Origin of the sequence: Mycobacterium genavense ATCC 51234 (genome assembly GCF_000526915.1) — a bacterium.
GTDB lineage: Bacteria > Actinomycetota > Actinomycetes > Mycobacteriales > Mycobacteriaceae > Mycobacterium > Mycobacterium genavense.
In genome coordinates, this window is sequence record NZ_JAGZ01000003.1 from 1 (window position 1) to 57,671 (window position 57,671).

The following is a 57,671-nucleotide window of genomic DNA, read 5'->3' on the forward strand; positions in this document are numbered from 1 at the left end:
CTATAATCGAACACGTGTTCGACGGGGGATGCCGATGCGGCGGTGGTGGAGCGGATGTGGGCGGCGGCGCTGGCGGAGAACCGGGCGGCCGGGGCGCGGTTGACGGCGATCGGTGAGCTCGACGTGCTGCGGCTGCGCCAGTGGGGGGAACGAGAGTCCTGGGTGGCCGATACCTGGGCGGCCATCTCCGCCGAGATCGCCGCCGCCCTGGATATCAGCCAGGGGTTGGCGTCGAGTTATCTGAACTATGCCCGCGCGCTGCGCATGCGGCTGCCACGCATCGGTGCGCTGTTGCTGGCCGGCGACATCAGTTAGGCGACGTTTCAGACGATCGTGTACCGCACCGACTTGATCACCGACCCCGAGGCCATGGCCACCGTCGACGCCCACCTGGCGGCCAAGGTGCGTCACTGGCCCTCGATGACCCGCGCCCAACTGGGTGCGGCGGTCGATCGCGTCGTCGCGACCACTGACCGTGACGCGCTCCGGCGCACCCGACAACAGCAGGCCGACCGCGAGGTGTCCTTCCACGACAGCGGCAACGGGCTCAGCGAGATCTTCGGCCGCCTACAAAGCCCTAACACCCACCTCGTCGACGCCCGCCTAACCGCCCTAGCCCAGTCGGTGTGTCCGGCCGATCCGCGCACGCTGGCCCAGCGCCGCGCCGACGCGATGGCCGCACTGGCCACCGACGCCGACCGGCTGCTGTGTCGCTGCGGACAACCCACCTGCCCCGCCGCCACCACCACAGCACCCAGCCCGGTACTCATCCACGTCGTGGCCACCCAATCCACCCTCGATGGCAGCGCCCCCGCACCCGGCGCACTGATCGGCACCGACGTACTCATCCCCGCCGAACTGATCGCCCAACTGGCCGCACAGGCCACCCTGCGACCACTGGTCCACCCCGGCAACGCACCAGCCGAACCCCACTACACCCCCACACCCGCGCTGGCCGACTTCGTCCGCTGCCGCGACCTGACCTGCCGATTCCCCGGCTGCGACCGCCCCGCCATCGACACCGACCTCGACCACACCATCCCCTACGCCCACGGCGGCCCCACCTGCGCGGCGAACATCAAATGCCTATGCCGACTGCACCACCTGATCAAAACCTTCTGGGGATGGCACGACCGACAACTACCCGACGGCACCATCATCTGGACCTCCCCGGCCGGGCGCACCCACATCACCGCCCCCGGCGCCGCCCTACTATTCCCAGCCCTATGCGCCCCCACCGGTGAAATCACCACACCAGACCCGCCCCACCCCTGCACCGACCGCACCGCCATGATGCCCCGACGCCGCCGCACCCGCACCCGACGCCGCTACGACTACATCGGACTACATCGCCGCCGAACGACGCCGAAACCACGCAACACGCCAAGCACACCAACCACACCAACCAGCCCACCCCCAACACAACTCACCACACCGAGCCACCCACCCGACGACGAACCCCCACCCTTCTAAGCGTGGTGACCGAAGCAGTCTTCCAAGACTTCGCCGACGGCCGCCAGGGAGCGGCTGGAGTGCTGCTTCACCAACACGTGCCCGCCCAGCACCACGATAGCGATCGGGAGTTCGACGGCTCCAAATGCCAGCAGCGCGGCCAGTCCCGCGACATAGACGATGTCGTGCTTGTCGGGCCGGTGGAACTTTCCGATGATCGGCAACTCGATCGCCCGTGATTCCAGCTCCCGCAAAGTTCGCAGGGTCCGGGCGCGCTTGGAGTTGGGGTGCGCTTCGGCGTAGGCGGCCCACCGTTCTGCGAAAGTCGTTCCCGACCGCAGCTCTTCCTGCAGCTCTTCGTGCAGTTCCTCGTGGAGTTCGTCGTGCAACTCGTCGTGCAACTCGTCATGCAGTTCGTCGTGAAGCTCGTCATGCAGCTCGTCATGCAGCTTGTCCGAGTCGGAATCAGTTGTGGCCGTGCTGTTTTGCTCTTCGTCCAGCGTGGTCATGTCAGTCACTCTCCGTTGTAGTCGGTTAACCGGCGGGTGTGAGTTCCAGTTGGGGTGCCCGATCACCCTTGGCGCCGTTGCCGCTATCCATGCCGGGGATTTCCTGGGCCCACGCGGTGAGTGACCCCACCATGTTGTTCAAAACGTTGTCGGCCTCGCCGCCGTACTTGGAGACGCGTTTGCCGATCATCGACGCCATTCGGATCAACAGGTCCGGCTTGGCGGCCGTGAGCACGGTCAGGGCCACGGCGGGGACAACCCCTTCGATCCACCCCAGCGGACCCAGCGGCATGCAACCGACGAGCTGGCTCAGGCCCGGAGTAGTGATCAGGGCGCCCATCGCGACGAAGGTCCCGACGACAGTGCCGACCACGAGCGGATCGCGTGAATCCAGCAACGTCTGCCCGAGCTGCGTGGTGACCAGGCCCACCAGACCGATCGTCACCGCACGCTGCGGGGCGGCGCGGGTGAAAGTAGCCAGGCTCCACGAGGTGCTCGCTCCGATCGTGGTGGCGGCACCGCGGTTGGCGACCGTCTCCATCAGGTCGTCCATGTTGATCCCGCGCTCGGACGGCGGCCGCATGTTGCGCACCGCGCTGACCGCAACGGCCGTCGTGGGGAACACATCGGTAAGGATGTTCACCAGCAGGATCTGCCTGGCCGTCAGCGGCGCCGTGCCCCGGACCATCGTCCCGTACATGTTGAAGGCCACTTCACCGGCGTTGCCGCCCAACAACATTCCGACCGCGGCCTGCGCCTGCTGCCACAGCCGGTGGCCTTCTTCGATCGCCTCCAAGAGGCTTCCGACGCGCCCCTCGGTCAACACCACGTCCGCGGCGCCGCGGGCCGGGTCGCTGCCGTGCGAGGACACGCCCACGCCCACGGCCGCGGCACGGATGGCCGCGGCGTCGTTGGCGCCGTCGCCCACCATCGCGGTCACGACCCCGGAATTGCTGATCTGCTGGACGATTTGGACCTTCTGCTCGGGCGACATCCGCGCGTAGATCACGTTCGTCTTGACGACCTCGGCACGCTCGGCGATCGACAACCGCTCCCAGCGCGCTCCGGTGATGATGCAGTCCTCGGGAACGTCGAGCCCGATCTCGTGGGCGATGGCGCGGGCGGTGGCCGGGTGGTCACCGGTGATCACCCGCACGCCGATGTCCCGTTTGGCCAACCCGAGCAGCAGATCGCGTGCGTCCGGCCGCGGTGTGTCGGTGATCCCGAGGAAGCCGAGCAGGCGAAGCCCGTTGCGGCACAACGGTTCCAGGCTCTTCTCCTGCGCGATGTCGAGCTCGTCGTCGGTCAGTGTCTTGTCGGCGACCGCGATCACCCGAAGGCCCTGCGTCGCCATGCTGTGCACGTGCTCCAACAGCTCCTCGCGAAGGTCGTCGTCTTGACCCTCGACGCACGCCGAGAGGACGATTTCCGGTCCGCCCTTGACCGCCAGGGTGTCGCCGTCCAGCCCGGCCGCGTAGGCCCGGCCGGCACGAAACGGCAACTCGCGGTCACGCTTTGGCTGGCTGCCGGCCCGGTTGACCACCGCGGCATCCGTGGCCTGCAGCGGAGCGTGTTCGGTGATCGCCACCGGGGTCGCCAGCGCCGCACGTTCGAGAATCACGTCCTCGTCGAAACCTGGCTGCGCGGACACATTTGTCACCACCAGCCGGTTTTCGCTGAGCGTCCCGGTCTTGTCGAAACACACCACCTCGACACGACCCAGCGTCTCGACCGACCGCGGCGCCCGGACCAGAACATTGCGCTCGGTCAGTCGCCTGGCCGCCTCGCGCTGGGCCAGCGTCGCCACCAACGGCAGGCCTTCCGGCACCGCGGCGACCGCGCAGTACACACCGCTGGTGACGGCCTCCCGGATGCCCGATCCCCGCAGCAGCGCGGTGGCGATCACGCCCACACCACCGGTCAGAGTCCAGGGCAACACCTTCGCCGTCACCGAGGCCAGCTGCGCATGCAGCCCGACCTCGTCGCGCCGACGGGGGGCCAGCGCCATGGCCCGACCCGCGGCGGTCGTATCGCCCACCGCGACGACCACCGCGCGGCACACCCCGCTGAGCACGGTGGAGCCCTCGTAGATCATGCAGGCCCGTTCCGCGAGCGGACGGCCCGGCGTCGGTGCGGGGTTTTTGGTGACCGGCAACGACTCACCGGTCAACGACGATTCGTCCACCTCGACGGCCACCGCGCTCAGCACCCGGGCGTCGGCGGGGACCAGCTCGCCGGCCCGGACCTCGATGATGGTGCCCGGCCGTAGTTGCTCGGTGGGTATCGGGTCGAACTGGTCGGGGCCTGTGGCGATGCGCGTGGGCGGCGTCTGGGCGCTGAGCATCCGGTTCAGCTGGCGCTCCGAGCTCAGGCGCTGTGCCGCGGCGATCGCGGCGCTGCCCACCAGCACGATCCCGACCAGCACACCGTCCATCGGCGAACCGACGAGCGCGCTCGCCATCGCCCCGGTGGCAAGGATCGGGGTGAGCGGATCCTGCATCTCGTGCCACATCGCGTCGACGACATCCCTGCCGCTGTCGGCGAATTTGGCGGCCAGCGCCTGCATCTGGGTCTTCGGCAACTGCGCCACCGCCGCGACGGAGCCGGCGGAGTCGGCGAGCTCGGGCCACAGCACCCGAACCTGTTCCTGGGCCTGATCGGTGTCCAGCGCATGCCATTCGGTGTCGGTGGCAGCGGCCGGATCGGGCTGCCTGGCCACCCCCCGCCCGATCACGTACCCGGGGATCAGCGCGATGGCGGCGGCCGCGATGCTCGGGCGTACGCCCGCGGCCCGCACCCCCGGCAACAGCGTCAGCGAGCCCAAAAGGGTTCCAGCAGCAGCTAACTCGACACCTCGCCGCGCGGCCGACTTGGCCGCCGGGATGGCGTCGATGATCCGGCACGCAACCTTCAGATTCGGGATCAGGACGTCGGCCGTCCACGCGGGCGCCGCCCGGCCGGCGGGCCAGACCCCCAGCGCCAGGTCCGCGGCGGCGAACGCGAGCCGAAGGTCACGCCCGACCACGGCGACGATCTTGCCGTCGGCCTGCAGTTGCCGAACCGCGCCGAAGATCGTCACATCCACGCCGTCGTCGTCGACGGGCAGCAGCTCGTCGAACGTCCCGCGCAGGTGCCCGGTATCGGCCTCATCCACCGATATCAGTCTGAGATCGGCGGCGCGCGCCGCTGCCATCAGCGGTTCGGCGTACGGATCCGCGGTGCGCGCCACCACGACCTCGAGGTCATCCAGTTCCGGCAGCTGGTGCGCGGGTGACAGCGAGCAACCGGTGTGGACTCCGGCGCCGAGCAGGCCGTCGTTGATATCCGTTTGGGCGCACTGCCACACCTTGGTGCGGAGTTCGCCGTCGACGCCGCGGATCTCGGCGACCCGCAGCGTCTCACCGATCAGCACCGCGGGCTCGATGATCAGCACGTCGATTCCGTCGAGGCGCCGGATCGCGTCGGGTCGCATCACCAGGCGTGTTGTGGTGGCGGCTCAAACCGGCGCAGAACGTGGTGGCGAACGACTCCCGGGCGTAGTTGAGCGCCCGCGGTGCGGCGACGATGACCGCCTCGCTGGCGAGCATCGCGCCGCCGCTGACGGACAGGGCGATGGCGCCGGCCAAGCCCGCCGCGGTTGCTGCGCGGGCGTAGTTCTCCGACGCGGTGTCCGGCACCGGGTGGGGCCGCCGTATTTCCGGGTGCGGCTCGCATTCGGCGTTGAGCGCCAGGTTGGGTTCGTGTTCGTTCCAGGCTTCCACCGCGGACAGCGCCTCTATGAGGCGCAGGCTCCGAAGGCACATGTCGGCGGCGATCACCGACGGGGTGTGGCCGAGGGATTGGGTGACGGCGGTGCCCAACGCAAGCAGTGCGTCGGCACGTCCCCGCCCGAGCGCCCGCTCGAACACCCGGCGCACATCGGGCTGCGCCTCGGCAAACGTCGTCGCGGCGGCGAAGGCGCGCGGCAACCGCGGCATCCGCGTGACTTGCAAGAACGCGGTCACACCCAGCGACACTGCCTTGGCCCCAAGCAGTCCCATCCGGTTGACGACCTCCGCGCCATCTCCGGGAATGTCGAACTCCGGCGGCCGGGCGGGAGTCGGCGCCGTGAACTCGTCGGATGGCCCGCTTCGATCGGACCGCTCGGTGAACGCCCGCTCGATCGCCTCCACCATCAGCGCCAAATCATTGACGCTGGGCCCGTTTTCATCGATGTCGACGATCAGGCGGGAAAGCGGCCAATTCACCTGGGTGCGCGCAACGCCGGTGGTGCTGCCGATCGTCCTTTCCAGGACGGTTTCGTACTCGGACGAGTCGGCCCCCTCGGGCATGCGCAGCTCGATCCAGCCCCGGCCATTGCCGGACCAGCGGCGGCGGGGACGTTCTCCGCCTAGCAACTCAGCTGCCGCGGCTGCGCCGCCTGCGACCACCATACGAAGCCCCGAGACGACCGGCTCGATGACCATAATTGTGCTTTTACGTCCTCTCGTCACAGTTAGTTTTGACATCGCAGATTCACGCAGCAGATTCGTCGAAGTAGTACATGCGTGCTACACCGTAAGGACTCAGAGGATCCAACAACGCGAATTAGAGAATCCGAAAAGCAAACGGACGACAAATTATTGGCCACACGCACAACAATTTATTGGCCACACGCACAACAATTCGAATCTTGGGAGGGCACAGTGACGCTCATCGAACGAGCCACCAAATCGGCGAACTCGGTTGCCGACCAAACGGTTTCGACGGTTAGCCAGATCGGGACCGCGGTCGCGGAGGGCGTCGTAGTTACAACACGGGACATTCGCACCGGTATGCGAGAGGGAAGCATCCGCCCCCGGACGGCCGTCATCGCCGCGACGGTCGGCCTGATCGCCGTCGTCGAATGGCCCATTCTGCTTGCGGCCGGCGGTGTCGCCCTGCTCGCCAGCAAACTGCAGAAGCGGACGCCCCAAGCGGAACCCGACACCGAGATCGAAGCCGAGATCGTCACCGCCGAATAGCGCTGGGTCCGCTCCCGAAACGACCCGGCCGCCTCGACCCCGGCCGACCTCTGACGGCACGCCGGTCCGCACGGTAACCTCATTCTCGTAGCGCACGCATGCGCGACGGAAGGGGACATAGCGCACATGACCGCCCCCAGCGACGACGCCGAAGTGACCCGCGGCGACCGCTTCATCAAGACGGCCGTGGAGATCCTGGGCGAGACTGGACGCACCGACTTCACCGTGCAGGAGGTCGTCGCCCGCTCCAAGACCTCGTTACGGGCCTTCTACCAACACTTCAGCAGCAAGGACGAACTGCTGCTCGCGCTGTTCGACCGGACCATTTCGCAATCCGTGCTGACCTGGCGCACCGAGGCCACCGGCCTGGACAGCACGTCCGCGCTGAAGCTGGTGATCGACCGCATCAGCCAACAACCGGAATCGAGCACCCAAGACAGCCTGAACCGGGCGCTCGGCCTCTACAACCAGCATCTGGCCGATACGCGACCCCGCGAATACGCCCGCGTGCTGTCCCCGCTGTATCAACTGATCCGCGACATCGTCGGCCAGGGCATCACCGAGGGGGTGTTCAACCCCGCCCTAGATGTCGGTGCGTCGGCAGCCATCGTCATGCAGACGATGATGGGCGCACAGCGATTGCATTGGCTGGGCGCCGAATTGAACGGAACACCGGTCGACACCGGCCAGCTGTACGACTTCTGCAGCCGCGCGCTGGGCATCCGGGACACCGACGACGACACGACCACGCCGTCCCTGGCGGAGTTGTTCGCCGCGATCGGCATGCGCGCGGGTTCGCGCAATGGCGAATTCGCGATGACGATGCCGGTGAGTCCGCACGTGGTCAACACTTCCGGGGCGCTGCAGGGCGGCCTGATCGCCACCCTCGTCGACGTCGCGGGCGGCCAGTACGGCCTCGATTTCCTGCAGCCGGGCACCACGATGACGACCGCGGATCTGTTCGTCCGCTACCTGCGCCCGATCCGCCTGGGCGCGGCGTTCGCGGTGCCCCGGATGCTGCGCGCCGGCCAGCGGGCGATGGTCATGCAGGTCGACATCTACGGCGACGGTGACGACGAGGTCGCCGCGACGGCGCCGGTGAACTTCGCCATCATCAACGGCGCGACACCCAAGGCTCCCCGGGCCGACACCTGACGCCGGTACACGTAGTTGCGCAAGAGTGGTAACGTCATTACCACCTGAAGAGAATCCAGCCCTCAAGGAGGTCGCCATGCCGTCTCGCGAGCTTCCGTTCCCCGTATTCGACGCTGACAACCACATGTACGAGCCCCAGGAAGCGCTGACCAAGTTCCTGCCGGTGAAGCGGAAGAACGTCATCGACTACGTTCGGGTGCGCGGCCGCACCAAGATCGTGGTGCGCGGCCACATCAGCGAGTACATCCCCAACCCCACCTTCGAGGTGGTGGCCCGTCCGGGCGCCCAGGAGGAGTACTTCCGCCACGGCTCGCAGGGCAAGAGCTACCGCGAGATCCGCGGCGAGCCGATGAAGGCCATCCCCGCGTTCCGTGAGCCCGCCGCCCGCCTCGAAGTGATGGACGAGCTCGGCATCGACTACGCGCTGATGTTCCCGACGCTGACCAGCCTGGTCGAGGAGCGCATGAAGGACGACCCGGAGATGACCCACGACGTCATCCACGCGCTCAACCAGTGGATGCACGAGCAGTGGTCGTTCAACTATCAGGACCGCATCTTCGCAACCCCGGTCATCACCCTGCCGATCGTCGACCGCGCGCTCGAGGAACTGCAGTGGTGCCTGGAGCGCGGCGCCCGCACCGTGCTGGTCCGCCCGGCGCCGGTGCCCGGCTACCGCGGCAGCCGGTCGTTCAGCCTGGAGGAGTTCGACCCGTTCTGGCAGGCCTGTGTGGCCGCCGAGATCCCGGTCTCGATGCACGCCTCCGACAGCGGCTACTCCGAGCTGCTCAACATCTGGGAGCCCGTCGACGAGTTCCTGCCGTTCAAGCCGCCCGCCTTCCGCAGCCTGGCCATGGGCCACCGCCCCATCGAGGACGCGTTTGGCGCGCTGATCTGCCACGGCGCGCTGACCCGCAACCCGGACCTGCGGATCCTGTCCATCGAAAACGGCGCCGACTGGGTGCCGACCCTGTTCAAGGGCCTCAAGGGTGTGTACAAGAAGATGCCGCAGGCATTCGCCGAGGACCCGATCGAGACGTTCAAGCGCTGCGTCTATGTCAGCCCGTTCTGGGAGGACCGGTTCACCGAGATCGTCAACATGGTCGGCACCGACCGGGTGGTCTTCGGCTCCGACTGGCCGCACCCCGAGGGCCTGAAGAACCCGATCAGCTTCGTCGACGAGCTCTCCGACTTCAGCGACGAGGACAAGGCCAAGATCATGGGCGGCGAGTTGATGAAGCTGATGAAGGTCTCCGCGCCGGCGAAGAAGCCGGTGAACGCCTGATCCGACCGTAGGCACCGCCCGCCTCCGAGCGACTCGCCACTACCTGTCGCACGGCGACGGGCGCTGTTATATGTCCTGGTCACCGGCGCGACTATAGACGCGGCCTGCGGACTTGCTATAGAAAAGAATCTTCCCTCCGAACACGGATGTCGCCTCCCGGCATCCCGCACGGTCCCATTGAGGTGACCCGTTAGGAGCGCACGATGAACCTGGCTTCGGTTGAGTCGTCAGTGACCAGAGTGACGCTGAGCCCTCGGCTGGTTTCTGAGCTCGGGAATCCACATAGCACCTTGCGGGCGGCGACCCAGCGCAGTGGCGCGGTCGTGATCATCCGCGCCGGCGGCGAGGTCGATGCAGCCAACGAGCACACCTGGCGACGGCTCGTCGAGGAAGCGGCCGCGGTCGCGACCCCGCCGGGCCCGTTCATCGTTGACATCAACGGCCTCGAATTCATGGGTTGCTGTGCGTTCGCCATGCTGGCCACCGAGGCCGAGCGGTGCCGCGCCCGCGGCGTCGCATTGCGGCTGGTCAGCTGCGATCCCGGTGTCGCCCGGGTGGTCCAGGCGTGCCATCTCGACAGGGTGTTGCCGCTGCATCCGACGATTGACGCCGCGCTTGCCACCACGGTGGCCTGACTGCGTGTGCCGAAGGTCACGGACCGTTAGCAACCTGATGCACGAGGCACCCGGGCGCCATTGCTAATCTAATTACTTGCGTGTGTCGAATAGACACGCGCATTCTCGGTCCACACAGGTCCATATAAGGCCCGCAGGGAGGCTCAGGAGGGACGGCCATATGGTGGCCGAAAAGGACTGGGACAAGATTGTTGGTGCGGCTGACGACGTGCGCCGCATCTTCGAGAAGGTCCCCGCGATGCTGATCGGGCTGCAGGGGCCCGAACACCGCTTTGTCGCGGCCAACGCCGCCTACCGCGCGCTGAACCCGGCGTTGAATCCGGTGCGCATGCTGGCCCGCGAGGTCTATCCCGAGTTGGAAAGCCAGCAAATCTTCCAGATGCTCGACCGGGTCTATCAGACCGGCGAGCCGCAATCCGGGACCGAGTGGCGGCTACAGGCCGACTTCGAAGGAACGGGACTCGAGGAGCGCTACTTCGACTTCCTGGTCACCCCGCGCCGTCGCAAGGGCGAGAAATCGAGGGTGTGCAGATCATCTTCGACGACGTCACCGACCGCGTGCAGGCGCGACTGGCCGCCGAGGCGCGCATCGAGGAACTCTCCGAGCGTTACCGCAACGTCCGCGATTCCGCCATCGTCATGCAGCAAGCGCTGCTGGCCTCGTCGGTACCCGTGGTCCCCGGTGCCGACATCAACGCGCAGTACCTCGTCGCCACCGAGGACACCGCGGCCGGCGGCGACTGGTTTGACGCGATACCCGTCGGGGATTCGGTTGGTGCTCATCGTCGGCGACGTCGTCGGCCACGGCGTCGAGGCCGCGGCGGTCATGTCGCAATTGCGTACCGCGCTGCGCATGCAGATAGCGCAGGGCCACACCATCACCGAGGCGCTCGAGGCAGTCGACCGCTTCCATGAGCACGTGCCGGGATCGAAGTCGGCGACGTTGTGCGTCGGCTCGCTCGACTACGCCACCGGCGAATTCCAGTACTGCACCGCAGGCCACCCACTGCCGCTGATGGTGACGGCCGCCGCGACCGCGCGCTACGTGGAGCCTTCCGGCGCGGGTCCGCTCGGCAGCCGCGCCGGGTTCGGCGTGCGCAGCGAAATGCTCGACATCGGCGACTCGATCTTGCTCTATTCGGACGGTCTGATCGAGCGTCCCGGACGTCCGCTGGGCGCCAGCACCGCCGAATCGCCGACCTTGCCGCCAACATCGCCGCCGGCGCCGGCGGGTTCGTGATCGATGCCCCGACGCGGACCATCGACCGCATCTGTTCGGAGACACTCGAATTGCTGCTCCGGTCAACCGGTTACAACGACGACGTCACGTTGCTTGCCGTGCAGCGCCGCACTCCCCCCGCGCCGCTGCACATGACGCTGGACGCGACGATCCACGCCGCACGCACCGTGCGTTCCCGGCTGCGCGGCTGGCTCTCGGAACTCGGCGCCGACGCCGACGACATCTCCGACGTCGTACACGCGATCTCCGAGTTCGTCGAGAACGCCGTCGAACATGGTTATCGCACCGAGGTTTCCGACGGTGCCGTCGTCGAGGCAGCGCTGTCCGACGACGGCAACCTGCATGCCTCGGTGATCGACCGCGGACAGTGGAAGGATCATCGTGAAGGCGAACAGGGCCGTGGCCGAGGGCTCGCGATGGCAGAGGCATTGGTTTCCCAGGTCCTCATCACCCGCAGCGACACCGGGACCACGGCCAGCGTGACGCACCGACTGACACGACCGGCCATTTCGTCACCGACACGATCGTCGGCCGCGCAAGCTACCGCCGCGCCGTCGACAACGAATTCTCCTCAACCGTTCGCGAGGCCGGCCACATCGTGGTCAGCGGCGACGTCGACTCCAACACCGCGACCACCCTGGATCGCCTGATCGCGGTCGAAAGCCGTTCGGGCATAGCGCCTTTGACGATCGACCTGAGCGCCGTCACCCACCTGGGGTCCGCCGGTGTGAGCGCGCTGGCGGCCGCCCGGGACCGGGCGCTGCGTCAGGGCGGCGAATGCACGTTGATCGCCCCGCCGGGAAGCCCGGCGCATCACATCCTGTCGATGGTCCACATCCCGGTCAGCAGTGGCGATAGCGAGAACGTCTTTGCGCAAGACTAGTTCTTGCCGTGCCGCACCTGGTTGAACGGCGGCCCCCGGTCGGCGGCGTATTCGCGCGGAAAGCCCAGCACCCGCTCCCCGATCACGTTGCGGGCCATCTCCGTTGTGCCGCCGCCGATGGCCACACTCTGCCGCACCAGGTACCGCAGTCCGGTGTCCAGTCCGGCGCCGATCTCGCCGACCACGCCGTCGGCTCCCGCGATCGCCAGTGCGGTGTCGACGTCGGTTTGCACGGCCTCGGCGTGGAACAACCTGATCAGGGTGCCAGCCGACGGGGGCAGCACCCCGTCGCGGACATAGCGGGACACGTGGTCGACCAGCTGGTCGGCGACCGCGCGATGCACCAGTGCCCGCCCGGCCAACTCCCGCACGCGTTCGTTGTCGGCCTGACCGGTCTTCTGTAACAGGGCAACGTAGTCAACGGGATTGGCGTTGCCGCCCTCGCTGCCGCTGCCGCTGGCGAACTCCGAACCCTGGCCGACGGCCCGGCGCTCGTGATACAGCTGTCGCGAGGCCACCGCCCAGCCGCCGTTGACCTCCCCCATCACGGCGTCGTCGCCGACGTCCACGCCGTCGAAGAATTCCTCGCAAAACTCCGTCGACCCACTGAGCATCGTGATGCGGCGCAACGTGAGGCACAAGCCGTAATCGGCGGCGAACGCACTGGTGCTCCAGGTCTTGGCGCCGTTGATCACCCAGCGGTCACCGCGCCGTTCGGCACGGGTGATGACGCCGGCCAAATCCGAGCCGCCGCTGGGTTCGCTCAGCAGTTGCACCAACACCTCGTCCCCGCGCAGCGCCGCGGCGATGTGCTGTTTCTTCTGCTCCTCGCTACCGGTGTCGAGCAGCGTGGCACAGCAGATGGTGAACGTCGGCACGTTGAGGATCACGGCATCTCGTAGCGCAGCGACTCATCGTCGAACGCCTTTTGATAGGCGTAATCCAGACCCAGGCCGCCGTATTCGCGGGGAAAGCAGATGCCGGCGATCCACCTTCATACAGCCGCTTTTGCAGTTCCCGGGCCCGCTTCCAGGCGTCCTCGTCGTCGCGCGGCGCGGGCGGCGGCGAATCGGGGTCGATGGGCGGCATGTTGTCCGCCAGCCACGCTCGGGCACGGGCGGCGAACTCGGCAACGGATTCCGTCGGCGTCATTTCGCGGAACACTCCCAGTCATAGACGCGCAAGTTGTGTTCTTCCGGCGTGCCGAACATGGAGCGGTACAACGTGACTCGCCTGAGATAGAGGTGCAGGTCGTGTTCCCAGGTGACGCCGATGCCGCCATGCATCTGCACACAACCTTGCACGATTCGCCCCGCCATCTCCGAAACGTAGGACTTGGCGATGCTGGCCGACAGGCCCGCGGTCGGTGCGCGGTCGGCGACGTCGGCAACCGCCGCGGCGGTGGTGGCGCGGCACGCTTCCAGCCACAGCTTCATGTCGGCGAAGCCGTGTTTGAGCGTGGTAGGACGCCAGCGGGCGGCCGAAGGTGTGCCGGTCCAGCGCCCGACCGACGGTGAAGTCGAACACCGTTTGCACGACGCCGACCACCTCGGCGCACTGCAGCACCTGGGCGATCTGGCTCTGCCGGTCGATCAGCGCGGCGGTCTCGGCCGCGCTGCCGATGGCCGCGGACGAGTCCACCACCACCCCGTCGAAATGCACGCGCGCGTACTGCTTGACCAGATCCACCGACTGCTGGGGCTCGACCCGCACGCCCGGGGCGTCCGTCGGTACCAGGAACTGGCGGACGTCGGCGCCGCAGCGCGCCACCACGAGCAGCAGCCCGCTCTGGGCGCCGGCCTCGACGCGGTCCTTGATGCCGTCAATGCGATAGCCGGCGGCGGTCGCGGTGGCCGTCACCGCCGGGTGCAGCGGGTCCCAGCCGCGACCCGGTTCGGCGACCGCCCACGACGCCACTGTTTCGCCAGAGATCAGCGACTCGATGACGCCCGCGTGCGCCCGCGCCTCGGCGGATTCGGCGAGCGCGGTGAGCACGACGCTGACCGGGTACAACGGCCCGGGAGCGACGGTTTTGCCGAGTAACTCGGCAACCGTGGCCAGATCCGCGAGGCCGTTCTCCGAGACGCTGCCGCCGCCTAGCTCCTCCGGAACCAGCAGTCCCGTCCAGCCGAGTTCCGCGGCGCGCCGCCACCAGGCCGGGTCGAAGGAGGCCCCCGCGGCGTGCAGTTCGCGGACGCGGCTCAGCGGCGCTTCCTTCTGCAGAAAGGCGCTTCCTTCTGCAGAAAGGACTGGGTTGTCGAGATTAAGAGCGCCTTTTCCGGCGAGTCCACGGCGGTCACGACGCCGACCGGCCCTTGCGCAACATTCGGTCGCCGCCAAGAATCACGTTCTCGATATTAGCAAATGCCAATACCGTAAGCGTTACCCGGCCGAGCTGTTACATCGCGAACACCCGGCGCACCGATTGCGCGTGCAACGCCCGGTTCGCAACCGAGACAACCCAATCCGGCACCAACGAGTCAAAGCCGTTGAATGTCGCTGCGATCACGTGCAATTCGGTGTGGACGAAGGCATGCAGCAGCCGGTTGGCGTAGTCGATGGCCTCGTCGCGGCACGGGTCGATCTCCGAGCAGCTGATGAAGGTCGGCGGCAGCCCCTCCAGGTTCGCCCGGTGCGCCGGGACGTATTGGCCGCTGGCGCTGGCGGGGCCGAGGTAGTGGCCCCACGCCCGGCTCACCGCCGGACCGTTGAGACCCGGCGTGCGCTGAAATTCGCGGCGCGACGGCGTGGCATCGCTGTCCAGCATGGGCTGGTGCAAGATCTGCATCAGGATCTGCGGGCCCTCGGCGTCGAACATCCGCTGGGCCAGGCTCGCGACCAGTGCGGCACCCGCATCCCGGCCCATCACGGCGACGCGGCTCGAATCGACGTCCAGCTCCGCGCAGTTGCGGAGCACGTAGTAGAAACCCGCCTCGACGTCGTCGAGTGCCGCCGGGGCCGGATTCTCCGGAGCCAGCCGGTAGTCGACGGAAACCACCAGGCAACCGCCCTCGCGGGCCAGCTCAACGCACGCCGCGTGGTCGGTGTCCAGGTTGCCGGTCACGAAGCCGCCGCCGTGGGCGTAGACAAGCAACGGCGCTCCCGAATCGCCCTCGATGCGGCCCCGGTAGAAGCGGAGGTTGAGCTGCCGGCCGCCTGGGCCGGAGATCGAGCGCGATTCGACGGTGACGCCCTCGGTGTCGACGGCCGCGGCGCGCTCCGCGGCAAGCCGGTTGGCCTGCTCCCGCTCGGCGGCCAGTGTCTCGGCACGGAATTCGACGATGCCCAGCTCGCTCGCGGCATCGCGCAACACCGGGTCGATGCGGTTAATGCCTTGCGGGCGGGTCAAATCCGTTTGCGTCATACCGTCTCAACTTCCGGGGCGATGGGGCTGGCTGTCCTCCGGGCACGGCGATAGGCCATGTCGGAAACCATATTCAAGGTAGACCCGGCCGACCGCCGGGTCTCACCCAGAGCCCTCTGCGCGGTGCGCGGACCGCGCCTGGCCGGCTCAGCCCTGCGCAGTGGCGGCGCCAGGTCGCTCACCGGGCAGCGCCGGCACGGTCGGCGGCAACCCGTACAGCGCCGTCGCGTTGCCGCGCATGATTCGCTCCCGCTGGTCGGCGGGGAACCGATTGATCGCGTACGTCGGCGAGTCATAGCTCCAGTGCGGATAGTCCGTCGAGAACATGAGATTGTCTCCCAGGTCCATCATTTCCAGATCTTCGCGAAACTCTACGGTGTCGACGTCTTCCAGGGGCTGAGTGGTGAAGCGGACATGCTCGCGGACCTAATCCGACGGGCGACGCCGCACCTGCGGAAGGTCGCCGCGGCGCGCCTCCCAGATCCGGTCCATCCGTGACATCACCGGCATCGCCCAGGTGAAGCCGCCCTCGACGAAGACCACGCGCAGATCGGGATGCCGATCAAACGCGCCGTCGAAAACCAGGCTCATCAGGTGCGACACATACAGCAGCGGCCAGGACGCGAAGAAGTCGTGCCAGTGCGCGGGATTGCCGACCGGATACAGCGGGATCAGTTCGAACGGCGTCTGCCCCATCAGGTGGGTGGCCACCGGCAGCCCGTTGCGTGCCGCGGCTTCGTAGAGAGGATCGAAATACGGACTGCCGAAAGGGATTCCGCGGGTCTGCGGCGTCATCAGCACCTGAGCCATATAGGGATGGCCCGCCCATCGCTCGACTTCGCGCGCCGCCTGCTCCGGCGTCTGCGCGCTGACGCTGATCGACCCGCGCCAGCGGCCGTGCGCGTTGTGCTTGTCCAGCCACACGTCGGCGAGCCAGTCGTTATAGGTGGGCTTGAGCACGTGCTCAGCCTGGGGCAACTGCGCGTCGCACATCGGCTCGAGCGAGGCGATGCTGACGCCGGCGTCGACCAGCAGTTGCTTGGCGGCGAAATCCGGGTCCTGCCGACGACCCCGCCGCCCGGCGGCCACGAGTCCATCCGCAGCGACGACGTCTTGTACGAATCCGGGGTGTCGTAGAAATAACCGACGGGGCTGACCGCATTTCCGGTGGGCCAGATCTTGTCGACCCACTCGGCCGGTGCGTACGACTTGAGCACATCGGTCGAGACCGGCAGCGGGTGGACGTCGGTGTCGACGATGGTGACGGCGACGTGGTCGTCGCGACCGGTCTGCGGTTCGACGCGTTCGATTGTGGTCATTGCGCTCGCTCCTTAGCCTCAAGCCCGTAAAGCTCGCTCGCGTTTCGCCACAGCACCTTGTCGCGCTGGGCTGCGTCGAGGTTGTCGGCCAACATCGACGGCGGCGACGTGGACCAGTGGGGGTAGCTCGATCCGTACATCACCAGGTCGGATTTGCCGGTGAACTCCATCCAGCGCGGCGCGTGGCCGGCATCGGGCGGTCCGTCCAACGCCGATGAGCAGAACCGGACATGGCCGGGCAGATATTCGCTGGGATAGCGGTCGAACCAGGGGGTTTGGTCGCGCATCGACAACCAGAAGGTGTCCAGCCGCCACATCAGCGGGGTGAGGATGTCGTAGCCGCCGTCGGCGAAGACGAATTTGAGGTTCGGCAGCCGGCCGAACACGCCCTCGACGATCAGCGTGGCCAGATGCACGAAATAGTTCAGCGGCATGAACGACGCATAGCCGGGTTAGGTGTGCGCGTGCCCGGCGAACGTCGGAGCGTGGTCGACACCGTTGCCGCCGTTGATGTGCACCGCGACCGGCAGACCGTGGGCCGCGGCGGCCTCCCAGATGGGTTCGAACATCGGTTTGCCGTACGGCTCGCGCGACTGCATCGGGATCCCGACTTGCACCAGCTTCGGATGGTCGGCGAGGCGTTCGATCTCCGCGACGGCGTCGCGGGGATCCTCGGGGTTGACCTTGATCGTGCCCCGGAATCGGTCGGTGGTGTCGGGCTCGAGCCAGCGATCGAGCAGCCAGTCGTTGACCGCGGCGCAGATGCTCGTGTTGAGCAGGTAGTCGGCGATGTTGCCGCGCGTCAACGGGTTCAGGATCGCGTAGTCGACCCCGGCGTCGTCGAACAAGTGGCGACTCACGGTGGCGGGGTCCGACCCCGGGTAGTGCTCGCCGTAGAGGTCCGCACGGTAGTCACCGCTCGGCGCCTGGTACCACTGCTGCTCGACATCGGGTACCGCCCGCAGTCGATGGGCGGCGGGCAGGTAGCGCCGAATCTCGGCGTTGTAGCGGAAGTGCGGTTGCACGTTCGCGTCGATAACCATGGGGCTCATGCGGTCAGGTACACCTCGCCGTCGCTGACATCGACCGGGCAGGTACGGACACGACGACTCGGATCGCCGACATTGCGCCCGGTCGTCACATCGAATTCCCAGTTGTGCCAAGCACATCGGACGATCTGCCCGTCGCGAACCCGGCGTATCCCGCCGGGTTCGTTCGGCGCCGATTCGGTGGTACCCGCGAGCAGGCCCAGGCACAGCGGGGCGCCCTCGTGCGAGCAGTAGTTCACGATCGCGTACAGCGCGCCGTGCACGTTGTACACGCCCACGCCGAACTTGCCGACGTCGACCAGTTTCATCCCGCCGGGCGGCAGCTCGTCGAGGGAACACACGAATCGCCGCTGGGCCACTTGAGAATCACCGCCTCCTGGACCTATCCCAATCAATACTGAGCCCATTACGGTAATCACCACAAGTGATTGGGCTTCGTTGCTATTTATACTATGATAGCGACAATCTGCTCACAGGCCCGCCGAAGATGCCGGGACGGTCGGGAACCGACCTGCATCAACGGCCCTACCGGTTGCTCAGGAGGAGCGCTGATGCCGTTAAGCATCTATTCCGTCGGCGAGCCCGTCACCCTCGACTTCACCGGTGAGGCCAGCCCCTATCCGTTCTACGAATACATGCGGCGTACCGATCCGGTCTGGCACGGCGCGCTGGGGGATCACTCCCAGATGCCCGAGGAGCTGCGGCCGAAAGACGAGTGGGTGCTGTTCGGCTATGACGGTGTGTTTCAAGCCTTCCGCGACGATCGGATCTTCACGTCGGCCGCCTATGACAAGACGATCGGGTTGGTCATGGGGCATACGATCCTGGCGATGGGCGGCAAGGAACACCACGACCACCGCAGCCTGGTGGCCAAGGCCTTTCGGGCCACCGCGCTGGAACGCTGGGAGCCCTCGGTCATCGGTCCGGTGTGCGATCAGCTGATCGACGAGATCAAACACGACGGTCAGGCCGACCTGGTCAAGGCGCTGACGTTCGAGTTCCCCACCCGGATCATCTCGGCGCTGCTGGGCCTGCCCCCGGAGGATCTCGACATGTTCCGGCGCCTGTCGCTCGATCTCATCTCGATTCCGACCGACATCGTGGCCGGGCTCAACGCCGCGACCGAGTTGCACGGCCACTTCCTCGAGCAGGTCGAGCAGCGGCGCCGCAAGCCGACCAACGACATCATCGGCGACCTGGTCACCGCCGAGATCGACGGCGAGAAACTCACCGACGACGCGATCATCGCCTTCCTGCGCTTGCTGCTGCCCGCCGGGCTCGAAACGACCTATCGGTATCGCCGCCGGTGGCCAGCACCCGATAGCTCGCCGCGGCCGCTCCGGCGTGCGGAAACACCACCGTGGCGCCCACGGACGGCTGCGCGGCGCGGCCCGGGACACGCTTGATCCAGGACGGAAACGTCGACGGCCTGCTGATCAGGTCACGGAACGTCATCGCGCTCACCGGACCACAATGTCTGCGGCGCGGGAAGCTGCGGCTACTGTCGGGCCGGCCGTCGGCATCCTGCGGCCGAGGCCCTGACACGCCAGGTTGTCGGCTGGCTGAACAGCGTCGACGCCGAGCAGGTCGCCTACCTCCGCACGGATGTCCTCCGAGCCCGCCGGGGCACGCACCACGAGACCTCCCTTAAATAGCAAAGGCTATGCCCTATCCTCTCTCGCTACGCCGTTGCTACCAAGCCCCCTCTAAGTCGCGTGATCCCGGACACAGCGGGCGCCGCGGAGAATTTCGTGTTGTTCCCCGTCTTCCGCCTGCGATTGGGCGGGCCTCCCCCGGGCTTCATCCTTGCCGACGCGGCGGGGCGCCGCCCAGACCACGCCGGACGCCCGGCCGGCAAATCGGACACCGAGTGTGCTGGCGGATTTCGGCGTGCACTGGCGGCGGCGTCAGCGCACCCGCGACGCGCCCACCGGGCGGCTAGTAGTTCAGCCCGGAGAACATGACCCGGCCCGGGTCATACTTCTGCCGCACGGCGGACAGCCGGGGCAGGTTCTGGCCGAAATAGCGGGTCGGCGGCTGCTTCGCCTCGATGTAGTTCACGTAGCCGCCGACCGAATACGGTTGCACCGCTTGGTGTGCCGTGGCGAGCCAGTTCGTCGCCGCCGCCGCATCACCGGTCTCGACGTACCACTGCACCAGCGCGGCCTGACGGCGCCACGGATAGGCGGTGGCACCCGGGGCCACGGTGGCCAGCGCGCCGTCCAGGGCGTGCATGATGGCCAGCATGCAGCCGGCGCCGCGCGGAAATGCGTTGACGGCGGCGGCGATTCCCTGCGCCGCGGCCGGCGTGAGGCTCTGGAAGACATCCGACCCGCCGACGTAGCCCAGTGGTTGCGGGTTCAGGTTGTTGACGGCCAGATACCTGACCAAGTCCATGCGGTTGAACGTGTGGTTCTCGATCCCGGTCGGTTGCAGGCCGACCGCGGCGGTAACGGCCTTCGCCACGCCGGGACCCGATCCGGCCGGGCAGGTCGCCATAATGCGGCAGCTCGTCCCGAATCCGTCGGTGGTGCTGTCCGCCAAGGCCCAGCTGTTGCGGTCCGCGGTGCGCAGCCAATTGGCCCAGCCGACGAGCACATGCGCGAACGACTGCGGCGGGAAATTGAGGTTCACCGCATCGACGTCGTGGGTTGCGAACGTGTTGAAGGTCAGCGACGTGGTCACCCCGAAGTTGCCGCCCCCGCCGCCGCGCAGCGCCCAGAACAGGTCGGGGTTGCTGTTGGCGGACGCGGTGACCAGCTGACCGCCGGGCAGCACCACCTGCGCCGACGTCAACTGGTCACAGAGCAATCCGGCATGCCGGGAATCGGCACCCATCCCGCCGCCCAGGGCGTGACCCGCGGCGCCCACCGATGGGCAGGTACCCGTGGGCAGCCCCCGGCCGGCCCCGGCCAGGGTTTCGTGCATCGAATACAGACTCGTCGCCGGCGTCACCGTGACTTGCCCGGTGGCGGCGTCGTAGTTAACGCCCCCGGGCAGCTGGCGCAGATCAAACACCATGACGCCGTTGGCCGTAGAGGCACCGATGTAGGAGTGTCCACCACTGCGCGGAGCGACTTTGAGGTGATTGGCCGCGGCGAAAGCCATCGCCTTTTGCACGTCTGCCTCCGAGGTCGGGGTGACGATCGCCGCCGGCGTCAAGCCGTTGTAGTTGGTGTTGAAAACCTGCTTGGCCGCACCGAATTGCGGGCTGTCGGGGAGCAACACCTTGCCACCGAGCGCGGACGAAAGACCGTCCCAGCCAGTGGCATTCGGCGCAGCGGCAGCCGGGGTCGAACCCATCCGCCCGGTACCGAACACCGCGCCGGCCGCCAGCGCTGTGGCGGCACCGCGCAGAAAAGTCTGCCGCGAGATCTCACGCGCCATCGTCGCGCTCCCGCGATTGCGTCATGTCCCGCATTGTTAAACCGGGCGATCGGCGGCATCGCCCGACGTGCGGCGCCATGACCGAAACGAGCCTGAACCGTTACCGCCCCCTGACCAAACTTTGCCAGCGGGATTTCGCACCGCCCCGGCGCCGGCCTACGCTAGTGACCGGTCGCGTCCATAACGGCTACGAAGGAGTGCGCGATGGATCAAGGCTTGTATGGACTGCTGACCGTCGTTGCCCTGGTGCTGGCTCTGGTGTTCGCCACCTTTGCTGCCGTCTATGTCAAACGTCTCGGGGGACCGACCCACCACTGCGATCAGCGACGAAATCGGAATCGCCCGAACGGTCACCACCAAGGTGCGCAAAGGCGAATCAATGTCGGCCGAAGAGCTGGACTACGCCAGGCAAATAATCGGCGTTCGCAGCTCCGTGATGGCGCTTTGCATCCCTGGCGCGTTATTCATGATCGGGTGTTTCTACGTGTTCGGCAGCCTTTACCACCTGCGCGGCGCGACGCCCTCCGAGCGGACATTCCTCGGGGTGTTCCCCATGTTCGCCTCGCTGAATTTCACGACCCAGATTCTCCGTAGCGTGCGGCTGAAAAGGCGGTTGCGGAAATTGTCGTGAGCAATTATATGGCCGCGACTCATGCCCGTTCTCACGCGCATTTTCCCGCCACCGGCGGCGTCAAAGGCAAAACGGCATGGTCATGGCGATTCGTGCGGAGCTGGGCGGGAATGGGCCCGACTGCATTGCGGTGAGCCCCGGCGGATGGCAACGTCCGTGGTCATCATGTTCTCGTATTGGCGCAAAGCCGCTACTCTTGACCATCAGTCCATCGCATTGAGCACATGACCGTCTACTATTTGGGGCGGCGTGTGGGTGGGGTGAGATGACAGCGCAAGGCCCGAACCGGAGTGCGAAAGGGTGATCGAGTGAGCCCTCGTTCGGTCGGCAGGACCGTCTTGGCACGAGTCTGGATGCCTCTGGTTGCCGTCGTCGCGCTCACCGTGGGCGGGGTGGCCATGTGGAAGGTGCATCAATTCTCCGATCCCCCGCCCGTCATCACCGTCAATCCGCCGGCGGCGCCGCCGGAGTTCAGCATCAAACGACTCACCTATGAGTTGTTCGGTTCCGTCGGGCAGGGCGGGATGCTGGTCTGGATGGACGTCAACGGACATCCGCACCGGGTCGACCTGACGACCTTGCCGTGGTCGCACACGGAGTCGACCACACTCACCGTGGTCTCCGGCAGCATCTCGGCGCAGGTCAAGGGCGGTCAGGTCGGCTGCCGGCTGCGGGTCAATGGTGTTGTCCGCGCTGAACAATCCGATACCCATCAGGACGCACACGTGTTCTGCCTGGTGAAGTCCGCATGAGCGAGCATCGGTCGGAGCCGCCGGCGAAGCGACCGCTCGTCCCTCGAATGGTCCGCATGTTCGCGATACCGATCATCGCCTTCTGGGCCCTGCTGGCCGTGTCGACGAACACCTTCATGCCGCAGGTGGAGCGGGTCGCCGAAGAGCTTGCGGGGCCGGTGGTTCCGCACTACGCGCCGTCGCAACGGGCGTTGTTGTCCATCGGCGCGAAGTTCGGGAGTCCGATTCGACCAGCTTGGCCATGATCGTGCTGGAAGCCAACCGGCCGCTGGGCGACGCCGATCATCAGTACTACGACGAGTTGATGCGCCGGTTCAAGCAAGACCCCAAGCATGTGCAGTACGCCATGGATCTGTGGGGCAAACCGATCACCGCGGCCGGGGCGCAGAGCCTCGACGGCAAGTGCGCCTACGTGCTGTGGCGGGCCGCCGGCGATATCGGCCAAATGCAAGCCAACGAATCCGTTGCGGCCGTTAGGGTTATCGTCGCGAAGGACACGCCGCCGCCCGGGCTCAAGGTGTACGTCAGAGGCGCCGCCCCGCTGGCCTCGGACACGGTGGCAATCGCGAATTCGAGCCTGAACGACATCACGATCGTGACGATCTTTCTGATCATCGCGACGTTGCTGCTGGTGTACCGCTCCATCGTCACGCTGTTTGTGCCGTTGGCCGGAGTTCTGTTCGAGATGCTGGTCGCCAAGGGGGTCATCTCAGCCCTCGGTCATCTCGGGTACATCGAGCTCTCGTCGTTCGCGGTAAACATCGTCGTCGCACTGACTTTGGGCGCGGGCACGGACTACGGCATCTTCTTGATGGGCCGCTACCACGAGGCGCGACATGACGGGGAAGGCCGGGAGCAGGCGTTCTACACCGCCTATAAGAGTGTCACGCCCGTCATCCTCGGCGAGGGGCTGACGATCGCGGGCACTTGCTACTGCTTGACTTTCGCGCGACTGAACTACTTCCACACCATGGGGCCGGCCGTTGCGATCAGCATGCTGTTCAACATCGCGGCGGCGCTGACCCTCGGTCCGGCCTTCTTGACCGTGGGCAGTCTCTTCGGGCTCTTCGACCCGAAAAGCAAGGCCAAGGCCCATCTGTATCGGCGGATCGGGACGAGCGTGGTCCGGTGGCCGGTACCGGTTCTCGCGGCCAGTACCACCGCCGTCATGCTCGGGGCGATCTTCGTGCCGACGTATCGGCAGAACTACGACGACCGCCAGTACCAGCCGCGCAGCGCCCCCGCCAATCTTGGCTTCCAGGCGGCGGATCGGCACTTCCCGAAGAGCAAGCTGTTTTCCGAGATGCTGATGATCGAATCGGATCACGATCTGCGAAACTTGGGTGACTTCATCTCGTTAGACCGCGCCGCCAAGGCTCTCGAACGCCTGCCCGGCGTCGCGATGGTGCAAAGCATCACCAGGCCGATGGGGCAGGCCTTGGAACATGCCACCATCCCGTACTTGTTCACCACGCAAGGCAGCGGTCTGGGCCAGCAGCTTCCGTTCAACCAGCGGCAAAACGCCAATACCCAAGAGCAAGCGGAGATTACGACGCACACGGTCGCGGTCTTGCGTAAGAGATCGACTTCTTCCAGACGATGTCGGACGAGATGCACAAAACGGTCCTCACGATGGAGGACATGCAAAAGGTCACCGACGAGTTGAGGGCAAACCTTGCCAATCTCGAAGACTTCTTCCGGCCGATGCGCAGCTATTTCTATTGGGAGAAGCACTGTTTCGACATCCCGGTCTGCTACGCGTTCAGGTCGCTGTTCGAGTCGATCGACGGCCTGGACAAGCTGGCCGACGATATCAAGGACGCCGTCTCGTCGCTCGAGGTCATCGACAAGACCTTGCCGCAGATCATCACGCAGCTGAAACTCACGGCCGACGACTCCGAGGCGCTGGCGTCCCTGTTGGTCAACACCTACGGACAGTCGTCTCTGCAGACCACGCAGACCGACCAGACCTTCGACGACCAGATCAATGTCGGGCTCGACTTCGACGCGTCGCGCAGCGATGACTTCTTCTACATTCCGCACGAGGGCTTCGACAACGAAGACGTCAAAACCGGTATGGCGCTACTGATGTCGCCGGACGGCCGCGCCGCGCGGATCATCGTGACCCACGAGGGGGACGCCAACGGCCCGGAAGGCGTCGAGCACGTCGAGCAGTTCCCCACGGCCATCACCGTGGCGCTCAAGGAGACCTCGCTGGCGGGCTCGAAAGTCTATATCGGCGGTTCCGGAGCGACCAACAAGGACATCAAGCAATACGCCGCGTCCGATCTGCTGATCGTGGCGATCGCCGCGTTCGTGCTGATCTTCTTGATCATGTTGTTCCTCAACCGAAGCCTGATGGCGGCCTTGGTCATTCCCCTCACGGTGGCCTTCTCTTACGCCGGCGCGTTCGGACTTTCCATACTCGTGTGGCAGCATCTGATCGGTCTGCCGTTGCACTGGCTGATTTTGCCGCTGACGTTCATCATCCTGGTGGCGGTGGGTTCGGACTACAACCTGTTGTTGATCCTGCGCGTAAAGGAGGCGTTGCACGCCGGAATCCACACCGGCCTGATCCGCGCCCTCGGCAGCACGGGCGGGGTCGTGACGTCCGCGGGTTTGGTGTTCGCGTTCACGATGTTGGCGATGCTGTCCAGCGATCTGCGGACGATCGGTCAGGTGGGTTCCACGGTCTGCATCAGTCTGCTGCTCGACACGCTGATCGTGCGTTCGTTCGTGGTGCCGTGCATCCTGCGGATCCTCGGGCCGTGGTTCTGGTGGCCGACGCTGGTGCGTAGCCGTCCGCTGCTGCAACGGGCGTAGCGCCTCATTGGGCGGTCCAGCCACCGTCGATCGAGTAGCTCGCGCCGGTGATGGTGGCGGCCGCCTCGCCGACCAGGAAGACCGCAAGTGCGCCAACGTCTTCCGGGCGGGTGAAGCGGGCCATCGGCTGCTTTTCGGCAACGAATTCTCGCTTGGCCTCGTCGAAGGACTGGCCCGTCGTGTCGGCGAACGCTTCGCTCTGCTGCTCGATCAGCGGTGTCAGCACACACCCCGGGCAGATCGCGTTGCAGGTGATGCCGTCCTCCGCGGTTTCGATCGCTACCACCTTTGTCAGTCCGACGACGCCGTGCTTGGCCGCGACGTAGGCCGCCTTCTGCGCGCTCGCCACCAGGCCGTGCGCCGAAGCGATGTTGATGATTCGGCCCCAACCGCGGCGTTTCATCCCGGGCAGTGCGCAGCGGCAGGTGTGGAAAACCGACGACAGGTTCGTCGCGATCACCGCGTCCCACTTGTCGACCGGAAAATCCTCCCGCTTCGCCACGAACTGGATGCCGGCGTTGTTGACCAGGACGTCGACCGCCCCGAAGGTCCGTTCGGCGTCGTCGATCATCTCGGCGATCTCAGCCGGCTTGGTCACATCGGCGCCCGCGTAGGCCGCCGTCACGCCGAAGGTCTCTTCGATATCGTGCCGCTGCTGCTCGATAGCGGCAGGGTCGCCGAACCCGTTGAGGGTCACGTTCGCGCCTTCTGCGGCGAAGGCCCGTGCGACGCCAAGACCGATACCTGAAGTGGAACTCGTTACGACGACGGACTTTCCGCGGATCATCAGCGGCTTTCCTTTCCTCAGCACTTCTCGGCCAACTGAAGTGATTATCCGGGAGCAGGTTTTCTCGTCGTGCAAGAGTTCGGCGACGAGCGATCCGCAGGTGCGAGCAAAGCTAGGCGGTCACGTGTTCTGCGCAGTCGACCCGCAAATCAGAGACGGTCATCGGTATGTCGTAGAACGTGCACCGGTATTGCCGGGTGCTGCCCTGGATCGTTTCCAGCCGCGCGCAGGTGCTGCAGGCCCGGGTCACCGGGAGAAGTTGTGCCTCATGCAGTTTAGCGATTACGACCAGCAAGCTGTCGAGCAACTGCTCCGCCTCGACTCGGTCAAGCTTGGATGTGGCGATCTCCGCCGGCGCCGTCCACCGCGACACTTCGCCGGCGGCCTTGCGACCGGCTTGGGTCAGCGCAAGGTCGTGACGGCGTCCGTCATGTGGATCCCGGGTTCGCACCAGCAGACCCTTGCGGATCAACGCCGCGATCGCATCGCTGACGGTGGGATCGGCAACATTGAGTTCGCGGGCCAGCGCAGTGCTGCGCGCCACGGGAGGCGGTTCCACGGAAAGCCAAACCAACACCCGCATCTGGGTGCTCGACAGATCGTGGGCCTCCGCACTGCGGCGTGCGAGCACATGCAGCGCGTCGCCAACGCGATCCAGAGCCACGACGATTTTCGAGTCGAGGCTGCGATGCCGTGCGCCTTCGGGTTTCAGAGCGCGACCTCGGTGGGTCGGCCCGCCGCGACGTCGAGCACCCGCGGCCACCCGTGCCTGCCAGCCATCCCCGCTGCCTGCTTGCTCGGGAACGTGCTCGCGTGAACGTTCGTCCGGTATCCGTCGGTAACGGTCACGCCGGCCTTTCTCATTCGGTTGCGGCCCACAGGGGTTCGCACCGGATCGTAACTCCGGCGTACCGAACGCAAGAGGATGCGAATCTGCGTGAGCAGAACCCTTAGGACTCCTTGGGATTTGTCTCATCATGGACGCCAATCGCGTCATCCACGCAGCTCGGATGGCGCCCCGAGCAGGACTCGAGCAGGACCAAGGACGACTTATGCCCAAACTCGCACGCAGTGATTGGTACGACCTCGCCCGCGACACCAACTAGACCTTTCGTTACGTCACCGAGGACGAGGTGTTTCCCGAAGAGCTGTCCGGGACGCACCGCGTCTCGGCGGAAGGCTGGCTCAAATGGGACGAGCCGTACAAGATCGGTTATCGGGAGTACGTCCACAATCAGGTCACCAAGGACACCACGACGTACTCGTTGAAGAACGCGATCGGGCGCTCGAAGTTGTTCGATCAACTCGACCCCGGCTGGAAGTCGGTGATCGTCGCGCACTACGGGGCGATCACCATGCCGGAGTACCTGGCGTCCATCGGTGAGGCGCGGATAGGCCGGTTCGGCCGCTCCGCCGCGTGGCGCAACACCGCCACCTTCGGCACCCTCGACGAGGTCCGCCACGGCCAGATCCAGGCGTTCTTCCCGTTCGGTCTGCTCGACAAGGAGCCACGAGGCGACTGGGCGCTCAAGGCATTTCACACCAACAACTGGATCGTGCTGGCGGTGCGCTATATGTTCGACGACATGTTCGTGGCCAACGACGCCCTGTCCATCGCGTTGCAATTGACGTTCACCCTGGAGACCGGCTTCACCAACCTGCAGTTCCTGGGCATGGCCGCCGACGCCATCGACGTGGGCGACTTGGAGTTCGGCGCGCTGATCAGCTCGATTCAGACCGACGAGGCGCGGCACGCCCAGCAGGGCGAGCCGACGATCAAGGTGCTCATCGACAACGGTGAGGCCGAGTGGGGCCAGTTCCTCATCGACCACATGTTCTGGCGGTCATGGCGCATCTTCGCCCTGCTGACCGGCCTGTCGATGGACTACTACACACCGCTGGAAAACCGGCGGATGAGCTTCAAGGAGTTCATCGAGGACTGGGTGGTCAAACCATTCGCCGACCAATTCCGCGATTACGGTCTCGAGTTTCCTTGGTACTGGGACGAATTCATCAACGAGTTGACCTGGTATCACCACGCCATCCACCTCGGGGTGTGGTACTACCGGCCGACAGTGTGGTGGAACCCCGACGCCGGGGTGTCCGCGGCCGAGCGGCTGTGGCTCGAAGAGAAGTATCCCGGTTGGAACCGGGACTTCGGCAAGCACTGGGACGTCATCACCGAGAACGTTCGTAACGGCGACGTCGCGGCCAAGCTGCGAGACGCTCCCGATCACCTGCAATCTGTGCCAGTTGCCGGTGGTGCGCGCCGCGGGCGTAATCGTCGGCGCGCACACCGATCCCGCGCCGCCGACATATGTGCACAACGGGCGCAAGTACCTGTTCTGCTCGGAGCCGTGCCGGTGGATCTTCGCCCAGCGCCCGGACCGGTTCGCCGGCCACCAGTCGCTGATCGACCGGGTGCTCTCCGGGGAGATCAGCCCCCCGGATCTAGGGGCCGTGCTGCAGTACTTCGGGCTCTCGGCCGAGGAGCAGGGCCAGGATGCCGACAATTATACGTGGGCACTGAACGGATCGACCAACGGAGCGAAGGGCTAGGGCCATGGCGCTGCTTCCATTGACGGCCTTGTTCGAGGGCGATGTGCTCGAACTGCTGATCCCCGTGGACGACGCAGACACCGTCGAGGCCGTGAGTGCGGCAATCGCCCACCACGTCGTGGGGCACCGTGTCGCCAAGCGCGACGCGCCGATCCGGTTGCGCCACAACGGAAACGTGCTGGATCCGCAGGCGCGCATCGGTGCGGCCGGCGTGGGGCCGCTGGACCACGTCGAGGCGTATGACTAGCGTCCAGCACTGGACCCCCATCGCCACCCTCGACGAGCTGTGGGAGGGCGAAGTCGGCGAGTTCTATGTGGGCGATCGGCCGATCCTGCTGGCGCACTTGCGCAGCGGGGAGATCCGCGCGTACGACGGCCGGTGTCCGCACGCGGGATACCCGCTTGCCGACGGCGATGTCGAGGATGACGTCCTGACGTGCGGCGCGCACAGCTGGGAATTCGATCTGACCACCGGCGCCGGCGTGAATCCCACCAACTGCCGCCTGCACAGCCATCCGGTGCGCCGTGATGGCGATCAAATTGTCGTATCGCTCACCGAAGGGAGCCAGCAATGCCCGCAGCTGCCGAGCAGGCCAAGCTCGTCGGCCCCGTCGTGCGCGGTTTCGACCCCGAGATCGTCTCGGCGGTCACCGAGGCGATCTATGCCGACAACCCCGACGCCGCCGTCGTCATCGACGACCATGCCGGCTATGTGCGCATTCACGCGCCGCATTTCCTGCGCGTCACCCGCGCCAGCCTGGAAGCCGCTGCCGGACAACCATTCCCGCTGGCGACGCTGGAGCCGGCATCGGTCGGGTTTGCCGGCCGGATCCGCTACGTCGGCGACGACGAACTGCACTGGTACTTGGATCGAGAGGACTGACTGATGACCACCGCAGCACCCCGACGGCTCAAGACATGGAGCATCACCGGCGATACCCGGCGTAAACCTACCGCGTACGAAGCCGTCACCGGCCGATTCCACTACCACTTCAACCGCAAACCCGCCCCGTTCGATTTCGACCCGGGCAGCGCGATCAACCGGTGGTATCTCAAACATCGCGAAGGCTCACCGCTGCAGGCCGACGACTGGGAAGGTTTTCGCGATCCGGCCGCGCTGAACTACCGCCGCTACATCGCGCTGCAACACGACCGTGAGGTTTATGCCGAGGGAGTCGTCGACCATTACGAGGCGCTCGACTACGACGCGCGACTGGACCCCCGCGTGGGTCGAGACGCTGAATCGCGTCTACGTGCCGGCGCGCTACGTGTTTCATGTCCTGCAGATCACCGGTCTGTATGTGGGTCAGCTGGCCCCCAGTGCCTACCTCACCAATGCGGCGTTCTTCCAGGCCGCCGACGAGCTGCGGGCGCTGCAGTGGATCGCCTACTGGGCCAAGTCGCTGTCGCTGGCGCACGGCACGCAGTTGGCCAACCCCGAAGCGACGCGGCGGATTTGGGAGACCGACGAGGCGTGGCAGCCGGCCCGGGAGACCCTCGAACGGCTGCTGCTGGCCTACGACTGGGGCGAGGCCTTCACGGCGCTGAACCTGGTGGTCAAGCCAGCGCTTGACGCGCTGTTCAAGGAGGCGTTCGTCGACCTGGCCACCGCTGCCGGAGACGGCCTGACCGCCGCCCTGCTGCAAGAATCGCGGGTCGATACCACGCGCAGCCAAGCGTAGAGCGTCGCGCTGGCCCGTTACGCGCTGGCCGCCAACCCCGCCAACCGCGCGGTCATCGACCGCTGGGCCGAAAAGTGGCGGCCGCTGGCCGACCGGGCCGTCGAGGGTCTGGCGGCCACATTTCCCGACCGTGCCGCGGCCCGCCGCCGGGTCGCCGATTCGGTCGCCGCCACGACGGCGCAATGGGCGGACTGAGCCGACTTCCTCGCCGGTGTTGCCCAAAGCTGCCATTGATGAATGTCACCATTTGCTGTTGACTTCGTGACATGGCGGACATCGTTCCGGCCCGCGGGTCCTTGCGGTCCCGCGGCGCAGCGGCGATAAGCACGTACACCTTGCGGCCGTTCAGCCGGTTGGTGCCGCCCGAGCGGGCGTGGGGAATGTGGCTGTCCCGCCAGATGATCGCGCGGGTGATGGCCACGTTCGGCCCCTCGTTGTCGGGCACCCGCGTCCAACAGGTCGACACCAGGTTGCCCGACGGCCGCCGAGTCAAGGGCGAATGGGTGTACGGGCCGCGGACGCCGACGAGCGCGGCGGCGCGTTCGTCGACCAGTGGGGGTGCGATCTACTACGTGCACGGCAGCGGCTACGCGGTGTGTTCGCCAAAGACTCACCGGCGGTTGACATCCTGGCTGTCGTCGCTGACCCGGTTGCCGGTGTTCAGCATCGACTACCGGCTGGCGCCGCGCTACCGCTTCCCCACCGCCGCCGACGATGTTCGAGCGGGCTGGGACTGGCTGGTGCAAACGTGTGCCGTGCCGGCGAAAGAGATTGTGGTAGCTGGTGATTCGGCGGGCGGCCATTTGACGGTCGACATACTGTTGCAGCCCGAGGTCGCCGCGCAATCCCCCGCCGCGCTGGTGCTGTTCTCGCCGCTGATCGACATGACGTTCGCGCTGTCGCTGGCCCGCGAAAAGATTCGGCCCGATCCCGCGATCCGGGTGGCCGACGCGGCCCGCCTGGTCGCGCTCTATCACCCGGGCATCGAACTCACCCACCCCCGGCTGACGCTGGATGTCGCCGGCGGGGCGATGCTGCCCCGACCCTGATTCAAGCCGGCGGGGCCGAAATGCTGCAGGACGATGCGCGACAGCTGGCTGCCGACATCACGGCGGCCGGCGGCCGCTGCGAGTTGCAGATCTGGCCGCACCAGGTCCATGTGTTCCAAGCGCTTCCGCGGCTGACACCCGAAGCCGCCAAGGCCATGGCCTACGTCGCACGATTCATCGCCCACGCGTTGCAGGACGTCCGCGCGGTCGGCGAGGTGTCGCGGGCGAACATGCACCGATAGACCCGAGGGGGGAAGGGAACCAACAATGGCCATCGACATGGAAGCCATGCTCGCCAAGATCAAGGACCGCCAGTGGGCGCTCGCCGATATCGACTGGGACGCACCGGGTGCCGACACCATCAACCCCGACTTCCGGCCCAAGCTCAAGGCCTTCATGGCCGACCTGTGCTGGATCGAGAACATCGGGGCCCGCGGATTTGCCGCGCTCGCCAAGAAAGCGCCGAACCCGACCATCGCGGAAATCTACCGCTATTTCCATGCCGAGGAGCAACGGCACGCCAACGCCGAATTGGCGCTGATGAAGCGCTGGGACATGCTCGACGACGGCGAGATTCCCAAGCCCAACGTCAACATCAAGTTGGCCATCGAATGGCTAGACACCTTCGCCGACGACATGCCGTTGTCGGTGCTGGGCACCGTGATCCCGATGCTCGAGGTCGCCCTCGACGGCGCACTGCTGAAATTCCTGCTGGACACCGTCGAGGACCCGGTCTGTCATCAGGTCTTCGAGAAGATCAACAACGACGAATCACGGCACATCGCAGTCGATTTCGAGGTGCTGGAGATGATCGGCCACGCCAGCGCGCGGCGCCTGGCCATCGAACTCGTGGGCCGTTTTGCCTCCCCGGGGCTGATCCTCGGGATGGTCATGTACGTCCCACTGCTCAATCGGATTCGCAACGAAATGGCCGGGATGGGCATGGATTCCGAACGATTGTTCAACGCGGTGAAACGTTTCAAGCAACTCGGCGACCGCGGCGAACGCACCCGGCGGGTGCCCACCTACCAGCTGCTCAAGCGGCACGGTATGTGGGTGGTCAACCCGCGCCACCCCTACCAATTGCTGGCCAATTCCATGGTGTGGCTGTCGGATTTCTATCCCAAGCCGCTGCTGCGACCGGCTCCGAGCTGGTCGAAGGAACTCACCCACGACCCGTCGGCATGACCATGACAACCGACCACACCTACGCAACCCTGATCATCGGAGCCGGCTTCACCGGACTCGGCACCGCGATTCGGTTGGCCGAGGCCGGAATCACCGACATCGTCATATTGGAGCGCGCCGAGCAGGTGGGCGGCACCTGGCGCGACACCACCTATCCCGGGGCCAGCTGTGACGTCCCGTCGCTGCTGTACTCGTACTCGTTCGTGCAGAACCCGGCGTGGTCGCGAACCTACTCCCCCGCCCCGGAAATCCGCCGCCACCTCGAAGACATGGCGACGAAGTTCGACATCCGCCGCCACGTCCGGTTCAAGCACGAGGTCAACGCCCTGACCTTCGACGAGAACGCCGGCGTGTGGACGGCCAAGACCAAGAACCGCAAGCGTTTTCGCGCCCGCACTGTCGTGTTGGCCTCCGGCCCGCTGTCGGATGCCGGCTTCCCGGACATCCGCGGCCTGGACACCTATCGGGGACACAAGATCCACAGCGCCCGCTGGGACCACGACTACGACTTCGCGGGTAAGCGCGTCGCCGTCATCGGCACCGGAGCCAGCGCCATCCAGATCGTCCCCGAACTGGTCAAGCAGGCCGGGTTCGTCAAGGTGTTCCAGCGCACCCCCGGCTGGGTGTTGCCACGCCTGGATGTGGCGACCCCGCCGGCGGTACAAAGCCTGTTCGCCAAAGTTCCTGCGGTCCAACAACTTGCCCGTCAAGCTCTGTTCTGGGGCCACGAGGCCAGCGCGACGGCGCTGGTGTGGAACACCCCGCTCACCGCGCTGGTGGCCCGGCTCGGCCAAGCCCATCTGCGCGCGACGGTCAAAGACCCGTGGCTGCGGCGGCAGCTGACCCCGGACTTCGCCCCGGGCTGCAAGCGGATGCTGGTCTCCAGCGACTACTACCCGGCCCTGCAACGCGACAACTGCAAACTGATCACCTGGCCGATCGCAACGCTGAGCCCGGTCGGCATCCGCACCAGCGACGGCATCGAGCACCACCTGGACTGCATCGTGTTCGCCACCGGCTACGACGTCCACCTCACCGGCCCGCCGTTCGCCGTCACCGGTCTCGGTGGCCGGTCGCTGGCCGCCGAATGGGCCGACGGCGCACAGGCCTACAAGAGCATCAACGTGCACGGCTATCCGAACCTCTTTTTCATGACCGGCCCCAACTCCGGGCCGGGGCACAACTCGCTGTTGGTCTACATCGAGGGCCAGCTCGACTACGCGGTGCGCGGCATCCGCGCCATCCTGGACGACGACCTGCGCTACCTGGACGTACGCCACGACGTCCAACTGCGCCACAACGCCGACATCCAGCGCCGGCTCAACAAGACGACCTGGATGTCGGGTTGCCGCAGTTGGTATCTCACCAAGGACGGATTCAACGCCTCGATGTATCCGGGTTTCGCGACCCAGTATCTTCGCCAGATGAGCGATTTCCGCTACGCGGACTACCAGCCGGTGACGCGCCGGGCGGCGGCGCGCGTCACCTCCACCGGCTGAGGCCGCGATGGCACCGAACCGACCCGAGCCCGGCACCATCGCCAGCGTGCTGCACATCGTGCGGCGGGCGCCCAAACGCGTTCGCCGCCAATCGCGGGACTTCATCGAGACCGCGGTGTCGCAGCTGTTCGACGCGGCCGCGCGCCATCCCCACGACGGCGCGTCCGGGGAGTACCGGATCGACGATTTGGCCCGGCTGGCCGGCACCACCACCCGCAACATCCGGGTCTATCGCGATCGCGGCTTGTTGCCTCCCCCGCTGCGGGTGGGGCGTATCGCCTTGTTCAACGACACCCATCTGACGCGACTGCGACTGATCACCTCGATGCTCGACCGCGGCTACAACATCGCCCACGTGCGGGAAATGCTCAGCGCATGGGAGGAAGGCAGAAGCCTCGGCGACGTGCTGGGTCTGGAAACCGCCATCGTCGGTACCTGGACCACCGAGAAGCCGGAGACCATGGCGCTCGCCGACGCCCAGGCGCTCGTCGACGATCCGGCCGCATTCGAGCGACTGGTCACCCTGCAACTGATCCGGGTGGACGGTGCGATTGCCATCGTGACCCGGCCCAAGCTGATCGAAGCCTTCAACGAAATCCGCGGCTACGGCATCGAATTGGACAAGCTCATCGACCTGCACGAGCAGATCGTGCCCGAGATCGACAAGATCAGCGACCTGCTGGTGCGCGCCGGCGCCGAACACGTCATCGACAGGATCAAGCCGGGCCAGGCACTGCCGGCGGATACCGAAATCGCCGAGCTGATCACGATGCTGGTTCGGTTCCGCACTCAGGCCGTGGCCACCGTCACCGCGACGCTCGCGTCGTCGATCGAATCCAACATCGAATCGTTGGCCGGCCGCATTCTCGCCGACTATCTCGAACACTCGCTGGAAGCCCAAACCGAGGCGCCGCCCGACGAGTTGTCGGCACGGCGGCGGAAAGCCAACTGAGAAACTACCGGCGCGCAATCAGATACGGCGCCAGCGTGGACAGCTTCTCGCAGGTCTCCTCGAACTCGCGCTCGGCTTGTGACTCTTCGATGATTCCGGCACCGGCCCGCAGCCACGTCTTGCCGCCGGATTCGTAGGCCGCCCGCAGCGTCAGCGCGGGCGGCCTACGTCCCGTCGGCCGAGACCATCACCACCGCACCGAAATACAGCCCGCGCGGCGCTTCGTCGAGTCGCATGATCGCCTCGACGCCGGCACCTTTCGGGATGCCCGACGCCGTGACCGCCGGGAAAAGCGCCTCCAAAGCGTCGATCCGGTCATTGGACGCATCCAAACGCCCGCTGACCGTGGAACCCAGGTGCTGCACGCTGCCGCGGTCCCGCACGGTCATGAAATCGGTCACCACCGCCGTTCCGGGTTCGGCGATCTCGTTCATCTCGTGCAACGAGCTGCGCACCGAAATAGCATGCTCGACAATCTCTTTGGAATTCGATTCCAGGTCGTCGCGGGCTTGACGGTCACTGGCCGAACCACGGCCAAGAGCGCGGGTGCCGGCCAACGGCTCGGTGATCACCTCGCCGTCTCGACGGACGGCGGTGACCAGCTCCGGGCTGTAGCCCAGCGCACGAACGCCACCCAGCTGCAGCAGAAACGACCGCACCGGCGTGTTGTGCAGCCGGCCCAGCCGGTAGGTAGCCGGAAAGCCAAGCGCGAAAGGCACTTCCACGGTCCTGGAAAGAATCACCTTGCTGTATTGCCCAGCCGCGATCTCGCTTACTGCCGTAGCAACCCGGTCGCGGTACCGCGAGCCGTCGGTGACGATGTCGATCCCGCGGGTTTCGTGCAGGTCGCGCACACCGTCGCGGAGCACGTCGAGCACCACTTGACGATCTTCGGCCGAGGCAACAGAAATACCGTCTTGGCTTACCACGATGCGTGAATTCGGCCAGAACAGTCGGGCCAGCGGGGTGCCCGGGGCCAGCCGCTGCTGCAGCCCGTATTTGTAGACGCCGAATTCGAATGCGATCCAGCCGAATACCTGATCGGTTTCGGCCAGCAGCGAGTCAATCGCCGCGCCGAGGACCGACCCTGGCCGCCCGGACCACTCTTGGCGCTGAGTCGCGCCGGCCCGGATTATTTGCAATTCATCGCTGTCCAGTTCGATCATCGCGTGCACACCGCTGGCCAGCACCCATTGGCCGGTGTGCTCGTAGAGCAATTAGTCTGCTCCGACTCGCGAGTGCAGTACCGCCGCCAACTCCGCGGCAAGATCGGCCGGGTCGACGCGGGCCGGGATCGGAATTAGTGGGAACGCCATACCGATCGGATTCGTCTCGACGCTAGCTCCAGTCACAATTGGTAAAGCTAACCTAACAGCGCCCCGCAAAAAGCCGGGGTGTCGCAAGCCGCTCCGCCCGAGCCCTCGCGCCAGGAATTAATCCGGCAACACCCGTTGCCGCAATCCCGCCGGTGCGCGCCGCGACTGCTGTCCGCCAACAGTTTTCGCAGGCAACGGCCGTGAATCCGACGCGTGCCGACAAGCACCGCGGCGCCTCCCGCGGCATCGTGACGCCCGAACGTTTGCCCCACGTTAACCTGCTTAGCGCATGGGAACGGGATACCATGGCTGTGTTCCCCGTACCATTGCTGGCTCCGTGCCGACTGCATCGGGGGGCTTGCCAGCATCGGCGCGGAGAAGGGGGCAGTTCGGATGAACCCCACCAGGATTGGCAGCGCCCGCGCGAGCGGTCGGGCCGCGCGAGCGTGCCGGACGCCCCACCCGGCGGCTGACAGAAAACGTAACGGAGGTTTAATCCGGTCGGGCACGAATAACCGCAGCAAATGCCCGCTCGCGATTACCTCCTCATCGACCGAGAGGAACATTATGTTCGTGATTCGGCTCGCGAACGGCGAGGAAGTCCAGGCATCCGACGGCGACGAACTTGAAATTAACCAGGAAACCGGCGTACTTACGGTTTCCCGGGTAGACGGATTCGAAGAAATAACGACGCATTACTCGCCGTCCGCGTGGCTGTCGGTGACGCATCGGAAACGGGGTGTCGGGGTCCGGCCCTCGCTAATTTCCGGCTGAGCCCCGACACGCGAATCTTGACAGTAAATGCACAGCGAACTCACACCAGATTCACGCTAATGCCGGCATACCCGGTCCTACCTGCACCGCTGTGACCACGGCTTTTGTGATACCCGGCCGTTTCGGCGCGGCCTGCGGCGATGTCCCCATTTCGGGTCGGAACCGAGTGGCGGATTCACAGCCGCAGAGCTAAGTTTTCCACGGTCGTCGGGATGTTCGCGGTAGCCCCCGCTTGCGGATGGTGCTTCCCCCGGGCCACCGGACGGATAAAGAGAGGCATCTAATGCTGCAAGAGTTCTGGCATAACTTCACCCATAACCTGTTCAAGCCGCTGCTGCTTTTCTTCTACTTCGGGTTTCTGATTCCGATCTTGAAGGTGCGATTCGAGTTTCCCTATGTGATCTATCAGGGCCTCACCATGTACCTGCTGTTGGCCATCGGCTGGCACGGGGGTGAGGAACTCGCCCAGGTCAAGGCTTCCAGCGTCGGGGTGATCGTGGGATTCATCGTGTTGGGCTTTGTGCTCAACTTCCTGATCGGCATCATCGCCTACTTCGTCATCAGCTGGTTGACCAAGTTGCGCAGAATCGACCGGGCAACCGTGGCCGGTTACTACGGATCGGATTCGGCCGGGACGTTTGCCACCTGCGTCGCGGTGCTGGCCGCGGTCAACATCGCGTTCGACGCGTACATGCCGGTGATGTTGGCCGACATGGAGGTTCCGGGCTGCCTGGTGGCGCTGTACCTGGTCGCTCGACTACGGCACCGGGGTATGGACGCGGCGGGCAACATGGCCGACGAGCCGGGCTACACGCCGGTCAAGGTCGGCGTCGGCCCCGGTACGGCGGCGCGGCCGCCACATGGCCAGAGCCTGGGCAGCGAGCTCGGACTGGCGGTCGAGGAGGAGCGGGAGCTCTCCCTCGAAAAGGGCGAGCGCACAGAGGAACTCGACATGAGCCCGCGTGCGCAGCTCACCAAGAAGCAGTCCATGTTCTCCCGTGAGCTCTTTCAGGAAGTCTTCCTCAACCCCGGATTGGTGCTCCTCTTCGGCGGCATCGCGATCGGCCTGATCAGTGGCCTGCAGGACCAAAAGGTCGTGCAGGACGACGACAAGTTCTTCGTCATGGCCTTCCAGGGCGTGCTGTGTCTGTTCCTATTCGAGATGGGCATGACCGCCTCCCGCAAGTTGAAAGACCTGAGGACGGCGGGACCGGGCTTCATCTTCTTCGCGCTGCTGGCCCCGAATCTTTTTGCGACGCTGGGGATCATCGTCGCCTGTTGCTACGCCAGCGTGACCCACACCGACTTCAAGCCGGGCACCTACGTGTTGTTCGCGGTCTTGTGCGGCGCGGCGTCCTACATCGCCGTGCCGGCGGTCCAGCGGCTGGCCATCCCGGAAGCGAGCCCGACACTGCCGTTGGCGGCGTCATTGGGTCTGACGTTCTCCTACAACGTCACGATCGGCATCCCGCTCTACATCGAGATCGCCCGTGTCGTCGAGGGGTGGTTCGGTGTTTGACGCCGTCACCCCAATAGCGTCCGCACGACCGCGTCAGCCAGCAATCGGCCGCGCGGCGTGAGGACCAGCCGGTCGCCCTCAACGATCAGCAAGCCGTCGGCGACAACGGTTTTGGCCCGTTGGCGCTCGTTGGTATTTAGCATTTCAAGCGAAAGCCCTTGGCGCAGCCGGGTTTTCAACAGGACTTCCTCGGTGTGCAAAGCCTCGGCGTCGAGCTGTTCGAAACCGGCCACCGGCAACGCCGAAGCACCCAGCGCCTCGGCGTAAGCGTTGGGGTGCTTGACGTTCCACCACCGCGTCGCGCCGACATATCCGTGCGCGCCCGGCCCCGCGCCCCACCATTGGCCGCCGTTCCAGTAGCCGAGGTTGTGCCGGCACTCGCCGCCCGGCCGCGACCAATTGGACACCTCATACCAGTCGAATCCGGCCGCGCCCAGGCGCTCGTCGAGCAACTCGTAGCGATGCGCCAGCACGTCGTCGTCGGGTGCGGCCAGCTCACCGGTGCGGACCCGGCGCGCCAGCGCGGTGCCTTCCTCGACTACCAGCGCATACGCGGACACATGGTCGACGCCGGTGGCGATCGCGGTATCAACCGAGCACAGCAGCTCGTCATCGGTTTCCCCCGGCGTTCCATAGATCAGGTCGAGGCTGACGTGGTCGAAGCCCGCCTCCAACGCCTCACGGGCCGCCGACGCCGACCGGTTCGGCGTGTGGATCCGATCGAGGACGCCCAGCACGAACGGTGACACCGACTGCATGCCCAGCGACACCCTCGTGTACCCGGCCGCCCGGGCGGCCTCGAAGAAGTCCGGCCAGGCCGACTCCGGGTTGGCCTCCGTGGTGACCACCGCGTCGGGCGCCAGCAGGAAGTGTCTGCGCACCGTGTCCAGCAGCGCGACGATGCGCGCCGGGCCCAGCAGCGACGGCGTCCCGCCGCCGACGAACACGGTATCGACCGTCGGTGCGTCCAGCCGCGCGGCGGCCAACTCGAGCTCGGTGTTCAGCGCCGCTAGCCACGCGTCCGGGTTGACGCCACCCAGCTCGGCGGGTGTGTAGGTGTTGAAATCGCAGTAGCCGCATCGGGTGATGCAGAACGGGACGTGCACGTAGACCCCAAACGCCTGTTCAGGACGGCGCTGTAGCCCGGGAAGGTCGACCGGTGCCGCGCGAAGGGCCATGCCAAATGATTGCACGACCGCCGGATCGCGCCGGTTGCGCAACGGACGGGTGGTGAGCAACTTCACCCCGGCCCGTCGTCGCCGAGCGCGGTACTTACCGGCCGTCGCCCATGCCAGGGGCCCACGGCGGCGACCAGGCGGAACGGCCTCTCAGGGGTTTCTCGGGTTTGTCTATCTGACTACCCAGGATTTGCGGGTAGTTTTGCTCACCGTGAGAACAAATTCCACCTGGTGGCATGGCCCGTCGGCATCCATGGCAGAATGGGCGCGTGACCGTCGCCCAGCCCAGCCTGCGCACTGCGCTAGTGGCGCGGCGATCTCAAGCGTGTCTGCAGCTGTAGCTGTCCGGCTTGATTCCGTAGACCCGCCCACCTGCACGCCCAGCTGGCGCCGGATCTGCGCCCGCCGTAGGAGACCGGTGAGTCGCGTGTCCACGCTTGCACAGCCCGCGAAGGAGACTTCGAATGACGACAGCTCGTCCCGCTGCGCCCGACAAAAAGGCCCGAAGTGAGGGCCAGTGGGCGCTGGGTGATCGCGAGCCGCTCAACCCCAACGAGGAGATGAAGCAGACCGGCGCCCCGCTCGACGTGCGCGATCGCATCTTGGACACCTACTCCAAGGACGGCTTCGACAGCATCGACAAGAGCGATCTGCGCGGCCGGTTCCGCTGGTGGGGCCTGTACACCCAGCGCGAGCAGGGGTACGACGGCTCGTTCACCGGCGACGACAACGCCGAGTTGCTGGAAGCCAAGTACTTCATGATGCGGGTGCGTTGCGACGGCGGCGCGGTGTCGGCGGCCGGCCTGCGCACCATCGGCCAGATCTCCACCGAGTTCGGCCGCGACACCGCCGATATCTCCGACCGCCAGAACGTGCAGATCCACTGGGTCGAGGTGGAAAACGTGCCGGAGATCTGGCGCCGACTGGACGAGGTCGGCTTGCAGACCGCCGAGACCTGCGGCGACTGCCCCCGGGTGATCCTGGGCTCTCCCCTGGCCGGTGAGTCCCTCGATGAGGTGCTCGACCCGACCTGGGCGATCGACGAGATCGTGCGCCGCTACATCGGCCAGCCCGAATTCGCCGACCTGCCGCGCAAGTACAAGACCGCCATCTCGGGCCTGCAGGATGTGGTGCACGAGGTCAACGACATCGCGTTCGTCGGCGTCAACCACCCCGAGCACGGCCCCGGGCTGGACCTGTGGGTCGGCGGCGGGCTGTCCACCAACCCGATGCTGGGCCAGCGCGTCGGCGCCTGGGTGCCACTCGAAGAGGTGCCCGAGGTGTGGCACGCGGTGACCTCGATCTTCCGCGACTACGGTTACCGCCGGCTGCGGGCCAAGGCGCGGCTGAAGTTCCTGGTCAAAGACTGGGGCATCGAAAATTTCCGCGAAGTCCTCGAGCAGGAGTACCTTAAGCGTCCCCTGATCGACGGCCCGGCCCCCGAACCGGTCACCCACCCGATTGACCACGTCGGCGTGCAGCGGCTCAAGAACGGGCTCAACGCCGTCGGCGTCGCCGCGATCGCCGGCCGGGTGTCGGGCACCATCCTCACCGCGGTGGCCGACCTGGCCGAGCGGGCCGGCTCGGACCGGATCCGGTTCACGCCCTACCAGAAACTGGTCATCCTCGACATCCCCGACGACAAGCTCGACGAGCTGATCGCCGGCCTGGAGGCACTCGGCCTGCAGTCGAACCCCTCGCATTGGCGCCGGAACCTGATGGCCTGCACCGGAATTGAGTTCTGCAAGCTGTCGTTCGCCGAAACCCGGGTCAAGGCACAGTCTTTGGTGCCCGAGCTGGAGGCTCGGCTGGAAGACATCAACTCCCGGCTCGACGTCCCGATCACCGTCAACATCAACGGCTGCCCCAACTCGTGCGCCCGGATTCAGGTCGCCGACATCGGGTTCAAGGGACAGATGGTCGACGACGGCGACGGCAACTCGGTCGAGGGCTTCCAAGTGCATCTGGGCGGCAGCCTCGGCCTGGACAGTGGATTCGGTCGAAAACTGCGTCAGCACAAGGTCACCAGCGACGAGCTCGGTGACTACATCGATCGGGTGGTGCGCAACTTCGTCAAGCACCGCAACGAGGGAGAGCGGTTCGCGCAGTGGGCAGTTCGCGCCGAGGAGGGTGACCTCCGATGAGCACCGACACGACCGACCAGTCCTACGCCGCACTGCGCGAGCTGGCCACCCGCGGTGCCGCCGAACTCGAGGGGGCCAGCGCCACCGAGCTGTTGCGCTGGACCGACGAGAATTTCGGCGGTATCAACGGTCCGCGCGGCTGGGCGACATGCAATTACGTCGTCGCCTCCAATATGCAGGACGCCGTGCTGGTGGATCTGGCGTCCAAGGTGCGCCCCGGCGTGCCGGTGCTGTTCCTGGACACCGGTTATCACTTCGTCGAAACCATCGGCACCCGCGATGCCATCGAATCCGTTTACGACGTGCGGGTTCTCAATGTCACCCCGGAGCACACGGTGGCCGAGCAGGACGAACTCAAGGGTAAGGACCTGTTTGCGCGGGACCCCGGCGAGTGCTGCCGGTTGCGCAAAGTGGTGCCGCTGGGCAAATCGCTCGCCGGTTACGGCGCCTGGGTGACCGGGCTGCGCCGGGTCGAGGCACCCACTCGTGCCAACGCACCGCTGATCAGCTTCGACGAGGCCTTCAAGCTGGTGAAGGTCAACCCGCTGGCAGCGTGGACCGACGAGGACATGCAGAACTACATCGACGAGCACGACGTGCTGGTCAATCCGCTTGTCTACGAAGGCTATCCGTCGATCGGCTGCGCCCCCTGCACGGCCAAGCCCGCCGAAGGCGCGGACCCGCGCAGTGGACGCTGGCAGGGTCTGTCCAAGACCGAATGCGGGCTGCACGCGTCGTGAGCACCCTGGTGCTGACCGCACATGGCAGCAAAGATCCACGGTCGGCGGCCAATGCGCGGGCCGTCGCCGCCCACGTGACCCACTTGCGGCCGGATCTCGATGTGCGACTGGCATTCCTGGAACACAGCTCACCGAGCCTGGCCGATGTGCTCGCCTTGACGGACGGCCCGGCGGTCGTCACTCCGCTGCTGTTGGCCAACGCCTACCACGCCCGCGTCGACATACCCGCGCAGATCGCCAATTGCGTTACCCCTCATCATGTCTGGCAGGCTCCGGTGCTCGGCGAGGACGACCGGCTGGTGTCGCTGCTGCGCCGCCGCGTGACGGAGTTGGGCGTCTCGCGCCTCGACGACAGCGTCGGCGTCCTGGTGGTGGCGATCGGAACCTCGGACCTGGCGGTGAACGCACGCACCGGCCGGGTGGTGCCAAAGCTGTTGGCGGGCACGTCCTGGGCCGGAGCGACCACCGCGTTCGCCACCCAACAGGAACGTTCGCTGACCGAAGCGCTGGGCAGATTGCGCCGCCAGCGCGTCGGCCGGGTGGTCATCGCGCCATGGTTCCTGGCACCGGGACTGATACCGGATCGGGTGCAGAGGTTCGCCGCCAAGACCGGCATCGAGATGGCGGCCCCGCTGGGCGTCGATCGGTTGTTGGCCGAGACGGTGCTGGATCGCTTCGCCGAGGCGACCGCCGGCCAGATCGCGGCCTGAGCGGCCTGCGCGTTACGCCAAATCGCTTGCGGCACTAACATGGCGCAATGGGCGGTCACGACTCGCACCGGCTCGCCGAACATCTGGCCAGCCTGCCGCACTACCACGTCGTCGCTCAAAACCGGAACAACGAGCTCATTTACAGCGACGGACTCACCTGGCCGGGCGCAGAGGGATTCGCCGCGGACCTGATCTCACCGGCGCCGGGCGCACCGCTGCCCGACGTGGAACTCGAAGCGGTGTGGATCGTCGAAGCCGACCCACGATGGTGCCCGTTCGCCCACGGCGACGAGACCGACGAATCCGACGAGCTGACGGTGACCGAGTACCTCGAGCGGCTGACCCAGCAACCGCGCTACTGGGCGGCACCGCAATAACCGTCAGGCCGACGTCAGGGTGCCCTGTTCGGCATCGGCGCCGGCCGCGGCGTCGGCGATGATGGGCGGCACCCGGGTGGCGCGCACGTAGACGGTGTCGCCGTCCTTCAGGGCCAGCGCCTCGGCGTCGCCGCGGGTGATCTGAGCGATGAAACTGCCGCCGGTGGCCGCGCTGGTCAGCTCGACGCGCACCTCGAAGCCCAATGCCACGACGCGGTCGACGGTCGCGCGCACCACCCCGATGGACTCGGCGGTGCCATCCCCGCCGGCAATCGCCATCTCGGGGTTGCGGCCGACCCGAATGTCATGCGGGCGAACCAAACTGCCGTTCAGTGTCGACACCGCGCCCAAAAACGACATCACGAACGCATTCGCGGGGGCGTCGTAGACCTCGGTCGGGGACCCGACCTGCTCGATGCGGCCCTTGTTGAGCACCGCGATCCGATCGGCGACATCCAGCGCCTCGGCCTGGTCGTGGGTGACGAGCACCGTGGTGACGTGGACCTCGTCGTGCAGGCGCCGCAGCCAGGCCCGCATATCCTCGCGCACCTTGGCGTCCAGCGCACCGAACGGCTCGTCGAGCAGCAGCACCTGCGGGTCGACGGCCAGTGCTCGCGCCAGCGCCATCCGCTGACGCTGACCGCCGGAAAGCTCGTTGGGGTAGCGACCCTGAAAGCCGCTGAGCCCCACCACTTCCAGCAGGTTGTCGACCTTCTGCTTGACCTCGGCCTTGGGCCGTTTGCGGATCTTCAGTCCGTACGCCACATTGTCGCGCACGGTCATGTGCTTGAACGCGGCATAATGCTGGAACACGAATCCGATGCCGCGCCGCTGCGGGGGCACCCGGGTGACGTCGCGGCCGTTGATCGTGATCGTCCCGGTGTCGGGCTGGTCAAGCCCGGCGATGGTGCGCAGCAGGGTCGACTTGCCCGAACCGCTGGGGCCGAGCAATGCCGTCAGCGACCCGGCGGGAACCACGAAGTCCACATGGTCCAACGCGACGAAATCGCCGTAGCGTTTGTTGGCGTCGCGCACGGTGATCGCGAGATCGCCGGTGTTGGCGTGGGTCATGTCCGATTCTCCTTGTCAGGCCTTGCTGGCTGCTCGTGCCCGGCGGGCATCCAGAACGACCTGGACGATCAGCACCGCCACCGCGACACCCATCAACAACGTCGACAACGCGTAGGCGCCATATTCGGCCCCCCGGTTGTAGCGGTCCGAGACCAGCAGCGTCAGTGTCTGCGACTTCCCCGGAAGGTCGGACGACACGATGATCACCGCGCCATACTCACCGAGTGTACGAGCGATGGTCAGCACGATGCCGTAGGTCAGGCCCCATCGAATGGACGGCAGCGTGATCCGCCAAAACGTCTGCCACCAATCAGAACCCAGGATGGCCGCCGCTTCCTCCTGGTCGGTTCCCAGTTCGTGCAGGACCGGCTCGACTTCGCGCACCACGAACGGCAGCGTGACGAAGATGCTGGCGAGGACGATGCCGGGCAGGCCGAAGATGATCTTGAAACCCAGGTCCTTTTCCACGAAGCCGAACGCACCGGCCGAGCCCCACAACGCGATCAGCGCCACACCGACGATGACGGGAGAAACGGCGACCGGCAGGTCGATGACCGCCTGCAGCACGCGTTTACCGCGGAATCGGTTGCGAGCCAAGACAAGTGCGGTGGGCACGCCGAAGAGGACATTCACTGGCACCACGATGGCCACCACCAGCAGCGACAAGTCCAGCGCCGATATCGCCGCCGGGGTGGTGATCCGGTCGACGAACTCGCCGAACCCGGGTTCGAACGTGCGCCACAGGATCAGTGTCACCGGGATGACCAGCAATACCAGGATGTAGGCCAGCGCCGCGTATCGGGTGAGGTAGCGAACCCACGGCGACGAAGTCACGACGATCCCTCCTCGTGCCGGGCCGCGCGCGCGCCGATCAGGCACAAGGTGAACAACACGACGAACGAGATCAACAGCAGCACAATGGATATCGCGGCGACGCCGGTGCGGTCGTCGTTCTCGATCAAGGTGCGTATCCACTGCGACGACACCTCGGTCTTGCCGGGCACCGCGCCACCGATCAGCACCACCGAGCCGAACTCGCCGATGGCCCGCGAAAACGCCAGGCCCGCACCGGACAACAACGCCGGCAGCAGCGACGGCAGCACCACCGAGGTGAACACCTTCGGCCCACTGGCGCCCAGCGACGCCGCAGCCTCCTCGGTTTCCCGATCGATTTCCATCAGCACCGGTTGCACGGCCCGCACCACGAACGGCAGCGTGACGAACGCCAGCGCCACCGCTACGCCCCACGGGGTGTGCTGCAGATGAAGACCCACCGGGCTGTTTTTCCCGTACAGCGCCAGCATGACCAGGCTGGCGACGATGGTCGGCAACGCGAACGGCAAGTCGATGATCGCGTTCACGAGACGCTTGCCGGGGAAGTCGTCACACACCAGCACCCACGCGATCAAGAGGCCGAATAGCAGGTTGAGCACCGTGACCTCGGCAGAAATGCTCAGCGTCACCTCGAACGAGGCCAGCGCCGCACGCGACGTCACGGCCTCGGTGAACGCCTGCCAGCCGCCACCGGCGGCCTGCCAGGCGATGGCGGCCAGCGGCAGCAGCACGATCAGCGAGAGCCACACCGTCGCCACCCCGACGCGCAGCGACGAGTTGCCGCGCCCGAAGGTCCGCGCGACCAGTTGCGCGGTGTCCCCGGGCTCGTCGAGCTCGGGCCGAATCGCTTCCGGGTTCGGGGTGGTCGTCACGGTCATCCGGTGGCCTTCGTATAGATCTTGGTGATGCTGCCGTTGCTCTTGTCGAAGAGCTGCGGATCGACGGTGGCCCAGCCGTTCAGCTCGGCGACCGTCCAGAGCTTCTGCGGCAACGGGAATTGGACGCGGAAGTCCGCGGCGACCGACGGGTCAATCGGTCGAAAACCGGCCTGCGCCCACAGTTTCTGCACCGCGGGCGTGTACTGGAAGTTGCGGAACGCGGTTGCCACCTGTAGGTGCGGGCTGGTGGTCACCACTGCCAGCGGGTTTTCGATCTTGAAGGTCTGCGGTGGGTTGACGTGTTCGACCGGCTTTCCTTGCCGCTCGGTCGCGATGGCCTCGTTCTCGTAGCTGAGCAACACGTCGCCGCTGCCCTGGATGAAGACATCGGTCGCTTGCCGTGCCGATCCGGGCCGCAATTTCACGTGTTCTCGTACCAACTGACGGACGAAGTCAAGTCCCGCTTGGCTGTTGCGGCCGCCCTCGCTCTTGACGGCGTACGGGGCGAGCAGATTCCATTTGGCCGAACCCGAACTCAGCGGGCTGGGCGTGACGACCTCGACACCCGGCCGCAGCAGGTCGTCCCAATCTTTGATGTGCTTCGGATTGCCCTTACGCACTAGGAAAGTCACCACCGACCCGAACGGTATGCCCTTGGTCGCATCGGCGTCCCAGTCCTTAGAAACCTTGCCCGCCTTGACCAGTCGAGTGATATCCGGCTCGACCGAGAAGTTCACCAGGTCGGCCGATTTCCCTTCGGCGACCCCGCGAGACTGGTCGCCGGAGGCGCCGTAGGAGGTAATCACCTGCACGCTCTTGCCCTCCTCGGAGGCGTTGAATGCGGGAATCACCTTGCTCCATCCGGGTTCTGGGGCGGAGTAGGCGACCAGGGTGATCGTGGTATGCGCGCTCGTGGGCCCGCTGCCGCCCACGACGTCGCTGGGGCCGCCGCCACAGGCCGCGACGACACCGACGATCAGCGCGAGCGCGACCAGGGGTCGCCAGCGCGGTGCGCCTGCCTTGTCGATAAGCATTGACGGCCTTTCGGTGCGGGCTTACGGATATCGGTCCGTTGCTGCGGAAAGGCAATGAAAACGTCAGGGGAATTCCCGAACTCCCTACCAAACCGCGCGCGGGTGGTAGTCAGCGACAACAGTGCACGAAGACATCACATTCCGGAGCGTCGGAAGTCAGGTGCATGGCGCGAAGCCTAACAGGAATCCACTGACCCGCCACCGGACCGGGCGGCACCCGCCTCAGTGCGTCACCCACCACGCGACGATCACCAATACCACGAGCGCAACGAGGACCAACGTCACGTGAGACCGAGGCATCGCGGTTACCTGGGCGTCCCGTCGGTCTGACGAGCCCGCTGCATCAATTCGATGCCCTTGCTGAGCACGGCTTCCAGCGCCACCGCCGCCAGGTACGCCACCGCCAGCACGACCGGCATCACCACCGTGGCCTGCAGCACGAACGGAAGTCCGGAAAGCCACAGCTCATTTCCGTCCCACCAATTGAGGAACGCGTTCACCGAACTCACCCTATTCGTCCGGGCAGTCGAAACACCAATGCCGGCCGCAACGGTGCTTGGCCTGCGGTAAGCGCGGGCCGACGTAAGAGTCACGGTGAGGGAAAACACGCACCCAAGCTCGCCCCGGGGTCCGATGGACGCCGGGCGGGTCGACAGATGATGATGTCGAGATGGTCATGCACGCCGAACCCGCCGACCAGGCCGCCAACCGTGAGCCCGAGCAGGCGTTTGAATCAGCCCGCCAATCGCCGCTGGCCTCGCCGCTCGATTTCAGCGCGCCGGCGCCGTTCAGCTCCGGCTGCGCACTGCGCAACCCGTTCCCGCCGATCGCCGACTACGCGTTCCTGTCCGACTGGGAAACGACCTGCCTGATCTCCCCCGCCGGCTCGGTCGAGTGGCTGTGCGTGCCCCGGCCGGACTCGCCCAGCGTGTTCGGCGCGATCCTGGACCGCAGCGCCGGGCACTTCCGGCTCGGCCCGTACGGCGTCTCGGTGCCCTCGGCCCGCCGCTACCTGCCCGGCAGCCTGATCATGGAAACCACGTGGCAAACCCACACCGGCTGGCTGATCGTGCGTGACGCGCTGGTGATGGGCCCCTGGCATGACATCGAGCGCCGGTCCAAAACGCACCGTCGAACCCCGATGGATTGGGATGCCGAGCACATTCTGCTGCGCACCGTGCGGTGCGTCAGCGGCACCGTCGAGCTGGTGATGAGCTGCGAGCCGGCGTTCGACTACCACCGCATCGGCCCCACCTGGGAATACTCCGCCAACGCGTACAACGAGGCGATGGCTCGTGCCAGCAAGCAAGCGGACGACCATCCGGAGCTGCGGCTGACCACCAATCTGAACATCGGGCTGGAGGGCCGCGAGGCCCGGGCCCGCACCCGGATGAAGGAGGGCGACGACGTGTTCGTCGCCCTGAGCTGGACCAAGCACCCGGCGCCGCAGACCTATCAAGAGGCCGCCGACAAGATGTGGCAGACCACCGAGTGCTGGCGTCAGTGGATCAACATCGGCAACTTCCCGGACCATCCGTGGCGGGCGTATCTGCAGCGCAGCGCGCTGACCCTGAAGGGCTTGACCTATTCGCCCACCGGCGCGTTGCTGGCCGCCAGCACCACGTCGCTGCCCGAGACGCCGCAGGGCGAGCGCAACTGGGACTACCGCTACGCGTGGGTCCGCGACTCGACCTTCGCGTTGTGGGGCCTGTACACGCTCGGCCTGGACCGCGAGGCCGACGACTTCTTCGCGTTCATCGCCGACGTGTCCGGCGCGAACAACAACGAGCGTCACCCGCTGCAGGTGATGTACGGCGTCGGCGGCGAGCGCAGCCTGGTCGAAGAGGAACTCAACCATCTGTCCGGCTACGACCACGCCCGCCCGGTACGCATCGGCAACGGCGCCTACGACCAGGTGCAGCACGACATTTGGGGCTCGATCCTGGATTCCTTTTATCTGCACGCCAAGTCACGCGAGCAGGTTCCGGAGACGTTGTGGCCGGTGCTCAAGAAACAGGTGGAAGAGGCGATCGCGCACTGGCGCGAGCCCGACCGCGGCATCTGGGAGGTGCGTGGGGAGCCGCAGCACTTCACATCGTCGAAGGTGATGTGTTGGGTAGCACTGGACCGCGGGTCCAAATTGGCCGAGCGGCAAGGCGAGAAGAGCTACGCCCAGCAGTGGCGGATGGTCGCCGAGGAGATCAAGGCCGACATCCTCAAGAACGGGGTGGACTCCCGCGGCGTGTTCACCCAGCGCTACGGCAGCGCCGCGTTGGACGCCTCACTGCTGCTGGTGGTGCTGACCCGCTTCCTGCCGCCCGATGACCCGCGGGTGCGCAACACGGTGCTGACGATCGCCAACGAGCTCGCCGAGGAAGGCCTGGTGCTGCGCTACCGGGTGGAACAGACCGACGACGGGCTGTCCGGCGAGGAGGGCACGTTCACCATCTGCTCGTTCTGGCTGGTGTCGGCGCTGGTGGAGATCGGTGAGGTGGCTCGGGCCAAACGGCTGTGTGAGCGGCTGCTGTCCTACGCCAGCCCGCTGCATCTGTACGCCGAGGAGATCGAGCCGCGCACCGGCCGGCACCTGGGCAATTTCCCGCAGGCGTTCACCCATCTGGCGCTGATCAACGCGGTGGTACACGTGATCCGCGCCGAGGAGGAATCCGACGGCTCCGGGATGTTCCAGCCCGCCAACGCGCCCATGTGACGAAAGCAGGCGCTATTTCTTGGCTTTGTCGCCTGCCGCATCGGTGGACAGCGCCGCCACGAAGGCCTCCTGCGGGACATCCACGCGCCCAATGGTTTTCATCCGCTTCTTGCCTTCCTTCTGCTTTTCCAGAAGTTTGCGTTTGCGGGTGATGTCGCCCCCGTAGCACTTGGACAGCACGTCCTTGCGGATCGCGCGAATGTTCTCGCGGGCAATGATTTTCGATCCGATCGCTGCCTGCACCGGCACCTCGAACTGCTGGCGCGGGATCAGTTCCTTCAGTTTGGTGGTCATCTTGTTTCCGTAGGCGAACGCCGAATCCTTGTGCACGATCGCCGAAAACGCGTCGACGGCCTCGTCCTGCAGCAGGATGTCGACCTTGACCAACGAGGCTTCCTGTTCGCCGGCTTCCTCGTAATCCAGGCTGGCGTAGCCGCGGGTGCGCGATTTGAGCGAGTCGAAGAAGTCGAAGATGATCTCGCCCAGCGGCATCGTGTAGCGCAGTTCGACGCGCTCCGGGGACAGGTAGTCTATGCCGCCGAGCTCGCCGCGGCGCGACTGGCACAGCTCCATGATGGTGCCGATGAACTCACTAGGCGCGATGACGGTCGTCTTCACGATGGGTTCGTACACCGTGCGCACCTTGCCTTCCGGCCAGTCCGACGGGTTGGTCACCACGATCTCGCTGCCGTCCTCCTTGATCACCCGGTACACGACGTTGGGCGACGTCGAGATCAGGTCCAAATCGAACTCGCGCTCCAGCCGTTCGCGGGTGATCTCCATGTGCAGCAAACCCAGGAAGCCACACCGGAATCCGAAGCCCAGCGCCACCGACGTCTCCGGCTCGTAGGTCAGGGCCGCGTCGTTGAGTTGCAGTTTTTCCAGGGCGTCGCGCAGGTCCGGGTAGTCGGATCCGTCGACGGGATACAGCCCCGAATAAACCATCGGCTTGGGTTCGCGGTAGCCGGTGAGCGCTTCGGTGGCACCGTGGCGGGCCGTCGTCACGGTGTCACCGACCTTGGATTGGCGGACGTCCTTCACCCCGGTGATCAGGTAGCCCACCTCCCCCACGCCCAGCCCCTCGCTGGCCTTCGGTTCGGGCGAGACGATGCCGACCTCGAGCAGCTCGTGCGTCGCGCCGGTGGACATCATCGCGATGCGCTCGCGCGGCGTGATCTTGCCGTCCACCACGCGGACGTAGGTCACCACGCCGCGGTAGATGTCGTAGACGGAGTCGAAGATCATCGCGCGGAGGGGCGCGTCCGCGTCGCCCTGCGGCGGCGGCACCTCACGCACCACGTGGTCGAGCAGGTCGGCCACGCCCTCGCCCGTCTTGCCGGACACCCTCAGCACGTCGCCGGGATCGCAGCCGATGATGTGCGCGATCTCACCGGCATAGCGATCCGGGTCGGCGGCGGGCAGGTCGATCTTGTTGAGCACCGGGATGATGTGCAGGTCGCGGTCCAGCGCCAGATAGAGGTTGGCCAGCGTCTGGGCCTCGATGCCCTGCGCGGCGTCGACCAGCAGCACCGCGCCCTCGCAGGCCTCCAGCGCGCGCGACACCTCGTAGGTGAAGTCGACGTGGCCGGGGGTGTCGATCAGGTGGAGCACGTACTGCTCGCCTTGGACCTCCCACGGCAGCCGCACGTTTTGCGCCTTGATGGTGATGCCGCGCTCGCGTTCGATGTCCATCCGGTCCAGGTATTGGGGACGCATGGACCGCTCGTCGACGACACCGGTGAGCTGCAGCATCCGGTCGGCCAGCGTGGACTTCCCGTGGTCGATGTGAGCGATGATGCAGAAGTTCCTGATCTGCGCCGGCGCGGTGAAGGTCTTGTCGGCGAAACTGCTGATGGGAATCTCCTGGCGGGTGCTGTTGATGCTGCTTGACCGGTACGTCCAGGGTATCCATGCGGGCTGGTCGGGACATACTCGGACACGGTCGTGCCGGTCGGCGCACGACTATGCTGCGACTATGGCGTCCAGCCGGAAATCGCAATGGAAGACCTTACCATCGGTTCGCCCAGAACGTCGTCGTTTACGGGGTCGCGCGGTTCATCCAGCAGGTGCAGACCGCGCACGCGGTGCACCGCGAAATCGAACAGGTCGTGAAAGCCACCGCGAGCGCGCGAGCGTCCAGCGACTCGGAGCCGACGTCAATCACCGAGGGCCGCCCGGTGACCAGCGACAGCTTCCCACCGCGCAACGGGCCCGCGAAATCGTCTACGCCCCCGACCTCGACGGTCGGGCCGATCCCGGGGAAATCGTCTGGACCTGGGTGGTCTACGAGGACGATCCCACCCGCGGGAAGGACCGCCCGGTGCTCGTCGTCGGCCGCGACCGCGGCGTGCTGCTCGGGCTCATGCTGTCCAGCCAGGAGCGCTATGCCTCCGACCCGGATTGGGTCGGGATCGGCACCGGCGACTGGGATGCCGAGGGCCGGGAAAGCTGGGTGCGGCTGGACCGGGTGCTCGACGTGCCCGAAGAGGGCATTCGCCGCGAGGGCGCGGTCCTGAACCGCGAGATCTTCGACGTGGTGGCCACGCGGCAGCGCACCGACTACGCCTGGCGCTGACTCAGGTCCATTTCTTCGCCGAACGTACTCTGGTGGTGACAAATCCGCGCGTTTCTCGCCATGGTTGCACGTTCGGCGAAAGGGCGGTCAGCCCTGCGTGATGTAGGACTGCAGCTGCTGCTGTTCGGCCTCGAGCTCTTCCATGCGCGTCTTGACGACGTCGCCGATGCTGACGATGCCGATCAGCTTCCTGCCATCGAGCACGGGCACGTGACGCACCCGGTTCTTGGTCATCAGCACGCTGATCTCGTCGACCGTGTCGGACTTCGTGCAGGTTGCCACCGTCGCGGTCATGATCTTGGAGACCGGGCGGGTGAGCATGCTGGGCCCATGGGCGTGCAGCTGGCGCACGACGTCGCGCTCGGACACGATGCCGACCACTCCCTCGTCTCCCACCACCACCATGGCGCCGATGTTTTGCTCGGCGAGGCCGGCGAGCAATTCCCGGACCGTCGCGTCGGGATTGATCGTGGTGACCGCCGCGCCCTTGTTTCGCAAAACGTCCGCTATCCGCATCGAGCCTCCAGCTGGTTGTGATCTGCTTCACACCAGGCTACGGCTAACTCGCGCGGCGTGAAAGCCAACACGAGAACCGGCAACCGAATCACCAACCGATACCCGCGTGCCCGCGGACCAAACATGCGAGCCGTCTTGGAAGATTGGGGCCATGATCGAGATCACCCTGTTGGGAACCGGCAGCCCCATCCCTGATCCGAACCGGGCGGGACCGGCGACGCTGGTGCGGGCCGGCGGGCAGGCGTTCCTGGTGGATTGCGGGCGCGGTGTGCTGCAGCGCGGCGGCCGTCGGCATGGGTGCCGCCGGGTTGTCGGCGCTGCTGCTCACCCACCTGCACAGCGACCACATCGGCGATCTCGGCGACCTGCTGATCACCCGGTGGATCACCCCACGTTCACCCCCGATCCCGCGCCGTTCTTGATCGTCGGGCCGCCGGGGACCGCCGAGACGGTCGAGGCCATGCTGAAGGCGTTCGGCCACGACATCGGTTACCGGATCGCCCACCACGACGACCTGAACACGCCACCGCCGGTCGAGGTGCACGAGTACACCGAGGGGCCGGTGTGGGACCGCGACGGCGTCTCGATTCGGGTCGCGCCCACCGACCACCGGCCGGTGGCACCGACCATCGGATTCCGGATCGACGCCGACGGCGCCTCGGTGGTGCTGGCCGGGGACACGGTGCCGTGCACCAGCCTGGACGAGCTGGCGGCCGGGGCAGACGCGTTGGTGCACACGATGATCCGCAAGGACATCGTCGCCCAGATCCCGCAGCAGCGGCTGCAGGACATCTGCGACTACACACTCGTCGGTCGAAGAAGCCGCGGCGACCGCGGCCCGCGCCGGGGTCGGCACGTTGGTCATGACGCACTACGTGCCGGCGCTGGTGCCCGGACAGGAAGAACAGTGGCGCCCGCCGGCCGCGTCGCAATTCGGCGGGCGCATCGAGCTCGGCGACGACTTGCACCGGGTCGAAGTCGCGCCGCAACCGTAGCCATGGAGGACCGCCCAAGCGCCAGTGCGACTCACGACGACGAGCACTGGGCAGACGTTCAACCCGGAACGCTGTCCCATCTGCTCCGGGCAGGTAGGCCCGCGGTGTTTTTCGCCGCCAACATCGGTGATTCGGTCATGTTGCTGCCGACGCTACGAGCGCTGCGCGAAATGTTCGACGCCCCACTCACGCTGGCCGCTCCGAAGGTGGCCTTCGACCTGTGTTTCCGGGAGGTCAGTCCGCACCTGGTCGACATCACCGGCGTACCGGAAACGGGTCCGCCCCTACCTCCGATTCGGTCACCCGACTGTGCGGCCCTGGCCGCGCAGTCGGCCCCGTCGACGTGTTCATCAACACCGTGATCACCAACATGCCGATGGGCACGTTTCAGGAACTGCAGGCGCGTCTTGCCCCCACCACGATTGGCTTGACCAACGACTACACGGACTATGACGTCACGGTGCCCAGACAGGCGTGGCATGCCTGCGATTCGCTGTTCAAGTTGGCACGCGTTTTCGATCCGTCGCTGCGGCTCGAGGACTACGCGCAGCCGGTGCCCATCCCCGCGTCGGTCCAGGAGCAAGCTCGATCGATGCGCGCCGCGCTGCCCGCGGGGACCAAGGTGCTGGTCGTGCACGCCGACACCAATTGGAAAGAAAAGCGTTGGCCCGTAACACGCTTCATCAATCTGCTGGACCGATTCTTGTCGAATCACCCCGAGTTCGTGGCATAGGTCGTCGGGCTGGGACACGAAGAATTCAACGTCGGGTGTGCAGGTGACCGCGTCGTCTCCCATCTCGGGCTCCCGCTGGATCTCAGCATGAGCATGGTCGCCAACGCCGACCTTTTCCTGGGCATCGACTCCTGCATGCTCCACGCCGCGGATCTGGCGCGGGTTCCGGGCGTCGGACTCTTCGGTCCGACGCGATCGGCGACGTGGGGATTCCGGTTCGGGCCGCACCGGCACATCGACCAGCGAAAGATGGCCGACATCAGCGTCGACGCGGTGCTCGATGCGCTGGAAGCCATTGCCGACGAACGATGATTTGGCGGAATTACCTTGCCCGCATCTCGATTAAGCTTGTTGACCGAGCACGCCAAGCCCGCGACCGATGTGCGGCGTTGGGAGAGGACTTAGGTTATGGGCATGGTCAGGCCCACCGGCGGGTTTGCCGCTGGCATGCTCGACGGCGGTGGCTGGCCGGACGTTGCCGAAGACGCCTTCTACGACCGAGCCCAGCAGTATGTGCAGGTCTTGCGTCAAACCACCGACGTGTTGGACACCCTGCGGCAGCAGCGCAGCGAGATCTTCGTCAGCGGCCTCTGTCGGGTATGGCCGCCGGCGCCGCCAACGGCGCACTCGACTCGAGCATCGACGAATTGGTGAACTTGCAAACGGATTTGACCATCGCGATCACCTGGCTGCGACAAATCGCCGGATCCATCGAGCAGGCGAAGTCGGACATCGGCGACAACGTGGATGCCGCGCACCGGCAGATCGCTCTGATTGAGCGAGATGCCGAATTGAAGCCCGCCGAGCGAACCGCCGCAATCGATTCCCTAGTCAGCGCGACGCATGCCGCCAATGTCAGCGTGGTCGACGGCACCGCGGAACAGATTCTTCAGAGCAAGGACTGGAAACCGCCGGAGCGCGCGTTGCAGGATCTGCTCGACCAGAAGGCACCGCCGGACTCGGCACCGCCGGACCGCCTGCTGGGTAACCGTGACCCGCGCTGGGGTGGGCGTTTCTGGGCACCGGACGGCGCGTCACAGCCGTCGACGTCGACCGTCCCGCCCGTCGCCGCGGCCCCGCCGCCATCGACGGTCATGACGCCGATGCCCGTCGCCCCGGCAGCCACCACCGGCGCGACCGCCCCCGTCGTCGCGCCGAGTGCGCCAAAACCGTTGAGCCCGGCGGAGTCCGCGCAACCCCTCGGCTCCGGGGTTCGCAACACCGGCATGCCCGCCGCGCCGGCGGCACCCGCCGCGCCAGGGGCGGGGCCACGGGACACGGGTCCGGCGGTCGCGCCGGCCTCGGCGACAAGCATGCCCGCCGCACCCGCGCAAGCAGCGCGCGGCGCTTCGAGTGCGGCCCCCGGTTCGGGTGCCCCGGTCGGACAGAACGCAACCGGTGCCTCTGCGGGGATGCGACCGGCCGCCGCGACCCGGCAGCACGCGCGTGACGACGTCGCCGCCCGCCCGAAGGCGGCCCAACCCACCGAATCCGATGCGGCCAGCGGGGTTTCGGTTTCGGCGGCGCTGGTCGAACGCGACGCGGCGACGGATGCGACGCGCCGTGGCGAGGCCGATCCCCTGGTGCTTGCGCGGCGCATCGCCGCGGCGCTCAACGCGCCCGACAGCGCCGGCGCGACGCATTTGAAGTTCTTCTGGGTGACCGCGGTGACCGTCGAGGGCGTCATCGTGGTGGCCAACAACTATGGACTGGCCTACATCCCCGACGGGGTGCACTTGCCCGCCCAGGTGCGCATGGCCAGTGCCGACAGCGCGATTCCGGTCGCCGAGCGGGCGCGCTGGGCCACCTATCCGGTGATCGCCGTGCAGGGTTGGGCGGAGCACCGAAACACCAAGCTGCGAGCGGTGATTGCTACGGACCAGCAGTTCGCCGATTCCGACCCCGGCGTGGCCAAGGTCGTCCTGAAGCCGGAAGACATCCCGCAAAGCGGTGCGATGACGGGCAGGTCCCGGCTCGAAGTGGTTCATCCGCAGGCAGCAGCGCGCCTGGCGGGCACGCCCGAATCGGGGTTGCTCGCCCTGTTGCCGACGCCGCCGTCCGGCCCGCCCGCCGACCGGCGCTCGCGGCTGTGGCTGGAGGCGATGCGGCCCTTGGCAAGTCGTGCGACCGGCCGATCCGCGGCACACCTGCGGGCCTTTCGCGGCTACGCCGCGCACGCGCACGCGCACGAAGTGATCCTCGGCCAGGCGCGCGCGGCGACCGACTCGGCTGCCCAGCGCGCCGCCGTCGCCGACTGGCTCTACTGGAAGCACCTCACCGAGTTACTCGACACCGCGGCCACACCCTCGCCCGGCAAAGCCTAATTGTCGCCACTGCCGGCTGAAATCGCGCTCGTCGCCGCGGTGA

The 57,671-nt window shown here is 66.3% G+C and carries 39 protein-coding genes and 19 pseudogenes (1 of these 58 running past the window's edge); 35 read left to right on the plus strand and 23 right to left on the minus strand.

Annotated elements, in window-relative coordinates:
- Positions 1–54: 54 nt before the first annotated feature.
- Positions 55–1,473 (plus strand): annotated as a pseudogene (locus T428_RS26430) (HNH endonuclease signature motif containing protein).
- On the opposite strand, the gene T428_RS30975 reads toward T428_RS26430, so the two are convergent.
- The 3 genes from T428_RS30975 to T428_RS30980 are packed head-to-tail and all read right to left on the minus strand — an operon-like array spanning position 1,470 to position 6,292.
- The gene (locus tag T428_RS30975; RefSeq protein WP_025736027.1) at positions 1,470–1,961 is read right to left on the minus strand and encodes a hypothetical protein; all 492 of its coding nucleotides are present in this window, start codon (positions 1,959–1,961) and stop codon (positions 1,470–1,472) included. The pseudogene T428_RS26430 and the gene T428_RS30975 sit on opposite strands and share 4 nt — an antisense overlap.
- A gap of 25 nt (positions 1,962–1,986) precedes the next feature.
- Positions 1,987–5,433 (minus strand): cation-translocating P-type ATPase, encoded by a 3,447-nt coding sequence (locus T428_RS26440; RefSeq protein ID WP_051465159.1) that lies wholly within the window; start codon positions 5,431–5,433, stop codon positions 1,987–1,989.
- Positions 5,360–6,292 (minus strand): hypothetical protein, encoded by a 933-nt coding sequence (locus T428_RS30980; RefSeq protein WP_156942893.1) that lies wholly within the window; start codon positions 6,290–6,292, stop codon positions 5,360–5,362. The genes T428_RS26440 and T428_RS30980 overlap by 74 nt, the downstream gene beginning before the upstream one ends.
- Positions 6,293–6,646: 354 nt before the next feature.
- Between T428_RS30980 and T428_RS26445 the strand changes: the two genes are divergently transcribed.
- The 5 genes and pseudogenes from T428_RS26445 (at position 6,647) to T428_RS26450 (ending at position 12,159) form a co-directional block, all read left to right on the plus strand.
- Entirely contained in the window at positions 6,647–6,964 is a 318-nt protein-coding gene (locus T428_RS26445; protein ID WP_025736028.1) for a hypothetical protein, read from the plus strand.
- Between the two features lie 126 nt (positions 6,965–7,090).
- Positions 7,091–8,119, plus strand: coding sequence for a hotdog fold thioesterase (locus T428_RS0107775; protein WP_025736029.1), 1,029 nt, complete (start codon positions 7,091–7,093; stop codon positions 8,117–8,119).
- A 76-nt stretch (positions 8,120–8,195) separates the two neighbouring features.
- Positions 8,196–9,401, plus strand: a complete 1,206-nt coding sequence (locus T428_RS0107780; protein WP_025736030.1) for an amidohydrolase family protein — start codon at positions 8,196–8,198, stop codon at positions 9,399–9,401.
- A 203-nt stretch (positions 9,402–9,604) separates the two neighbouring features.
- On the plus strand, positions 9,605–10,036 hold the full coding sequence (locus tag T428_RS0107785) for an anti-sigma factor antagonist (protein WP_025736031.1): 432 nt from the start codon (positions 9,605–9,607) through the stop codon (positions 10,034–10,036).
- A 160-nt stretch (positions 10,037–10,196) separates the two neighbouring features.
- Positions 10,197–12,159 (plus strand): annotated as a pseudogene (locus T428_RS26450) (SpoIIE family protein phosphatase).
- On the opposite strand, the pseudogene T428_RS26455 reads toward T428_RS26450, so the two are convergent.
- The 6 genes and pseudogenes from T428_RS26455 to T428_RS0107825 all read right to left on the minus strand — a co-directional run bounded on the left by T428_RS26455 (position 12,156) and on the right by T428_RS0107825 (position 18,232).
- Positions 12,156–13,311, minus strand: a pseudogene (locus T428_RS26455) (acyl-CoA dehydrogenase family protein). The pseudogenes T428_RS26450 and T428_RS26455 sit on opposite strands and share 4 nt — an antisense overlap.
- Positions 13,308–14,459: pseudogene (locus T428_RS26460) on the minus strand (acyl-CoA dehydrogenase family protein). Before T428_RS26460 ends, T428_RS26455 begins: the two co-directional pseudogenes overlap by 4 nt.
- 98 nt (positions 14,460–14,557) lie before the next feature.
- Positions 14,558–15,523, minus strand: coding sequence for an alpha/beta hydrolase (locus tag T428_RS0107810; protein WP_025736034.1), 966 nt, complete (start codon positions 15,521–15,523; stop codon positions 14,558–14,560).
- 147 nt (positions 15,524–15,670) lie between these two features.
- Positions 15,671–16,516 (minus strand): annotated as a pseudogene (locus T428_RS26465) (amidohydrolase family protein).
- Between the two features lie 322 nt (positions 16,517–16,838).
- Positions 16,839–17,885, minus strand: a pseudogene (locus T428_RS26470) (amidohydrolase family protein).
- Positions 17,886–17,890: 5 nt separating this feature from the next.
- Positions 17,891–18,232 (minus strand): Rieske (2Fe-2S) protein, encoded by a 342-nt coding sequence (locus tag T428_RS0107825; RefSeq protein ID WP_245604837.1) that lies wholly within the window; start codon positions 18,230–18,232, stop codon positions 17,891–17,893.
- A gap of 210 nt (positions 18,233–18,442) precedes the next feature.
- Between T428_RS0107825 and T428_RS0107830 the strand changes: the two are divergent.
- Positions 18,443–19,186 (plus strand): annotated as a pseudogene (locus tag T428_RS0107830) (cytochrome P450 family protein); the annotation flags it as partial.
- Here the strand turns inward: T428_RS0107830 and T428_RS34240 are convergent.
- Positions 19,185–19,346, minus strand: a pseudogene (locus T428_RS34240) (thioesterase II family protein); the annotation flags it as partial. The pseudogenes T428_RS0107830 and T428_RS34240 sit on opposite strands and share 2 nt — an antisense overlap.
- A gap of 483 nt (positions 19,347–19,829) precedes the next feature.
- Positions 19,830–21,278 (minus strand): FAD-dependent oxidoreductase, encoded by a 1,449-nt coding sequence (locus T428_RS0107840; RefSeq protein ID WP_025736037.1) that lies wholly within the window; start codon positions 21,276–21,278, stop codon positions 19,830–19,832.
- A 204-nt stretch (positions 21,279–21,482) separates the two neighbouring features.
- On the opposite strand from T428_RS0107840, the pseudogene T428_RS26475 reads away from it, so the two are divergent.
- The 3 genes and pseudogenes from T428_RS26475 (at position 21,483) to T428_RS26480 (ending at position 25,484) form a co-directional block, all read left to right on the plus strand.
- A pseudogene (locus tag T428_RS26475) lies at positions 21,483–21,909 on the plus strand (hypothetical protein).
- Positions 21,910–22,262: 353 nt separating this feature from the next.
- Complete coding sequence (locus tag T428_RS0107850) at positions 22,263–22,661, plus strand: MmpS family transport accessory protein (RefSeq protein WP_025736038.1); 399 nt, start codon at positions 22,263–22,265, stop codon at positions 22,659–22,661.
- Positions 22,658–25,484, plus strand: a pseudogene (locus T428_RS26480) (MMPL/RND family transporter). The gene T428_RS0107850 and the pseudogene T428_RS26480 overlap by 4 nt, the downstream one beginning before the upstream one ends.
- Before the next feature lie 4 nt (positions 25,485–25,488).
- On the opposite strand, the gene T428_RS0107860 reads toward T428_RS26480, so the two are convergent.
- Together T428_RS0107860 and T428_RS33505 are read right to left on the minus strand one after the other, a co-directional pair.
- Positions 25,489–26,271 (minus strand): 3-hydroxybutyrate dehydrogenase, encoded by a 783-nt coding sequence (locus T428_RS0107860; RefSeq protein ID WP_025736039.1) that lies wholly within the window; start codon positions 26,269–26,271, stop codon positions 25,489–25,491.
- A gap of 112 nt (positions 26,272–26,383) precedes the next feature.
- A complete protein-coding gene (locus T428_RS33505; RefSeq protein WP_245604838.1) occupies positions 26,384–26,935 on the minus strand; it encodes a MarR family winged helix-turn-helix transcriptional regulator in 552 nt (183 codons plus the stop codon).
- A 469-nt stretch (positions 26,936–27,404) separates the two neighbouring features.
- On the opposite strand from T428_RS33505, the pseudogene T428_RS34245 reads away from it, so the two are divergent.
- The 11 genes and pseudogenes from T428_RS34245 to T428_RS0107910 all read left to right on the plus strand — a co-directional run.
- Positions 27,405–28,007, plus strand: a pseudogene (locus tag T428_RS34245) (ferritin family protein); the annotation flags it as partial.
- Positions 28,008–28,590: 583 nt separating this feature from the next.
- Complete coding sequence (locus tag T428_RS34250) at positions 28,591–28,830, plus strand: YHS domain-containing protein (RefSeq protein WP_245604849.1); 240 nt, start codon at positions 28,591–28,593, stop codon at positions 28,828–28,830.
- Positions 28,831–28,834: 4 nt separating this feature from the next.
- A complete protein-coding gene (locus T428_RS0107880) occupies positions 28,835–29,077 on the plus strand; it encodes a toluene-4-monooxygenase system B family protein (protein ID WP_025736042.1) in 243 nt (80 codons plus the stop codon).
- Positions 29,070–29,366, plus strand: a pseudogene (locus T428_RS31835) (Rieske 2Fe-2S domain-containing protein); the annotation flags it as partial. The gene T428_RS0107880 and the pseudogene T428_RS31835, both read left to right, overlap by 8 nt.
- A gap of 35 nt (positions 29,367–29,401) precedes the next feature.
- Complete coding sequence (locus T428_RS0107885; protein WP_025736043.1) at positions 29,402–29,713, plus strand: MmoB/DmpM family protein; 312 nt, start codon at positions 29,402–29,404, stop codon at positions 29,711–29,713.
- A gap of 3 nt (positions 29,714–29,716) precedes the next feature.
- A pseudogene (locus tag T428_RS35340) lies at positions 29,717–29,959 on the plus strand (toluene hydroxylase); the annotation flags it as partial.
- 34 nt (positions 29,960–29,993) lie between these two features.
- Complete coding sequence (locus T428_RS34255) at positions 29,994–30,512, plus strand: ferritin family protein (RefSeq protein ID WP_245604839.1); 519 nt, start codon at positions 29,994–29,996, stop codon at positions 30,510–30,512.
- Positions 30,513–30,778: 266 nt separating this feature from the next.
- Positions 30,779–31,803 (plus strand): annotated as a pseudogene (locus tag T428_RS26495) (alpha/beta hydrolase).
- Between the two features lie 25 nt (positions 31,804–31,828).
- Entirely contained in the window at positions 31,829–32,749 is a 921-nt protein-coding gene (locus tag T428_RS0107900; RefSeq protein WP_025736044.1) for a ferritin family protein, read from the plus strand.
- Entirely contained in the window at positions 32,746–34,248 is a 1,503-nt protein-coding gene (locus T428_RS0107905) for a flavin-containing monooxygenase (protein ID WP_025736045.1), read from the plus strand. The genes T428_RS0107900 and T428_RS0107905 overlap by 4 nt, the downstream gene beginning before the upstream one ends.
- Before the next feature lie 7 nt (positions 34,249–34,255).
- Positions 34,256–35,200, plus strand: a complete 945-nt coding sequence (locus T428_RS0107910) for a MerR family transcriptional regulator (RefSeq protein ID WP_025736046.1) — start codon at positions 34,256–34,258, stop codon at positions 35,198–35,200.
- Positions 35,201–35,204: 4 nt separating this feature from the next.
- On the opposite strand, the pseudogene T428_RS26500 reads toward T428_RS0107910, so the two are convergent.
- A pseudogene (locus tag T428_RS26500) lies at positions 35,205–36,552 on the minus strand (salicylate synthase).
- A gap of 531 nt (positions 36,553–37,083) precedes the next feature.
- On the opposite strand from T428_RS26500, the gene T428_RS0107920 reads away from it, so the two are divergent.
- Both T428_RS0107920 and T428_RS0107925 read left to right on the plus strand, forming a co-directional pair.
- Entirely contained in the window at positions 37,084–37,290 is a 207-nt protein-coding gene (locus T428_RS0107920) for a hypothetical protein (protein ID WP_025736047.1), read from the plus strand.
- 283 nt (positions 37,291–37,573) lie between these two features.
- On the plus strand, positions 37,574–38,809 hold the full coding sequence (locus T428_RS0107925) for a sodium-dependent bicarbonate transport family permease (protein WP_025736048.1): 1,236 nt from the start codon (positions 37,574–37,576) through the stop codon (positions 38,807–38,809).
- Positions 38,810–38,814: 5 nt separating this feature from the next.
- On the opposite strand, the gene hemW is transcribed toward T428_RS0107925, so the two are convergent.
- The gene (gene hemW / locus T428_RS0107930) at positions 38,815–39,987 is read right to left on the minus strand and encodes a radical SAM family heme chaperone HemW (RefSeq protein ID WP_025736049.1); all 1,173 of its coding nucleotides are present in this window, start codon (positions 39,985–39,987) and stop codon (positions 38,815–38,817) included.
- A 464-nt stretch (positions 39,988–40,451) separates the two neighbouring features.
- Between hemW and T428_RS0107935 the strand changes: the two genes are divergently transcribed.
- Genes T428_RS0107935 through T428_RS0107950 form a run of 4 tightly spaced genes read left to right on the plus strand, consistent with a single transcriptional unit; the run spans position 40,452 to position 43,958 of the window.
- Positions 40,452–42,131, plus strand: a complete 1,680-nt coding sequence (locus tag T428_RS0107935) for a nitrite/sulfite reductase (protein WP_025736050.1) — start codon at positions 40,452–40,454, stop codon at positions 42,129–42,131.
- Positions 42,128–42,871, plus strand: coding sequence for a phosphoadenylyl-sulfate reductase (locus tag T428_RS0107940; protein ID WP_025736051.1), 744 nt, complete (start codon positions 42,128–42,130; stop codon positions 42,869–42,871). The genes T428_RS0107935 and T428_RS0107940 overlap by 4 nt, the downstream gene beginning before the upstream one ends.
- The gene (locus T428_RS0107945) at positions 42,850–43,581 is read left to right on the plus strand and encodes a sirohydrochlorin chelatase (protein WP_084298671.1); all 732 of its coding nucleotides are present in this window, start codon (positions 42,850–42,852) and stop codon (positions 43,579–43,581) included. The genes T428_RS0107940 and T428_RS0107945 overlap by 22 nt, the downstream gene beginning before the upstream one ends.
- Before the next feature lie 47 nt (positions 43,582–43,628).
- Positions 43,629–43,958 carry a hypothetical protein gene (locus tag T428_RS0107950; protein WP_025736053.1) on the plus strand — a complete coding sequence of 110 codons (330 nt, stop codon included), beginning with the start codon at positions 43,629–43,631 and terminating at the stop codon, positions 43,956–43,958.
- A 3-nt stretch (positions 43,959–43,961) separates the two neighbouring features.
- On the opposite strand, the gene T428_RS0107955 is transcribed toward T428_RS0107950, so the two are convergent.
- The 5 genes from T428_RS0107955 to T428_RS0107975 all read right to left on the minus strand — a co-directional run bounded on the left by T428_RS0107955 (position 43,962) and on the right by T428_RS0107975 (position 48,275).
- Entirely contained in the window at positions 43,962–45,029 is a 1,068-nt protein-coding gene (locus T428_RS0107955) for a sulfate/molybdate ABC transporter ATP-binding protein (protein ID WP_025736054.1), read from the minus strand.
- 15 nt (positions 45,030–45,044) lie between these two features.
- On the minus strand, positions 45,045–45,863 hold the full coding sequence (cysW, locus tag T428_RS0107960) for a sulfate ABC transporter permease subunit CysW (protein WP_025736055.1): 819 nt from the start codon (positions 45,861–45,863) through the stop codon (positions 45,045–45,047).
- A complete protein-coding gene (gene cysT, locus T428_RS0107965) occupies positions 45,860–46,741 on the minus strand; it encodes a sulfate ABC transporter permease subunit CysT (RefSeq protein ID WP_025736056.1) in 882 nt (293 codons plus the stop codon). The genes cysW and cysT overlap by 4 nt, the downstream gene beginning before the upstream one ends.
- On the minus strand, positions 46,738–47,775 hold the full coding sequence (locus tag T428_RS0107970; RefSeq protein ID WP_051465162.1) for a sulfate ABC transporter substrate-binding protein: 1,038 nt from the start codon (positions 47,773–47,775) through the stop codon (positions 46,738–46,740). The genes cysT and T428_RS0107970 overlap by 4 nt, the downstream gene beginning before the upstream one ends.
- A 305-nt stretch (positions 47,776–48,080) precedes the next feature.
- Positions 48,081–48,275, minus strand: a complete 195-nt coding sequence (locus tag T428_RS0107975) for a hypothetical protein (protein WP_036467652.1) — start codon at positions 48,273–48,275, stop codon at positions 48,081–48,083.
- Between the two features lie 299 nt (positions 48,276–48,574).
- Here T428_RS0107975 and T428_RS0107980 point away from each other — a divergent pair.
- A pseudogene (locus T428_RS0107980) lies at positions 48,575–50,485 on the plus strand (glycoside hydrolase family 15 protein); the annotation flags it as partial.
- Between the two features lie 12 nt (positions 50,486–50,497).
- On the opposite strand, the pseudogene lepA reads toward T428_RS0107980, so the two are convergent.
- Positions 50,498–52,484, minus strand: a pseudogene (gene lepA, locus T428_RS0107985) (translation elongation factor 4).
- On the opposite strand from lepA, the pseudogene T428_RS26505 reads away from it, so the two are divergent.
- Positions 52,461–53,060 (plus strand): annotated as a pseudogene (locus T428_RS26505) (type II toxin-antitoxin system PemK/MazF family toxin). The pseudogenes lepA and T428_RS26505 overlap by 24 nt on opposite strands.
- An 87-nt stretch (positions 53,061–53,147) precedes the next feature.
- Here T428_RS26505 and T428_RS0107995 read toward each other — a convergent pair.
- The gene (locus T428_RS0107995; protein ID WP_025736061.1) at positions 53,148–53,576 is read right to left on the minus strand and encodes a CBS domain-containing protein; all 429 of its coding nucleotides are present in this window, start codon (positions 53,574–53,576) and stop codon (positions 53,148–53,150) included.
- A 151-nt stretch (positions 53,577–53,727) separates the two neighbouring features.
- Between T428_RS0107995 and T428_RS26510 the strand changes: the two are divergent.
- The 6 genes and pseudogenes from T428_RS26510 (at position 53,728) to T428_RS26520 (ending at position 57,628) form a co-directional block, all read left to right on the plus strand.
- Positions 53,728–54,571: pseudogene (locus T428_RS26510) on the plus strand (ribonuclease Z).
- Between the two features lie 2 nt (positions 54,572–54,573).
- Positions 54,574–54,933 carry a hypothetical protein gene (locus T428_RS30985; protein WP_051465163.1) on the plus strand — a complete coding sequence of 120 codons (360 nt, stop codon included), beginning with the start codon at positions 54,574–54,576 and terminating at the stop codon, positions 54,931–54,933.
- The gene (locus tag T428_RS30990; RefSeq protein ID WP_025736063.1) at positions 54,915–55,304 is read left to right on the plus strand and encodes a glycosyltransferase family 9 protein; all 390 of its coding nucleotides are present in this window, start codon (positions 54,915–54,917) and stop codon (positions 55,302–55,304) included. Before T428_RS30985 ends, T428_RS30990 begins: the two co-directional genes overlap by 19 nt.
- An 87-nt stretch (positions 55,305–55,391) precedes the next feature.
- A complete protein-coding gene (locus tag T428_RS30995) occupies positions 55,392–55,616 on the plus strand; it encodes a glycosyltransferase family 9 protein (protein ID WP_025736064.1) in 225 nt (74 codons plus the stop codon).
- A gap of 96 nt (positions 55,617–55,712) precedes the next feature.
- On the plus strand, positions 55,713–55,958 hold the full coding sequence (locus T428_RS35680; RefSeq protein ID WP_051465164.1) for a hypothetical protein: 246 nt from the start codon (positions 55,713–55,715) through the stop codon (positions 55,956–55,958).
- Entirely contained in the window at positions 55,904–57,628 is a 1,725-nt protein-coding gene (locus tag T428_RS26520; protein WP_051465165.1) for a hypothetical protein, read from the plus strand. Before T428_RS35680 ends, T428_RS26520 begins: the two co-directional genes overlap by 55 nt.
- Here the strand turns inward: T428_RS26520 and T428_RS35345 are convergent.
- Positions 57,625–57,671, minus strand: the end of a protein-coding gene (locus tag T428_RS35345; RefSeq protein ID WP_281173751.1) for a YbaB/EbfC family nucleoid-associated protein. Its footprint extends 289 nt past the window's final position; the window shows 47 of its 336 coding nt (coding positions 290–336); its start codon lies beyond the right edge, outside the window; its stop codon occupies positions 57,625–57,627. The genes T428_RS26520 and T428_RS35345 overlap by 4 nt on opposite strands.

Excerpts from the sequence above, each read along its gene's own strand:
- T428_RS0107780 (WP_025736030.1), top strand. The coding sequence starts at position 8,196 with ATGCCGTCTCGCGAGCTTCCGTTCCCCGTATTCGACGCTGACAACCAC.
- T428_RS0107945 (WP_084298671.1), top strand. The coding sequence starts at position 42,850 with ATGCGGGCTGCACGCGTCGTGAGCACCCTGGTGCTGACCGCACATGGC.
- T428_RS0107940 (WP_025736051.1), top strand. The coding sequence starts at position 42,128 with ATGAGCACCGACACGACCGACCAGTCCTACGCCGCACTGCGCGAGCTG.
- T428_RS30980 (WP_156942893.1), bottom strand. The coding sequence starts at position 6,292 with ATGCCCGAGGGGGCCGACTCGTCCGAGTACGAAACCGTCCTGGAAAGG.
- T428_RS30995 (WP_025736064.1), top strand. The coding sequence starts at position 55,392 with ATGAGCATGGTCGCCAACGCCGACCTTTTCCTGGGCATCGACTCCTGC.
- T428_RS0107900 (WP_025736044.1), top strand. The coding sequence starts at position 31,829 with ATGGCCATCGACATGGAAGCCATGCTCGCCAAGATCAAGGACCGCCAG.
- T428_RS0107955 (WP_025736054.1), bottom strand. The coding sequence starts at position 45,029 with ATGACCCACGCCAACACCGGCGATCTCGCGATCACCGTGCGCGACGCC.
- T428_RS0107785 (WP_025736031.1), top strand. The coding sequence starts at position 9,605 with ATGAACCTGGCTTCGGTTGAGTCGTCAGTGACCAGAGTGACGCTGAGC.
- T428_RS26440 (WP_051465159.1), bottom strand. The coding sequence starts at position 5,433 with ATGCGACCCGACGCGATCCGGCGCCTCGACGGAATCGACGTGCTGATC.
- T428_RS0107810 (WP_025736034.1), bottom strand. The coding sequence starts at position 15,523 with ATGACGCAAACGGATTTGACCCGCCCGCAAGGCATTAACCGCATCGAC.
- T428_RS26520 (WP_051465165.1), top strand. The coding sequence starts at position 55,904 with ATGGCCGCCGGCGCCGCCAACGGCGCACTCGACTCGAGCATCGACGAA.
- T428_RS0107925 (WP_025736048.1), top strand. The coding sequence starts at position 37,574 with ATGCTGCAAGAGTTCTGGCATAACTTCACCCATAACCTGTTCAAGCCG.
- T428_RS0107880 (WP_025736042.1), top strand. The coding sequence starts at position 28,835 with ATGGCGCTGCTTCCATTGACGGCCTTGTTCGAGGGCGATGTGCTCGAA.
- T428_RS0107950 (WP_025736053.1), top strand. The coding sequence starts at position 43,629 with ATGGGCGGTCACGACTCGCACCGGCTCGCCGAACATCTGGCCAGCCTG.
- T428_RS0107850 (WP_025736038.1), top strand. The coding sequence starts at position 22,263 with ATGCCTCTGGTTGCCGTCGTCGCGCTCACCGTGGGCGGGGTGGCCATG.
- T428_RS30975 (WP_025736027.1), bottom strand. The coding sequence starts at position 1,961 with ATGACCACGCTGGACGAAGAGCAAAACAGCACGGCCACAACTGATTCC.
- hemW (WP_025736049.1), bottom strand. The coding sequence starts at position 39,987 with ATGGCCCTTCGCGCGGCACCGGTCGACCTTCCCGGGCTACAGCGCCGT.
- T428_RS30985 (WP_051465163.1), top strand. The coding sequence starts at position 54,574 with ATGGAGGACCGCCCAAGCGCCAGTGCGACTCACGACGACGAGCACTGG.
- T428_RS0107885 (WP_025736043.1), top strand. The coding sequence starts at position 29,402 with ATGCCCGCAGCTGCCGAGCAGGCCAAGCTCGTCGGCCCCGTCGTGCGC.
- T428_RS0107775 (WP_025736029.1), top strand. The coding sequence starts at position 7,091 with ATGACCGCCCCCAGCGACGACGCCGAAGTGACCCGCGGCGACCGCTTC.
- cysT (WP_025736056.1), bottom strand. The coding sequence starts at position 46,741 with ATGACCGTGACGACCACCCCGAACCCGGAAGCGATTCGGCCCGAGCTC.
- T428_RS0107860 (WP_025736039.1), bottom strand. The coding sequence starts at position 26,271 with ATGATCCGCGGAAAGTCCGTCGTCGTAACGAGTTCCACTTCAGGTATC.
- T428_RS0107995 (WP_025736061.1), bottom strand. The coding sequence starts at position 53,576 with ATGCGGATAGCGGACGTTTTGCGAAACAAGGGCGCGGCGGTCACCACG.
- T428_RS0107905 (WP_025736045.1), top strand. The coding sequence starts at position 32,746 with ATGACCATGACAACCGACCACACCTACGCAACCCTGATCATCGGAGCC.
- T428_RS0107970 (WP_051465162.1), bottom strand. The coding sequence starts at position 47,775 with ATGCTTATCGACAAGGCAGGCGCACCGCGCTGGCGACCCCTGGTCGCG.
- T428_RS0107920 (WP_025736047.1), top strand. The coding sequence starts at position 37,084 with ATGTTCGTGATTCGGCTCGCGAACGGCGAGGAAGTCCAGGCATCCGAC.
- T428_RS35680 (WP_051465164.1), top strand. The coding sequence starts at position 55,713 with ATGGGCATGGTCAGGCCCACCGGCGGGTTTGCCGCTGGCATGCTCGAC.
- T428_RS0107840 (WP_025736037.1), bottom strand. The coding sequence starts at position 21,278 with ATGGCGCGTGAGATCTCGCGGCAGACTTTTCTGCGCGGTGCCGCCACA.
- T428_RS0107910 (WP_025736046.1), top strand. The coding sequence starts at position 34,256 with ATGGCACCGAACCGACCCGAGCCCGGCACCATCGCCAGCGTGCTGCAC.
- T428_RS34255 (WP_245604839.1), top strand. The coding sequence starts at position 29,994 with ATGCCGAGGGAGTCGTCGACCATTACGAGGCGCTCGACTACGACGCGC.
- T428_RS0107935 (WP_025736050.1), top strand. The coding sequence starts at position 40,452 with ATGACGACAGCTCGTCCCGCTGCGCCCGACAAAAAGGCCCGAAGTGAG.